The 56,690-nt window shown below is 73.0% G+C and carries 54 protein-coding genes, 1 tRNA gene and 1 pseudogene (1 of these 56 running past the window's edge); 36 read left to right on the plus strand and 20 right to left on the minus strand.

Annotated features, from left to right (window positions below; genetic code table 11):
* On the minus strand, positions 1 to 1,516 hold a 1,516-nt coding region (locus VIG76_RS09575), incomplete at its 3' end, for a M3 family metallopeptidase (RefSeq protein WP_331953545.1).
* A 98-nt stretch (positions 1,517 to 1,614) separates the two neighbouring features.
* Between VIG76_RS09575 and VIG76_RS09580 the strand changes: the two genes are divergently transcribed.
* The 3 genes from VIG76_RS09580 to VIG76_RS09590 all read left to right on the plus strand — a co-directional run bounded on the left by VIG76_RS09580 (position 1,615) and on the right by VIG76_RS09590 (position 3,074).
* Positions 1,615 to 2,244, plus strand: coding sequence for an ArsR/SmtB family transcription factor (locus VIG76_RS09580; protein ID WP_331953547.1), 630 nt, complete (start codon positions 1,615 to 1,617; stop codon positions 2,242 to 2,244).
* Entirely contained in the window at positions 2,241 to 2,492 is a 252-nt protein-coding gene (locus VIG76_RS09585; protein ID WP_331953549.1) for a hypothetical protein, read from the plus strand. Before VIG76_RS09580 ends, VIG76_RS09585 begins: the two co-directional genes overlap by 4 nt.
* Positions 2,493 to 2,828: 336 nt before the next feature.
* Positions 2,829 to 3,074: a hypothetical protein gene (locus VIG76_RS09590; protein WP_331953551.1), complete on the plus strand. Its 246-nt coding sequence runs from the start codon at positions 2,829 to 2,831 to the stop codon at positions 3,072 to 3,074.
* Between the two features lie 70 nt (positions 3,075 to 3,144).
* On the opposite strand, the gene VIG76_RS09595 is transcribed toward VIG76_RS09590, so the two are convergent.
* From VIG76_RS09595 to valS, 3 genes are read right to left on the minus strand one after another with little or no spacing between them, the layout of a single operon-like run.
* Entirely contained in the window at positions 3,145 to 3,405 is a 261-nt protein-coding gene (locus VIG76_RS09595) for a hypothetical protein (RefSeq protein WP_331953553.1), read from the minus strand.
* Between the two features lie 3 nt (positions 3,406 to 3,408).
* Positions 3,409 to 3,855, minus strand: coding sequence for a GNAT family N-acetyltransferase (locus VIG76_RS09600; RefSeq protein WP_331953555.1), 447 nt, complete (start codon positions 3,853 to 3,855; stop codon positions 3,409 to 3,411).
* 11 nt (positions 3,856 to 3,866) lie between these two features.
* Positions 3,867 to 6,455, minus strand: coding sequence for a valine--tRNA ligase (gene valS, locus VIG76_RS09605; protein WP_331953557.1), 2,589 nt, complete (start codon positions 6,453 to 6,455; stop codon positions 3,867 to 3,869).
* Positions 6,456 to 6,591: 136 nt separating this feature from the next.
* On the opposite strand from valS, the gene VIG76_RS09610 reads away from it, so the two are divergent.
* The 8 genes from VIG76_RS09610 to ndk all read left to right on the plus strand — a co-directional run bounded on the left by VIG76_RS09610 (position 6,592) and on the right by ndk (position 15,657).
* Positions 6,592 to 7,761 carry an MFS transporter gene (locus VIG76_RS09610; RefSeq protein WP_331953559.1) on the plus strand — a complete coding sequence of 390 codons (1,170 nt, stop codon included), beginning with the start codon at positions 6,592 to 6,594 and terminating at the stop codon, positions 7,759 to 7,761.
* A 164-nt stretch (positions 7,762 to 7,925) separates the two neighbouring features.
* The gene (locus VIG76_RS09615; protein ID WP_331953561.1) at positions 7,926 to 8,273 is read left to right on the plus strand and encodes a GntR family transcriptional regulator; all 348 of its coding nucleotides are present in this window, start codon (positions 7,926 to 7,928) and stop codon (positions 8,271 to 8,273) included.
* Between the two features lies 1 nt (position 8,274).
* Positions 8,275 to 9,252 (plus strand): DUF1648 domain-containing protein, encoded by a 978-nt coding sequence (locus VIG76_RS09620; protein ID WP_331953563.1) that lies wholly within the window; start codon positions 8,275 to 8,277, stop codon positions 9,250 to 9,252.
* 90 nt (positions 9,253 to 9,342) lie between these two features.
* Entirely contained in the window at positions 9,343 to 9,732 is a 390-nt protein-coding gene (locus VIG76_RS09625; RefSeq protein ID WP_331953565.1) for a VOC family protein, read from the plus strand.
* Positions 9,733 to 10,063: 331 nt separating this feature from the next.
* Positions 10,064 to 13,504 (plus strand): isoleucine--tRNA ligase, encoded by a 3,441-nt coding sequence (ileS, locus tag VIG76_RS09630; RefSeq protein ID WP_331953567.1) that lies wholly within the window; start codon positions 10,064 to 10,066, stop codon positions 13,502 to 13,504.
* Positions 13,497 to 14,864 carry a bifunctional folylpolyglutamate synthase/dihydrofolate synthase gene (locus VIG76_RS09635; RefSeq protein WP_331953569.1) on the plus strand — a complete coding sequence of 456 codons (1,368 nt, stop codon included), beginning with the start codon at positions 13,497 to 13,499 and terminating at the stop codon, positions 14,862 to 14,864. Before ileS ends, VIG76_RS09635 begins: the two co-directional genes overlap by 8 nt.
* A complete protein-coding gene (locus tag VIG76_RS09640; RefSeq protein WP_331953571.1) occupies positions 14,861 to 15,235 on the plus strand; it encodes a DUF4233 domain-containing protein in 375 nt (124 codons plus the stop codon). Before VIG76_RS09635 ends, VIG76_RS09640 begins: the two co-directional genes overlap by 4 nt.
* A complete protein-coding gene (gene ndk, locus VIG76_RS09645; RefSeq protein ID WP_331953573.1) occupies positions 15,235 to 15,657 on the plus strand; it encodes a nucleoside-diphosphate kinase in 423 nt (140 codons plus the stop codon). The genes VIG76_RS09640 and ndk overlap by 1 nt, the downstream gene beginning before the upstream one ends.
* A gap of 11 nt (positions 15,658 to 15,668) precedes the next feature.
* On the opposite strand, the gene VIG76_RS09650 is transcribed toward ndk, so the two are convergent.
* Positions 15,669 to 16,295 carry a vitamin K epoxide reductase family protein gene (locus VIG76_RS09650; protein WP_331953575.1) on the minus strand — a complete coding sequence of 209 codons (627 nt, stop codon included), beginning with the start codon at positions 16,293 to 16,295 and terminating at the stop codon, positions 15,669 to 15,671.
* 318 nt (positions 16,296 to 16,613) lie between these two features.
* Here VIG76_RS09650 and VIG76_RS09655 point away from each other — a divergent pair, with 318 nt between their 5' ends.
* Positions 16,614 to 19,085 carry an Rne/Rng family ribonuclease gene (locus VIG76_RS09655; RefSeq protein ID WP_331953577.1) on the plus strand — a complete coding sequence of 824 codons (2,472 nt, stop codon included), beginning with the start codon at positions 16,614 to 16,616 and terminating at the stop codon, positions 19,083 to 19,085.
* 92 nt (positions 19,086 to 19,177) lie between these two features.
* On the opposite strand, the gene VIG76_RS09660 is transcribed toward VIG76_RS09655, so the two are convergent.
* Complete coding sequence (locus VIG76_RS09660; protein ID WP_331953579.1) at positions 19,178 to 19,444, minus strand: DUF4031 domain-containing protein; 267 nt, start codon at positions 19,442 to 19,444, stop codon at positions 19,178 to 19,180.
* Positions 19,445 to 19,636: 192 nt separating this feature from the next.
* On the opposite strand from VIG76_RS09660, the gene rplU reads away from it, so the two are divergent.
* The 12 genes and pseudogenes from rplU (at position 19,637) to VIG76_RS09720 (ending at position 28,815) form a co-directional block, all read left to right on the plus strand.
* Entirely contained in the window at positions 19,637 to 19,945 is a 309-nt protein-coding gene (gene rplU / locus VIG76_RS09665) for a 50S ribosomal protein L21 (RefSeq protein WP_331953581.1), read from the plus strand.
* A gap of 13 nt (positions 19,946 to 19,958) precedes the next feature.
* The gene (gene rpmA / locus VIG76_RS09670) at positions 19,959 to 20,222 is read left to right on the plus strand and encodes a 50S ribosomal protein L27 (protein WP_331953583.1); all 264 of its coding nucleotides are present in this window, start codon (positions 19,959 to 19,961) and stop codon (positions 20,220 to 20,222) included.
* A gap of 100 nt (positions 20,223 to 20,322) precedes the next feature.
* On the plus strand, positions 20,323 to 21,840 hold the full coding sequence (obgE, locus tag VIG76_RS09675; protein ID WP_331953585.1) for a GTPase ObgE: 1,518 nt from the start codon (positions 20,323 to 20,325) through the stop codon (positions 21,838 to 21,840).
* Positions 21,837 to 22,640, plus strand: coding sequence for a glutamate 5-kinase (proB, locus tag VIG76_RS09680; RefSeq protein WP_331953587.1), 804 nt, complete (start codon positions 21,837 to 21,839; stop codon positions 22,638 to 22,640). Before obgE ends, proB begins: the two co-directional genes overlap by 4 nt.
* 11 nt (positions 22,641 to 22,651) lie before the next feature.
* A complete protein-coding gene (locus VIG76_RS09685; protein WP_331953589.1) occupies positions 22,652 to 23,926 on the plus strand; it encodes a glutamate-5-semialdehyde dehydrogenase in 1,275 nt (424 codons plus the stop codon).
* Positions 23,927 to 24,139: 213 nt separating this feature from the next.
* Complete coding sequence (locus VIG76_RS09690; protein ID WP_331953591.1) at positions 24,140 to 24,340, plus strand: hypothetical protein; 201 nt, start codon at positions 24,140 to 24,142, stop codon at positions 24,338 to 24,340.
* A 45-nt stretch (positions 24,341 to 24,385) separates the two neighbouring features.
* A pseudogene (gene nadD, locus VIG76_RS09695) lies at positions 24,386 to 24,970 on the plus strand (nicotinate-nucleotide adenylyltransferase); the annotation flags it as partial.
* 47 nt (positions 24,971 to 25,017) lie between these two features.
* Entirely contained in the window at positions 25,018 to 26,511 is a 1,494-nt protein-coding gene (locus VIG76_RS09700) for a hypothetical protein (protein WP_331953593.1), read from the plus strand.
* 7 nt (positions 26,512 to 26,518) lie between these two features.
* Positions 26,519 to 26,902, plus strand: coding sequence for a ribosome silencing factor (gene rsfS, locus VIG76_RS09705; RefSeq protein ID WP_331953595.1), 384 nt, complete (start codon positions 26,519 to 26,521; stop codon positions 26,900 to 26,902).
* Between the two features lie 35 nt (positions 26,903 to 26,937).
* Positions 26,938 to 28,020 (plus strand): serine hydrolase domain-containing protein, encoded by a 1,083-nt coding sequence (locus VIG76_RS09710; RefSeq protein ID WP_331953597.1) that lies wholly within the window; start codon positions 26,938 to 26,940, stop codon positions 28,018 to 28,020.
* 12 nt (positions 28,021 to 28,032) lie between these two features.
* Positions 28,033 to 28,626 carry a copper resistance CopC family protein gene (locus tag VIG76_RS09715; RefSeq protein ID WP_331953599.1) on the plus strand — a complete coding sequence of 198 codons (594 nt, stop codon included), beginning with the start codon at positions 28,033 to 28,035 and terminating at the stop codon, positions 28,624 to 28,626.
* A 12-nt stretch (positions 28,627 to 28,638) separates the two neighbouring features.
* Positions 28,639 to 28,815 carry a hypothetical protein gene (locus tag VIG76_RS09720; protein ID WP_331953601.1) on the plus strand — a complete coding sequence of 59 codons (177 nt, stop codon included), beginning with the start codon at positions 28,639 to 28,641 and terminating at the stop codon, positions 28,813 to 28,815.
* A 122-nt stretch (positions 28,816 to 28,937) separates the two neighbouring features.
* On the opposite strand, the gene VIG76_RS09725 is transcribed toward VIG76_RS09720, so the two are convergent.
* The 9 genes from VIG76_RS09725 to VIG76_RS09765 form a co-directional block, all read right to left on the minus strand.
* Positions 28,938 to 29,630: an RNase H family protein gene (locus VIG76_RS09725; RefSeq protein WP_414640631.1), complete on the minus strand. Its 693-nt coding sequence runs from the start codon at positions 29,628 to 29,630 to the stop codon at positions 28,938 to 28,940.
* 36 nt (positions 29,631 to 29,666) lie between these two features.
* Positions 29,667 to 30,479: a DarT ssDNA thymidine ADP-ribosyltransferase family protein gene (locus tag VIG76_RS09730; RefSeq protein WP_331953603.1), complete on the minus strand. Its 813-nt coding sequence runs from the start codon at positions 30,477 to 30,479 to the stop codon at positions 29,667 to 29,669.
* Positions 30,480 to 30,585: 106 nt separating this feature from the next.
* Complete coding sequence (locus VIG76_RS09735; protein ID WP_331953605.1) at positions 30,586 to 30,873, minus strand: hypothetical protein; 288 nt, start codon at positions 30,871 to 30,873, stop codon at positions 30,586 to 30,588.
* A gap of 345 nt (positions 30,874 to 31,218) precedes the next feature.
* A tRNA-Ala gene (locus VIG76_RS09740) sits at positions 31,219 to 31,291 on the minus strand.
* Positions 31,292 to 31,348: 57 nt separating this feature from the next.
* The gene (locus VIG76_RS09745) at positions 31,349 to 32,788 is read right to left on the minus strand and encodes an MFS transporter (RefSeq protein ID WP_331953607.1); all 1,440 of its coding nucleotides are present in this window, start codon (positions 32,786 to 32,788) and stop codon (positions 31,349 to 31,351) included.
* A 42-nt stretch (positions 32,789 to 32,830) separates the two neighbouring features.
* Positions 32,831 to 33,991, minus strand: a complete 1,161-nt coding sequence (locus VIG76_RS09750; RefSeq protein WP_331953609.1) for an acyl-CoA dehydrogenase family protein — start codon at positions 33,989 to 33,991, stop codon at positions 32,831 to 32,833.
* Positions 33,988 to 35,217, minus strand: a complete 1,230-nt coding sequence (locus VIG76_RS09755; RefSeq protein ID WP_331953611.1) for an FAD-binding protein — start codon at positions 35,215 to 35,217, stop codon at positions 33,988 to 33,990. The genes VIG76_RS09750 and VIG76_RS09755 overlap by 4 nt, the downstream gene beginning before the upstream one ends.
* A 40-nt stretch (positions 35,218 to 35,257) precedes the next feature.
* Positions 35,258 to 36,085 (minus strand): UbiA family prenyltransferase, encoded by an 828-nt coding sequence (locus tag VIG76_RS09760; protein WP_331953613.1) that lies wholly within the window; start codon positions 36,083 to 36,085, stop codon positions 35,258 to 35,260.
* Between the two features lie 114 nt (positions 36,086 to 36,199).
* Positions 36,200 to 36,379, minus strand: coding sequence for a hypothetical protein (locus VIG76_RS09765; RefSeq protein ID WP_331953615.1), 180 nt, complete (start codon positions 36,377 to 36,379; stop codon positions 36,200 to 36,202).
* A gap of 215 nt (positions 36,380 to 36,594) precedes the next feature.
* On the opposite strand from VIG76_RS09765, the gene VIG76_RS09770 reads away from it, so the two are divergent.
* Entirely contained in the window at positions 36,595 to 37,995 is a 1,401-nt protein-coding gene (locus tag VIG76_RS09770) for a glucose-6-phosphate dehydrogenase (RefSeq protein ID WP_331953617.1), read from the plus strand.
* 101 nt (positions 37,996 to 38,096) lie between these two features.
* Here the strand turns inward: VIG76_RS09770 and VIG76_RS09775 are convergent, their stop codons facing one another.
* Positions 38,097 to 39,089 carry an App1 family protein gene (locus VIG76_RS09775; RefSeq protein ID WP_331953694.1) on the minus strand — a complete coding sequence of 331 codons (993 nt, stop codon included), beginning with the start codon at positions 39,087 to 39,089 and terminating at the stop codon, positions 38,097 to 38,099.
* 214 nt (positions 39,090 to 39,303) lie between these two features.
* On the opposite strand from VIG76_RS09775, the gene VIG76_RS09780 reads away from it, so the two are divergent.
* From VIG76_RS09780 to VIG76_RS09795, 4 genes are read left to right on the plus strand one after another with little or no spacing between them, the layout of a single operon-like run.
* Positions 39,304 to 40,203, plus strand: coding sequence for an ABC transporter ATP-binding protein (locus VIG76_RS09780; RefSeq protein ID WP_331953619.1), 900 nt, complete (start codon positions 39,304 to 39,306; stop codon positions 40,201 to 40,203).
* Entirely contained in the window at positions 40,203 to 40,901 is a 699-nt protein-coding gene (locus VIG76_RS09785; protein ID WP_331953621.1) for an ABC transporter permease, read from the plus strand. Before VIG76_RS09780 ends, VIG76_RS09785 begins: the two co-directional genes overlap by 1 nt.
* Complete coding sequence (locus VIG76_RS09790; RefSeq protein WP_331953623.1) at positions 40,901 to 41,647, plus strand: ABC transporter permease; 747 nt, start codon at positions 40,901 to 40,903, stop codon at positions 41,645 to 41,647. Before VIG76_RS09785 ends, VIG76_RS09790 begins: the two co-directional genes overlap by 1 nt.
* Before the next feature lie 9 nt (positions 41,648 to 41,656).
* Positions 41,657 to 42,619 (plus strand): ABC transporter substrate-binding protein, encoded by a 963-nt coding sequence (locus VIG76_RS09795; protein WP_331953625.1) that lies wholly within the window; start codon positions 41,657 to 41,659, stop codon positions 42,617 to 42,619.
* A gap of 16 nt (positions 42,620 to 42,635) precedes the next feature.
* Here VIG76_RS09795 and VIG76_RS09800 read toward each other — a convergent pair whose 3' ends face one another.
* On the minus strand, positions 42,636 to 43,370 hold the full coding sequence (locus VIG76_RS09800) for a DedA family protein (protein ID WP_331953627.1): 735 nt from the start codon (positions 43,368 to 43,370) through the stop codon (positions 42,636 to 42,638).
* A 102-nt stretch (positions 43,371 to 43,472) separates the two neighbouring features.
* Here VIG76_RS09800 and leuS point away from each other — a divergent pair, with 102 nt between their 5' ends.
* From leuS to holA, 4 genes are all read left to right on the plus strand, one after another.
* Positions 43,473 to 46,013 (plus strand): leucine--tRNA ligase, encoded by a 2,541-nt coding sequence (leuS, locus tag VIG76_RS09805; protein WP_414640632.1) that lies wholly within the window; start codon positions 43,473 to 43,475, stop codon positions 46,011 to 46,013.
* A gap of 94 nt (positions 46,014 to 46,107) precedes the next feature.
* Positions 46,108 to 46,725: a ComEA family DNA-binding protein gene (locus VIG76_RS09810; RefSeq protein WP_331953631.1), complete on the plus strand. Its 618-nt coding sequence runs from the start codon at positions 46,108 to 46,110 to the stop codon at positions 46,723 to 46,725.
* On the plus strand, positions 46,722 to 49,070 hold the full coding sequence (locus VIG76_RS09815; protein WP_331953634.1) for a ComEC/Rec2 family competence protein: 2,349 nt from the start codon (positions 46,722 to 46,724) through the stop codon (positions 49,068 to 49,070). The genes VIG76_RS09810 and VIG76_RS09815 overlap by 4 nt, the downstream gene beginning before the upstream one ends.
* A 37-nt stretch (positions 49,071 to 49,107) precedes the next feature.
* Positions 49,108 to 50,139, plus strand: coding sequence for a DNA polymerase III subunit delta (gene holA, locus VIG76_RS09820; protein WP_331953636.1), 1,032 nt, complete (start codon positions 49,108 to 49,110; stop codon positions 50,137 to 50,139).
* Positions 50,140 to 50,270: 131 nt separating this feature from the next.
* Here holA and rpsT read toward each other — a convergent pair whose 3' ends face one another.
* Positions 50,271 to 50,531, minus strand: a complete 261-nt coding sequence (rpsT, locus tag VIG76_RS09825) for a 30S ribosomal protein S20 (RefSeq protein ID WP_331953638.1) — start codon at positions 50,529 to 50,531, stop codon at positions 50,271 to 50,273.
* 165 nt (positions 50,532 to 50,696) lie between these two features.
* Between rpsT and VIG76_RS09830 the strand changes: the two genes are divergently transcribed.
* A complete protein-coding gene (locus VIG76_RS09830) occupies positions 50,697 to 51,884 on the plus strand; it encodes a pyridoxal phosphate-dependent aminotransferase (protein WP_331953640.1) in 1,188 nt (395 codons plus the stop codon).
* Positions 51,885 to 51,891: 7 nt separating this feature from the next.
* Here VIG76_RS09830 and VIG76_RS09835 read toward each other — a convergent pair whose 3' ends face one another.
* Positions 51,892 to 54,000 (minus strand): RecQ family ATP-dependent DNA helicase, encoded by a 2,109-nt coding sequence (locus tag VIG76_RS09835; protein WP_331953642.1) that lies wholly within the window; start codon positions 53,998 to 54,000, stop codon positions 51,892 to 51,894.
* 55 nt (positions 54,001 to 54,055) lie between these two features.
* Complete coding sequence (locus tag VIG76_RS09840; RefSeq protein ID WP_331953644.1) at positions 54,056 to 54,535, minus strand: NUDIX hydrolase; 480 nt, start codon at positions 54,533 to 54,535, stop codon at positions 54,056 to 54,058.
* A 45-nt stretch (positions 54,536 to 54,580) separates the two neighbouring features.
* Here VIG76_RS09840 and lepA point away from each other — a divergent pair, with 45 nt between their 5' ends.
* A complete protein-coding gene (gene lepA / locus VIG76_RS09845; protein WP_331953649.1) occupies positions 54,581 to 56,425 on the plus strand; it encodes a translation elongation factor 4 in 1,845 nt (614 codons plus the stop codon).
* Positions 56,422 to 56,690, plus strand: partial view of a DUF1990 family protein gene (locus VIG76_RS09850; protein ID WP_331953651.1) — the beginning only. Its footprint extends 343 nt past the window's final position; the window shows 269 of its 612 coding nt (coding positions 1–269); its start codon is at positions 56,422 to 56,424; the stop codon falls past the right edge of the window. Before lepA ends, VIG76_RS09850 begins: the two co-directional genes overlap by 4 nt.

Raw genomic sequence — 56,690 nt, forward strand, 5'->3', positions numbered from 1 at the left:
CCCACATCTCGTTCACCTGGCTCGGGAACTCCACGAAGTCGCGCGGGACGTTCGTGCCGGCGGTCTTCGGGTACCGCGTCGCGGCGAACAGGCCGTGGAGCGCGTGCCCGAACTCGTGGAAGAGCGTCTCGGTCGAGTCGAGCGTGAGGAGCGCCGGCTCGCCCGCGGGCGGCTTCAGCACGTTCAGGTTGTTGACCACCACCGCCTGGTCCTGATCGAGCACGCCGACGCGGTCGACGATCGAGTTCATCCACGCGCCGCCGCGCTTCGTGTCCCGGGTGAAGAGGTCGAGCAGGTAGAGGCCGAGCACCCCGTCCTCATCGGCGACCTCGAAGACGCGCACCTCGGGGTGATAGCCGGCCAGGTCGGTCCGCTCGGTGAAGCGCAGTCCGTAGAGGCGGCCCGCCGCGGCGAACACCCCGTCGCGCAGCACCCGGTCGGCCTCGAGGTACGGCTTCAGCCGCTCGGTGTCGAGATCGAACCGGGCCGCGCGCTCGCGCTCGGCGGCCCAGGCCCAATCGGACGCCGGAAGCGGCCCGTCCCTGCCCGTCTCCTGCCGCATCCGGTCGGCCAGCGCCGCCGCCTCGGCGCGGGCGTTGCGCGCGGCCGCCGGCACGAGCCGGTCGAGCATCGCCGACACCGCCTCGGGCGTGCGGGCGGTCTCGTCCGCGAGGACCGAAGCGGCGTGGTTCGGGAAGCCGAGCAGGTGCGCGCGGCGGGCGCGCAGCCGGACGATCTCGAGCACGAGCGGCCGGTTGTCGTGCTCGCCGGCGCGGGAGCCGCGGGCCAGTGACGCCTCGAGCAGCCGCGCCCGGACCGCCGGCCGGGCGAGGCTCGCCAGCGCCGGCTGGCTCGTCGGCAGCACCAGGGTCAGCAGCCACCCGTCGAGGCCGCGCTCGTCCGCCGCGGCCCGCGCCGTCGCGCGCTCGTCCGGCGCGAGCCCCTCGAGGTCCGCCGGGTCCGTGAGGTGCACGGCGAGGTCGTTCGAATCAGCGACGAGGTTGGCGTCGAAGCGGGTCGTCAGCTCCGACAGCCGCTCGTTCAGCATCCGCAGCTCGTCCTTGCTCGCCGTGGGGAGCGCGGCCCCGGCGAGGACGAACTCGGTGTGGTAGCGCTCGGTGAGGTAGCGCTGCTCGGGTTCCAGCGACTCGCGGTCCGTGTGCACCGCCTCGATACGGGTGAACAGGCGGCTGTTGAGGTGGATGGCGTCCTCGTGGGCGGCGAGGCGCGGCGCCATGCGGGCCTCGAGGTCCCGGATGGCCGGACGTCCGTCCGCCGCGCTGATGGTGAAGAACGCGGCGCTCACGCGACCGAGGAGCCCGGCCGCCATCTCGAGCGCCTCGATGGTGTTCTCGAAGGTCGGCGCCTCAGGGTTCTCCGCCACCTTCGCGACGGCGACCAGGTGCTCGGACATGCCGCGCTCGAACGCCGGCTCGTAGTCATCGTCCCGGATGGAGGCGAACGGGGGCAGCCCTGCGGGCAGCGGACTCGGCTCGAGGAACGGGTTGGCGGCCATGTCCGCAGTGTAGGTCGGGCACCCCGAACGGGGGACCGCAAAGGAAATGATGCAAAGATCTGCTTGCAAAGAAGCCTTTGGGGTGGCAGAATGGCCTCATGAGCGATGAGGGGACCCCTGGCACCCGCCAGGTGAGCCTGGACGCGCTGCGGGCGCTCGCGCACCCGCTCCGCGTGCAGCTCTTCAGCGCGCTCACCAGCTTCGGACCCGCCACCGCGAGCGCGCTCGCGGCACGGCTGGGCGAGTCGAGCGGATCCACCAGCTACCACCTGCGCCAGCTCGAGAAGCACGGCTTCGTCCGCGAGGACACGAGCCGCGGCAACGGACGGGACCGCTGGTGGGAGCGCACGCCGGGGCAGATCGAGGTGCTCGGCCCCGACCTCGTGGACAGCGAGGCGGCCCGGGCCGCCGGCGAGCTCGTCGAGTCCGAGTTCCAGCGGCTCGAGGAGGAACGCTTCGGCGCCTTCTGGCGGGCGCGCCACACGCTGCCCGCCGCGTGGCGCGACAACGCGGACATCTTCTCGATCAACCTCGCCCTCTCCGCGGAGGAGCTCGCCCGCTTCGGCGAGGACTTCGAAGCGCTCGTGAACCGTTACCGCGGCCTCGGCGCCGACGATCCGGAGCGCCGCAGGGTGGACATCCATCTCCGCGCGTTCCCCGTCATCGACCCCACCACCACCACACAGCAACCGATCTCTCCGGACGATCCGGAAGGAGCACAGCGATGACCACCACCGCCACCATCCCCACGATTTCCACCACTCCTGCCACCGCGGCAGCCGCATCCGACGTCCGGCTCGTCCCCGTGCCGACCGGCGCCGGCGTCCCGCTCGCCGACCGGATCCTCATGCACGTCGGCCTCGCCCTGCTGCTCGCGAGCAGCAGGCACGCCAACCGGCCGGTCCGCGAGGCCCGCCCCGCCCGCGTCGTGCAGCCGGGTCACCCCGCCGCGGAGACCGTGCGCCCGTTCTGCTGATCCGCCCGTCCTGACGTCCGACACGCCCGAGAGGCGTTGCGGGCCGGGAAGGCGCTGCGCTACGGTCGGGTGCTCGCCGGAACAGGAAGGAGGCGCAGCATGACGATCCACATCACGCCGAAGCGCCACCTCTCCGGCATCGTTCTCGCGTAGCGGTTCGACCACCGGTCCCGCTCGCCACCGACCCTCTCAGGGTCGGTCCCTCTTCGCGCTGCTGCAGCCGAGGAGCCTCTCGCCGCCTGCCGTGCAGGCATCTGCTTCGCACACCCCTGTGCGGAGAACCGGGCGCGTCCGCGCGCCCGGCGCCCATCCGGGCACGTCACGAAGGACACCACCATGAACACGACACTGCTCGAGGAGCGGGTTGCCGGGGCGGAGTGGGCCGAGCCCACGCTGCCGCGACTGCCGCTCGCCGACCGCGTCGCGCTCCGCGTGGGCGTCGCCCTGATCCTCTGGGGTCAGGAGCACGCCCTGCGGGCCGACCGCCGGGAGCAGGCTCGTCGCGCAGGAGCGGCACGCTCCGTGGACGAGGCCCGCTCCGCGGTCTTCGTGCAGCGGGCCGGCTCCGGCCCCGTGCGATGAGGCTGCGGCCGGCATCTCCGATGCGGCGCGTCCCTCCGGTCCTGCCGGTCGGGCGCGCCGCATCGCCGTCTCAGGCGGAGTCGTCCGTGGTGTCCAGGTCCACGCTCGTGATCAGCGCAGCGTTCTCGCCGGGGACGAGGCGGATTCGGGTGCCGTCGTCGAGATCGACGATCGGGCGCCCCTCGAGGTAGGTGAGGGTCCACGCCCATCCGTCGGTGGGCTGCCCAGCGGCGGACAGTTCCTCCTCGACGGATGCGAGCGCAGCGCGGACCGGGTCCGGCAGGGACGCGGGCGGCGTCGCGCCGACCGGCCACCTGGTGCCGAGCTGCACCGGCTAGCCGACCGGCAGGTCGTGCAGCACCCAGCCGCCTGCGGACGCGGCGAACTTGTCGTGCAGCGCCTTCGCGGCCGGGTCGTCGGGTCGGGAGACCCAGCGCACGGCGGCGCGACCCTCGTCCTCGGCACGGGTGCGCACGTGCTCCACCAGTGCGGTGGCGACGCCCGCGCGGCGGGCGTGCTCGGCGACGTAGAGATCCTCGATGAGGACGGTCGAGTCGCCCTGGAGCAGTCGGTCGAGGACGACGAAGTGCACGAGGCCGACCGTGTCGCCTCCCTCGTCCGTCGCGACGACCGCGTGGGCGTCATCGCTCTGCAGCTTCGTCCACACGCGCATGGCGTGCTCGTCGGTGAGCTGGATGTCGGCCGAGGTCGCGTACTCGGTGAAGAGCGCGTACCAGGCGAAGAAGTCCCGCTCGGCGAGCGGTTTGATGGTGACGGTCACGGCCGGCCCCTTCAGAACGATTCGGTCGGTTGGAACACGACGTCGGCGACCTCGACGGTCTCGCCGCCGGGATCGAGCGACAGGGATCCGATGCGGCCCGCTGCCCCCACGTCGCCGGCCACGAGTCCGATGCGGTGCACGGTCTGCTCTGGGCCGGTGATGCGAGCCGATGCTACCGGCGTGCGCTGCGACACCTTGGCATCGGTCTTGGCGCGTCGGATCCCGATCAGGGCCTCGCCCGCGGCGGCGAGGAGCTCCGGATCGCCGCCGAGCGCCGTCGGCTCGGGCCAGCTCGAGGCGTGCAGGGAGCCGTCGTGCGACCAGCTCCACGCCTCCTCGGTCGCGAACGGCAGCACCGGCGCGAGCAGCGCGAGCAGGGTGTCGAGCGCGATGCGGAGCGCGGCGACGGCCGAGTCGCGGCCGGGTCCGGTGCCGTAGGCGCGGTCCTTCACGAGCTCGAGGTGGTCGTCGCAGAAGGTCCAGAAGAAGGGCTCGACGACCTCGAGGGCCCGTGCGTGGTCCTCCGCCTCGTAGGCGCGGGTCGCGTCGTCGACCACCCGGTCGAGCGCGGCGAGCATCCCGAGGTCGAGCGGCTCGGTGACGGCGGCCGCCTCGAGGGTGGACGCCTCGAGGCCGAGGATGAACTTCGCCGCGTTCAGCACCTTGATCGCGAGCTTGCGTCCCTTGCGCATCTGCGTCGGGTTCTGCATGTCGAGCGCCGCGTCCGTGCCGAGCCGGCTCGTCGCCGCCCAGTACCGCACCGCATCCGATCCGTGCTGCGCGAGCACGTCCGCGGGGGTGACGACGTTGCCCTTCGACTTCGACATCTTCTTGCGGTCGGGGTCGACGATGAAGCCGCTCAGGGTCGCGGTGCGCCACGGCAGGGTGTGGTGCGCGAGCTCGGAGCGCAGCAGCGTCGAGAAGAGCCAGGTGCGGATGATGTCCTGCCCCTGCGGTCGCAGGTCGAACGGGAAGACCGCCTCCCAGAGGCCGTCGCCGCGGGAGCGGCCGCCGGCGAGCTCTGGCGTGAGCGACGAGGTCGCCCAGGTGTCCATCACGTCGACCTCGCCGACGAAGCCGCCGGCGCGCCCTCGGTCGGCCTCGGTGAAGCCGGGCGGCACGTCGGTCGAGGGATCCACGGGCAGGGCCGAGCGCTCGGGCACGAGCACCTGGTCGAAGTCGGGGTCGCCCTCCTCGTCCAGCCGGTACCAGACGGGCAGCGGGACGCCGAAGAAGCGCTGGCGGGAGACCAGCCAGTCGCCGTTCAGGCCGCTGACCCAGTTCTCGTAGCGGACCCGCATGAAGTCGGGCACGAAGCGCAGCTCGCGGCCGCGCTCCAGCAGGCGCTCGCGCAGCCGTTCGTCGCGGGCGCCGTTCACGAGGTACCACTGCCGGGTCGGCACGATCTCGAGCGGGCGGTCGCCCTTCTCGAAGAACTTCACCGGATGCGTGACCGGCCGCGGCTCGCCCAGGAGGGCGCCGGATGCACGGAGCTGGTCGACGACGGCTGCTCGGGCGCTGAAGACCGTCTTGCCGGCGAGCTCCGCGTAGGCCGCGCGGCCCGCGTCGGAGTCCATGCCGTCCGGGGCATCCGACACGAAGCGGCCGTCGAAGCCGATCACCGTGCGGGTCGGCAGGTCGAGCTCGCGCCACCAGACCACATCCGTCAGGTCGCCGAAGGTGCAGATCATCGCGATGCCGGTGCCCTTGTCGGGCTGCGCGAGGTGGTGCGCCAGCACCGGCACCTCGACGCCGAAGACGGGGGAGCGCACCGTGCTGCCGAAGAGGTCGCGGTAGCGCTCGTCGTCCGGATGCGCCACGAGCGCCACGCACGCCGGGAGCAGCTCGGGCCGGGTCGACTCGATCACGACGTCGTGGGCGCCGTCCGACCGGGCGAACGCGATCGCATGGTACGCGCCGGGCTGGTCGCGGTCCTCGAGCTCGGCCTGGGCGACAGCGGTGCGGAACGTCACGTCCCAGAGGCTCGGCGCCTGCGCCTGGTAGGCCTCACCGCGCGCCAGGTTGTCGAGGAACGCCTGCTGCGAGATCGCGCGGGCCTCGTCGCCGATGGTGCGGTAGGTCTGCGTCCAGTCCACGGAGAGGCCGAGGGAGCGCCAGACCGCCTCGAACTGGCGCTCGTCCTCCTGGGTGAGGCGCTCGCAGAGCTCGATGAAGTTGCGGCGCGAGATCGGCCGCTGGTCGGCCGCCCTCGTCGACTTCGCGGTGCCGTCGGCCGGCGGCGTGAACGCGGGGTCGTAGGGCAGCGACGGGTCGCAGCGGACGCCGTAGTAGTTCTGCACCCGGCGCTCGGTGGGCAGCCCGTTGTCGTCCCAGCCCATCGGGTAGAACACGCGCTGGCCGCGCATCCGATGGAACCGGGCGAGCAGGTCGGTGTGGGTGTAGCTGAAGACGTGCCCGATGTGCAGCGACCCGGACGCGGTCGGCGGCGGCGTGTCGATGGAGTAGACGCCCTCGCGGCCGACTTCGGGGACCGAGAAGCGGTAGACCCCCCGCTCCTCCCAGACCCGCGCCCACTTGTCCTCGAGTCCCTCGAGGGCGGGCTTGTCGGGAACCTGTGCGGCGCCGGGCGTCGTCGTCATGACTGCTCCATCGATATGTGCGGCACCGCGTCCGCCGGAGGTCCGGCTGGTGCCTGAGTTGAGGCCCCGAAGGGTCGCGCCAAGCGTACCGGGCGCACCCGGCGGCGAGGGCGGACGGGGGCGGTACCGTTCGACCGTGCGGGGAGGGGCGTGGCTGCGGGTCGCCCCCGCGATCCTCATGCTCGCCTACGGCGGCAACCACTTCAGCGTGCTGCTGCTGCTCTACCGCGCGCGGGAGGGCTACACCTCGGTCCAGGTCGACCTCCTGTTCGCCCTCTACATCGTCGGGATCATCCCGGGCCTGCTCGTCGTCGGTCCGCTCTCCGACCGGTACGGCCGCAAGCCCCTGCTCGTCGCCGGCGTCCTGCTCGGCTGCCTCGGCTCGAGCGTGCTCGCGGCGGGCGCGGGATCGGTGGGGGTGCTCGGCGTCGGGCGCCTCGTCTCCGGGATCAGCGTGGCGATCGCGATGGTGGTCGGCAGCAGCTGGGTGAAGGAGCTCTCCACCGACGTGCCCGGGCCGGTCGCGGCGCGGCGGGCGTCCCTGTCGCTCACCGCCGGCTTCGGGCTCGGCCCGCTCGTGTCCGGCCTGCTCGCGCAGGTCGCCCCGGCGCCCACCGTGCTTCCCTATCTGGTGCACGTCGTGCTGACCCTCGCCGCAGGCGCCGCGCTGCTCGGCGCGGAGGAGACGCGGGCGCCGTCCGGGGTGCCGCGGACGTCGCTGCTCGCCGACCTCGGCGTTCCGAGGGACGTCCGGCGGCGGTTCCTCTGGGTGATCGTGCCCGGAGCGCCGTGGGTGTTCGGCTGCGCGGGACTCGCATTCGCCATCACGCCGGCGCTCGTCGCCGAGCAGATCGGGGCCTCGGCGGTGCTCTACGCCACGTTGCTCGCCGTCGTGGCGCTCGGTTGCGGCGCCGCCATCCAGCCGTTCGCGGTGCGGATCGGGGCCGCGACGGGCGGCCGGCAGTTGCTCGTCGGCATGGGGCTCGTGCTCGTCGGGCTGCTGCTCGTGGCGCTCGAGTCCGTCGTGCGGCTCCCGGCGCTCGGGGTGGCGATCGCGGCCGTGCTCGGCCTCGCGTACGGGCTCTCCCTCGTGTCCGGCCTCACCGAGGTGCAGCGGATGGCACGGCCGGACGACCTCGCCGGCATCACGGCGGTCTACTACAGCGTCACCTACGTCGGATTCACCTTCCCGGTCGTGCTGGCGGCACTCACGCCGTTCGCCCCGGAGCCGGTGCTGCTGCTCGCCCTCGCGGTGCTCGCGGCCGGCTGCCTCGGGGTCATGGCCGCCCGCATCCGCATCTCCTGACGCCGCCCCACCCGCGTCTGCTGTCCGCAGGGACAACTGCTGCCCGTGAATCGCGAGCAGTTGTCCGTGCGGACAGCAGTCACTGTGGGCCACTGTGGGGCCGTCGCCGACCACGGGCGCAAGAACCACTTGTTCTAGTGTGAATAGAAGAATAGAGTGACCCTGTGCTCCTCCGCATCGATCCCGCCTCGGCCGCGCCGCTCTTCGAGCAGCTGGCCGCGTCCGTGCGCACGGAGCTCGTGCGCGGCGGGATCCGCGCCGGCGACCGGCTGCCGTCGGCGAAGGAGGTCGCGGCCGCCCTCGACGTCAACCTGCACACCGTGCTCCGCGCCTACCAGTCGCTGCGCGACGAGGGCGTCGTCGATCTGCGGCGCGGCCGTGGGGCCGTCGTCACCGACCGGGCGTCCGGCTACGCCGACCTGCACCGGGAGATCCCCCGACTCGTCGAGCACGCCAAGGCGCTCGGCATCGGCCCCGCGGCGCTCGCCGCGATGATCAAGGAGGTCTACTGACATGGCTGCCGACTACTCGCGCCGCCTCCCGCTGCTCGCCGTCGGCGTGCCGACGCTGATCGCGGTGGCCTCGGCCGCCTGGCTGCTCGCAGCCCTGCCGACGCTGCCCGCGGAGGTGACCGTCCATTGGTCGGTCACCGGCGTGCCCGACAAGACCGCACCGGCCGCCCTCGCGCTGATCGCCCTGCCTGCCTCGATCGGCTTCGGGCTGCTCGTCTGGTCGGTGCTCCGGCGTCCGGCGAACGTGCGCGGCGCCACCGCCCCGCGCATCCTCACCGCTGCCGCCGTCCTGTTCGCCACCGTCGTGAGCGGCGGCGTCACGTCGACCCTCATCGTCGCGGCGCGCTCGGGCGGTGCGTTCCCCTGGCTGCTGCTCGCCGGCACGTTCGTGCTCGGGGCGGTCCTCGGCGCGCTCCCCGCCCTGCTGCTGCCGGCTCCGCCCGTCACGGGGCCGCGCGAGTCGGTCGCCGTCGCACCGCTGCCGCTGAGTGGCTCGGAGCGCGTGGTCTGGGTCGGCAGGGCCGCGCCGTCGGCCGTCGTCACCGGCGTGCTCCTCGTCGTCGCGGGCCTGATCGCCGCGCTCGCCGTGCTGCTCGCCGTGTTCGTCACGCCGGTGCTGCTCGTGCTGCTGATCCCGGCCCTCGCGGCAGCCGCCGGGTCGAGCGGCTGGCGGGTCCGCCTCGACGAGCACGGCGCGCTCATCCGCGGCGCGCTGCCGCCGATGGTGCTGCGGGTCGCGCTCGCCGACCTGGCGGCGGCCCGCGTCACGACCGTCGCGCCCGTCGGCGACTTCGGCGGATGGGGTGCCCGCTACCGCCACGGCGTCACGGGGATCGTCACCCGGGCCGGGGAGGCGCTCGAGCTCGAGCGCACCGACGGGCACCGCCTCCTCGTCACCATGGAGCACGCCGCCGAGGCGGCGGCCGTGCTCACCGCGCTCCTCGCCCGGGCTCACGGCACGGTGCCGCACGTCGGCTGACCGGGCCTTGGCCTTGGCCTCGGCCTCGGCCCGGCGGCGGGCCAGGATGGCGGCACCGACGGCAGCGCGGCCGGAGGGGGAGGGATCGGGATGCGGATCGGCCTGACCAGCGTCTTCGTCGACGACCAGCAGAAGGCCCTGCGGTTCTACACCGAGGTGCTCGGCTTCCGGCCGAAGCGGGACGTGCCGCTCGGCACCTACCGCTGGCTCACCGTCGTGTCGCCCGAGGACCCGGACGGAGTGGAGCTGCTCCTCGAGCCCGACGCGCATCCGGCCACCCGGCCCTTCACGCAGGCGCTCGTCGCCGACGGCATCCCGTTCGCCTCCTTCGCCGTCGACGACGTGCACGCGGAGTTCGAGCGGCTGCGCGGGCTCGGGGTGCGCTTCACCCAGGAGCCGACCCCGATGGGGCCGGTCGTCACGGCGGTGCTCGACGACACCTGCGGCAACCTGATCCAGCTGACGAGCCCCGCCGCCTGATCCCGCACCGGTCGCCCGACCCCTCGTCCCGGTCGCGCTTCCATCGGCGGTTGCCACTGCTTGCGACCTTGGCGGCCTCGAGGTCGCGAGAAGTGGCAACAGCCGGGGGCCTCATGGGTCGGGGCGGGCGGCGGTAGGATCGGCGCAACGACATCGATCCGGCCATCACCGGGGAGTCTCCGGAAGAACGTCGCGCGAGCGGCAAGTAGAACCGGACGGGGCGGCCCGTCATCGCCGGCAACGAGAGGGCGTCGCACGTCGTGCGACGTCAAGCGGGGTGGTACCGCGTCGGGAACGGCGTCCCCGTGCTGACCAGCACGGAGGACGAACGGTGTATCCGAAAGACGGCGGCGAGCCCGTCAGCCCCAGCCCGCGCTTCCCCGATGTGGAGCGGGAGATCCTCGCCTTCTGGGCCGCCGACGGCACCTTCCAGGCGTCGATCGACCAGCGCGAGGGCGCGCCCGAGTGGGTCTTCTACGACGGCCCGCCGTTCGCCAACGGCCTCCCGCACTACGGCCACCTGCTGACCGGGTACGCGAAGGACGCCTTCCCGCGCTACCAGACGATGCGCGGCAAGCAGGTCCACCGGCGCTTCGGCTGGGACACCCACGGCCTGCCCGCCGAGCTCGAGGCGATGCGCCAGCTCGGCATCACGACCAAGGACGAGATCGAGTCCATGGGCGTCGGGCGCTTCAACGGCGAGGCCCGCGCATCCGTCCTCCGCTACACCGCCGAGTGGCAGGACTACGTGACGCGGCAGGCGCGTTGGGTCGACTTCGACGACGACTACAAGACGCTCGACCCGAACTACATGGAGAGCGTGCTCTGGGCCTTCAAGCGCCTGCACGACCAGGGCCTCGCCTACGAGGGCGTGCGGGTGCTGCCGTACTGCTGGAACGACGAGACGCCGCTGTCGAACCACGAGCTGCGGATGGACGACGACGTCTACAAGCGACGGCAGGACCCGTCCGTCACGGTCACCTTCCCGCTGGTGGGGGAGAAGGCCGAGGTGCTCGGCCTCACCGGGGTGCGGGCGCTCGCCTGGACGACCACGCCGTGGACGCTGCCGACCAACGCGGCGCTCGCCGTCGGGCCGGAGATCGAGTACGCCGTCGTGCCGAGCGGCCCCGCCGGCACCACGGACTCCGAGGCGCCCGACAGCACCGGCGCGACGCCTGCGGCGTCGAGCACCGAGGTGTTCGGGGAGTATCTGATCGCCACCGCGCGGGTCGGCGACTACGCCAAGGAGCTCGGCTACGTGTCGGCCGACGAGGCGCGCGCTGCGGTGTCCCGCACCGTGGTCGGCCGCGACCTCGACGGCGTGCAGTACGACCGGCTCTGGGACTTCTACGCGGATGATGCCGTCTGGGGCATGCAGAACGCCTGGCGCATCGTCGTCGCCGACTACGTCTCCACCGAGGAGGGCACGGGCCTCGTCCACCAGGCGCCCGCCTACGGCGAGGACGACCAGCTGGTCTGTGCCGCCGCCGGCATCCCCACGATCACGTCGGTGGACGCGGGCGCCCGGTTCCTGCCGATGTTCGCCGAGACCGACCTGCCCGACATCGCCGGTGTGCACGTCTTCGAGGCGAACCGGACGATCATCCGCGCGCTGCGGGCGAAGGGCCGGCTGCTGCGCGAGCAGTCCTACGAGCACCCCTACCCGCATTGCTGGCGCTGCCGCAACCCGCTCATCTACAAGGCGGTGACGAGCTGGTTCGTGCGCGTCACGCAGTACCGCGACCGCATGGTCGAGCTGAACAAGCTGATCACCTGGGTGCCGGAGAACGTGAAGGACGGCCAGTTCGGCAAGTGGCTGGCCGGCGCCCGCGACTGGTCGATCAGCCGCAACCGCTACTGGGGCACGCCGATCCCCGTCTGGCGCAGCGACGACCCCGCGCATCCGCGGATCGACGTCTACGGCTCCCTCGCGGAGCTCGAGCGCGACTTCGGGCGCCTGCCGCGGAACGCGGACGGCGAGGTGGACCTGCACCGGCCGTACATCGACGAGCTGACGCGCCCGAACCCCGACGACCCGTCGGGCCGCAGCACCATGCGCCGGATCGAGGACGTGCTCGACGTCTGGTTCGACTCGGGCTCGATGCCGTTCGCGCAGGTGCACCACCCGTTCGAGAACGCCGACTGGTTCGACTCGCACAGTCCCGCCGACTTCATCGTCGAGTACATCGGGCAGACGCGCGGCTGGTTCTACCTGCTGCACGCGCTCTCGACGGCGCTGTTCGACCGGCCCGCGTTCTCCACCGTCGTCAGCCACGGCATCGTGCTCGGGAACGACGGGCAGAAGATGTCGAAGTCGCTGCGCAACTACCCCGACGTGTCCGAGGTCTTCGACCGCGACGGCTCGGACGCGATGCGCTGGTTCCTGCTCGCGAGCCCCGTGCTCCGCGGCGGGAACCTCACCGTGACGGAGGAGGGCATCCGGGAGGGCGTGCGGCAGGTGCTCCTGCCGCTGTGGAGCACCTACTACTTCTTCACGCTCTACGCCGGCGCGGAGGACTACGACGCGCAGCGGCGCACCGATTCGGCGGATCCTCTGGACCGGTACCTCCTCGCCGCCACCGGCGATCTCGTGCGCGGCGTGACGGCCGACCTCGACGGGTTCGACACGAGCGGGGCGACCAACCGCCTGCGGGAGTTCGCCGACGTGCTGACCAACTGGTACGTCCGGCGCAGCCGCGACCGGTTCTGGGCGGTTCGCACGGTCCCCACCCGCACGGCCGCCACGTCGCTTCGCGACGCGTCGGAACCGGCGGGCGTGGGCCCAGGCGGCCTCACGAACGACAGCAGGGCTGCGTTCGACACCCTCTTCACCGTGCTCGAGACCGTGACGCGGCTCGCGGCGCCCCTGCTGCCGCTCGTGTCCGACAAGATCTGGCGGGGCCTCACCGGGGGGCGCAGCGTGCACCTCACCGACTGGCCGGACGCGGGGGAGTTCCCGGTCGAGCCCGAGCTCGTCGCGCGGATGGACCGGCTGCGGGAGATCACCTCCGTCGCCCTGTCACTGCGCAAGCAGGCAGGGCTCCGGGTGCGGCTGCCGCTCGCGTCGCTGACCGTGGTCGCCGCCGACGCCGAGGGCCTGTCCGGGCTCGGCGCGGAGATCCTCGCGGACGAGCTGAACGTGAAGGCCGTCGACTTCGTGGTCGAGGACGCCGAGAGCGCCGCCAAGTACGGCGTGACCGAGCGGCTCGCGGTCAACGCGCGGGCGCTCGGCCCGCGGATCGGACGGCAGGTGCAGGCGGTCATCGCCGCCGCGAAGGCCGGCGACTGGAGCCACCGGGGCGGGGCGGTCGTGGTCGGCGACGTCGAGCTCTTCGCGGGTGAGTACGAGCTCGTCCTCGAGCGCGCCGGCGGCGGCGACGGCGAGGCGCTCGGCCTCGTGCCGTCCGGCGGCTTCGTGCTGCTCGCCACCGACGTCACGCCCGAGCTGGAGCTCGAGGGGCGCGCGCGGGACTTCATCCGGGACGTGCAGCAGGCGAGGCGGACCGGCGGCCTCGACGTGACCGACCGGATCGAGCTCGCCGTGGAGGGCGACGCCGACCTGCTGCGGATGCTCGAGGTGCACGGCGACCTCGTGCGGCGGGAGACGCTGACCGAGTCGATCGACGTCGCGCCGGCGACCGCCGGCTCGACGGATCGCGTGCAGCGCTGGCCGGACGGCACCCTCACCCGCATCCCGGCCGGGAACTGGGGCGCGACGGACGGCGCCCGGTTCGAGCTGCGGAAGACTGGAGCGGTGGTGCTCGATGTCTGACCGGTCCGCCCTCGACGGGATGCTCGACGCGATCTACGCGAGGGTCGGCGAGGTGGCGCCGCAGCCCCGGCTGTCGGCCACGCGCCGAGCGCTCGAGCTGCTCGGCGACCCGCACCGCGCGTATCCGATCGTCCACATCACCGGCACGAACGGGAAGACCTCGACGAGCCGGATCATCGAGAGCATCCTCCGCGCGCAGAACCTGCGCACGGGGCTGTTCACGAGCCCCGACCTCGGCCGCCTGAACGAGCGGATCGTCGTGGACGGCGAGCCGATCGACGACGAGACGCTGCTGCGCAACTGGCACGACATCGAGCCGTTCCTCGGCCTCGCCGACGCCGAGCTCGAGGCCGCGGGCGAGGCGCCGCTGACGTTCTTCGAGGCGCTCACCGTGCTCGCCTACGCGACCTTCGCCGACGCCCCCATCGACGTCGGGGTGATCGAGGTGGGGATGGGCGGCGAGTGGGACTCGACGAACGTCGCCGACGGGCAGGTGGCCGTGTTCACCCCCATCGACCTCGACCACCAGGACCGGCTCGGCAGCACGATCGCCGCGATCGCCCGCACGAAGGCCGGGATCATCAAGCCGGGCCGCAGCGTGGTCTCCGCGCTGCAGGCGCCGGAGGCGCAGGAGCAGCTCGAGCGAGCGGCGGAGCTGTCCGAGGCGACCATGGCGGTCGAGGGCCGGGACTTCCGGGTGCTCGGCAGGACGCCGGCGGTCGGTGGCCAGCTCGTCGACGTGCAGGGCCGCGCGGGCCGCTACGAGGGCCTCTTCGTGCCGCTGCTCGGCGCCCACCAGGCGCAGAACACCGCCGTCGCGATCGCCGCCGTCGAGACCTTCGTGGGCGACGGCTCGCTGGCGATCGACCGGCAGGTGCTCGACGAGGGCCTCGCGCTCGCGACCTCGCCCGGCCGTCTCCAGGTGGCCGCGACCGCGCCGACCGTGGTCGTCGACGCCGCGCACAACCCGCACGGCGCCGCGGCCATGGCCGCAGGCCTGAAGGAGTCGTTCCGGTTCTCGAAGCTGATCGCGGTGGTCGCGGTGCTGTCCGACAAGGACGCGGCCGGGATCTTCAAGGCGGTCGCGGATGAGGTCGACGAGTTCGTCGTCACGACGGCGCCCTCCGCCCGTGCGACGGATGCGGACGACCTCGCTCGCGTCGCCGTGGAGGTCCTGGGTGCGGACCGGGTCGTGGTCGAGCCCGACCTCGAGCGGGCCCTCGAGCTCGCCCGCGAGGAGGCCGCCGACGCGCCCGAGGGCGACGACGGCGCGGCCGGCGGGGTCGTCGCGTTCGGGTCGATCACCCTCGTGGCCCGCGTGCTGCAGATCGCGCGCGAGAGCGGCTGGTCGGCGACGTGAGCACGCCCCGGGTGCGCCGGCCCCGGACCCTCACCGCGAGCCTCGCAGCGATCGTGCTCGCCACCGAGTTCCTCGTCGTCGTGCTGGCGGCGCTGGTCGTCTTCGGTCTGAAGTCGCTGCCCGCGCCCGTCGCGCTCGGCGGCGGCGCCGCGCTGCTCGTCGTCATGGCGATCGCCGCCGCGCTCTCGCGCTCCCGCGTCGGCATCGCGCTCGGCTGGCTGGTGCAGCTCGTGCTCATCGCGGCGTTCGTGGTGCAGCCGGCTGTCGGCGTCGTCGGGCTCTTCTTCGGCGCACTGTGGACCTACTGCATGATCATCGGTGGCCGGATCGACCGCCGGACCACGAACCAGAGCGAGAGGACGGCACCCTGATGGCAGGAACGATCGAGGAGACCCTGGTGCTCGTGAAGCCCGACGGCGTCGCGCGCAACCTGACCGGTGAGATCCTCCGCCGCATCGAGGCCAAGGGCTACGCGCTCGTCGACATCCGCATGGTCGAGGCCGACCGGGCGCTGCTCGCCGTGCACTACGCCGAGCACGAGGGCAAGCCGTTCTACGAACCCCTCGTCGAGTTCATGGAGTCCGGCCCGATCGTCGCCATCCGCATCGCGGGGGAGCGCGTCATCGAGGGCTTCCGCTCGCTTGCCGGCACGACGGATCCGACGACGGCCGCCCCCGGCACCATCCGCGGCGACCTCGGCCGCGACTGGGGCGTCAAGGTGCAGCAGAACCTCGTGCACGGCAGCGACTCGCCCGAGTCCGCCGCCCGCGAGCTCGCCCTCTGGTTCGGCTGACGCCGGGCGGGCTAGAGGTAGTTGAGGACGTTCAGCCGCAGCTGCGCCACCACCGCGACGGCGAGGTAGGCGAGCAGGCAGATCAGCGGCGTCCAGCCGTAGAGCGCCGCCCCGACGCGGCGGACCGAGCGGCCGACCGGGAGAGCGCCCTCGCCGAGGTTGTAGAGCGTCGTCGCGACGAACATCGGGATGACCACGCTCCACACGAGCATGCACCAGGGGCAGAGCGTGCCCAGGTGGAAGATGCTGACGCTCATCAGCCAGATCACGAACGCGATCGCGCCGAGCAGCCCGAGGTTGAACAGCGCCCAGAACCAGCGGGCGAACCGGGCTCCGGCGAGGACCGCGACGCCGACGATGATCGGCGCCGGGAACGCCATCAGCCCGATCAGCGGATTCGGGAAGCCGAACGCGCTGCCCTCGGGCGAGCTGAGGTTCTTGCCGCACTGCACGATCAGGCTGAAGTTGCAGCTGAGGTGCGCGTTCGCGTTCTCGAGCACCTGGAACTTGTCGAGGGTCAGCTGGAACGCGGCGAGCAGCCCCAGCGCGCCGCCCACGATCAGCAGGATCGCGAGCGCGACGGGCCTTCTGGTCTCCTGCTCGAGCGCTACGGACGGTTTCGTCTCCTGCTCGATCACGGGAGGGAGTATTCCACCGTCCGGCACCCGTCCCGGGGGCGGACGCTCCGGAGCATGGCGTGCGATAATGCCAGCAGGTCGCCGTGCACCCGCATCGGAGGCCGAATGCTTCGACAGGCCCGCACCGAGCGGACCGAGACCCCGGGGGGACCCGGGACGGCGCTTGTCCCGCCGCGTGCGTCCGAACGAACGGACGTGCGGACTACGGATTTGCGCCGGTCCCGACGGCGCGGCGCACGCGCCGGCGAGCGGGATCGGCCTTGGAGCCCGGAGGGTGGCGCTCAGCGCCGCCGCATCCGCGTGAGGAGTGCACCCGCGATGGTGGAGTACGACGACAACCGCACGATCGACGAGCAGGCCGCCGCAGCGGCACCGGAGGAGGCGCCGAAGCGCCGCCGCCGGGTCTCGCTCCCGCGACGTGCGAGCAGCGCGGTCTCCGCACGCGGCGAGGCGCTCCCGCAGCAGGACGGATCCGCGGAGCAGCCGGTTCCCGCCGGCACCGACGCGCCTGCACCGCAGGAGACCGGCCCGCAGGAGACCGGCCCTCATCAGACGGGCGCCGACGAGCAGGTCGAGTCTGACCTGATCGTGCCCGAGGACCCGGCGACCACGGAGCCGGCCGCGGAGCCCGGGCAGGAGCCCGAGTACGTGGATTCGACGCCGGGCGACGCCACCGAGGACCCCGCGGAGCAGCCGCAGGCGGGCCCCGCCCGTCCGCCGCTCGCCGTGCTGTTCCAGGCGCCGCCCGCGCTGCCCGCCGCCGCGCCGGGGCTCGCCCCCGACGTCGAGGAGGAGGACGACGAGGACCAGGACGCCGCCGACGACGAGTCCGGCACGGGATCCCGCCGCTCGCGCCGTCGCACCCGTCGCCGCACCGGTGGTCAGCAGCAGCAGCAGAGCCAGGAGGGTGCCGTCACCGAGGTCGTGCCGAAGGCGCGCCCGGTCAAGGAGCCCATCACCGAGCCGCAGAAGCTGAAGGGCTCCACCCGGCTCGAGGCCAAGCGTCAGCGCCGCCGCGACGGCCGCGACGCCGGCCGCCGCCGCACGGTCGTGACCGAGGCGGAGTTCCTCGCCCGCCGTGAGGCCGTGGACCGCCGCATGATCGTCCGCAACGCGGGCGACCGGATCGAGATCGGCGTGCTCGAGGACGGCATCCTCGCCGAGCACTACGTCGCGAAGTCGCAGAACGTCTCGCTGATCGGCAACGTCTACCTCGGCCGCGTGCAGAACGTGCTGCCGAGCATGGAGGCGGCCTTCGTCGACATCGGCCGCGGCCGTAACGCGGTGCTCTACTCCGGTGAGGTCGACTGGGACGCCGCGAGCGAGCGGCTCGGGGAGAAGGGCAACCAGGCCCGCCGCATCGAGCTGGCGCTGAAGTCCGGCGACACGGTGCTCGTGCAGGTGACGAAGGACCCGATCGGCCACAAGGGCGCGCGGCTCACCAGCGCCGTCTCGCTGCCCGGCCGATACCTGGTCTACGTGCCGAACGGCTCCATGAACGGGATCTCCCGCAAGCTGCCCGACACCGAGCGCGCGCGGCTCAAGCGCATCCTGAAGGACGCGCTGCCCGACTCCGCCGGCGTCATCGTGCGCACCGCGGCGGAGGGCGCGACCGAGGAGCAGCTCACCGTCGACGTGCAGCGGCTCGCGAACCAGTGGGCCGAGATCCAGCGCCTCGTCGAGACCGCGAGCGCGCCGACGCTGCTGCACGGCGAACCCGACCTGCTCGTGAAGATCGTCCGCGACGTCTTCAACGAGGACTTCACGAAGCTGATCATCGAGGGCGACGACGCCCGCGCGACGATCGAGCGCTACCTGCAGCAGGTCGCGCCCGACCTGCTCGATCGCCTCGAGCGCTGGGAGGGCGACACCGACGTCTTCAGCGCCCACCGCGTGCACGAGCAGATCGAGAAGGCGCTCGACCGCAAGGTGTGGCTGCCCTCGGGCGGCTCCCTCGTCATCGACCGCACCGAGGCGATGACCGTCATCGACGTGAACACCGGCAAGTTCGTCGGCTCCGGCGGCAACCTCGAGGAGACCGTCACCAAGAACAACCTCGAGGCCGCGGAGGAGATCGTCCGCCAGCTCCGGCTGCGCGACATCGGCGGCATCATCGTCATCGACTTCATCGACATGGTCCTCGAGAGCAACCGCGACCTCGTGCTCCGGCGTCTCGTCGAGTGCCTCAGCCGCGACCGCACCAAGCACCAGGTCGCCGAGGTCACCTCGCTCGGGCTCGTGCAGATGACCCGCAAGCGCCTCGGCGTCGGGCTCGCCGAGTCCGTCACCGAGAACCCGTCCGGCGCCGAGCCGAAGCAGGAGCAGGGCCGCCGCCGTCGCGGATCCTCCGGTGGCGGGGCCACGCCGCCCGCGGCCCCCAAGGCGTCGACCACGCACGCGATCACGGACGGGATGAAGAACGCCCTCGCGCAGATCGCCGGAGCGACCATCGCGCCGGCGAAGCCGCTGCTCGATCCGACCGCGGGCCACCGGCCACCGGAGCGTCCGGCGGCGAGCGAGCAGCCCGCCGCTCCGGCCGCCGAGCCCCAGCCGGCCGCCGAGCAGGCGCCCGTCCAGGAGGCGCCCGCCGCCGCGCAGCCGGCCGCCCCCCTGATCGAGCTGCCCGAGCCGCACGTCGAGGCCCAGTCGCACCGCGTGCCCAAGGAGGTCGCGGTCGATCTGCTCGACTCCGTGCTCGAGGCGCTGCCCGCGCCGAAGCAGCCCGGTGAGGGGCGCCGCCGCTCGCGCCGCGTCTCCACCCCGGCCCTCACGCCCGGCAAGGACGAGTAGCCGGTCCCTGCTGCATGCGGATGTGCCGAGCGCGGTCCCGATCGGGGCGGATGCGCGAGGCGCGAGGCGCATCCGCATGCGCCCGGCGCGACTCAGTGCCGGTCGCGCCCCTTCACCCGCAGGCCGCTGGCGATCAGCCGCCGCGTGAGCTCACCGGCGGTCACCCGCTCGGCGCCCGCCGCGACGAGCTCGTCGATCCGCTCGGCCGGCACGTCGTAGTGGTCGAGGTCGAAACCGCGGGACGGGATGCCGTTCGCTGCCGCGAACGCGTGCAGCTCCTCGAGCGACGCGTCGCTGACCAGATGCGCCCACATCCGGCCGTGCGCCGGCCACATCGCGGCGTCCACGAGCACGGCCATACCGGCATCGTCCCACCCGGAGGCGACCGGCGCTGGTGGAGGACCCGGTCGCAGTGGGCTATGATTGACGGTCGGTGCGCGGGCGACTTCTTGAGTCGCAGTCCGGTGACGCACCGGTCAGACGTTCCGTCACCTGCCGCGCGAATCCGCGTCCGGCCCCCGGTGGCACTGCAGAAGAGGTTGAGGCTCGAAGTGGTCTATGCGATCGTGCGCGCCGGTGGGCGCCAGGAGAAGGTCGAGGTCGGCACCGTGGTGACGCTCGACCGCATCGCCGCGGGCGAGGACGGCACCATCCGTCTCGCGCCGGTGCTGCTCGTCGACGGCGACACCGTCACCCACGAGGCGGCCAAGCTCGCCGACGTGACGGTCACCGCGGAGGTCCTCGGCGACCTGCGCGGCAAGAAGATCGTCATCCAGAAGTTCAAGAACAAGACCGGGTACAAGAAGCGTCAGGGCCACCGCCAGGAGCTCACCCGCGTCCGCGTCACCGCGATCGGCTGAGGGGAGCACAGCAATGGCACACAAGAAGGGCGCGAGCTCGACCCGCAACGGTCGTGACTCCAACGCGCAGCGCCTCGGCGTCAAGCGCTTCGGCGGCGAGGTCGTCAAGGCCGGCGAGATCATCGTCCGCCAGCGCGGCACGCACTTCCACCCCGGCATCAACGTGGGTCGCGGCGGGGACGACACCCTGTTCGCCCTCGCGCCCGGCTCGGTGCGCTTCGGCGCCCGCGGTGGCCGCAAGGTCATCGACATCGAGGTGGCCGCGGTCGCGGAGTGACCTCGGATCCCCGAAAGCGGGGATCCTCAACAGCATCGGTGACGGGCGGGTCGAGTACCCGCCCTTCGCCGTATCCGGACCCGGAAGGAGGGCGGAGCCCATGGCGACCTTCGTCGACTCGGTGACCCTGCATCTCACGGCCGGACACGGCGGCAACGGCTGCGTCTCCATCCGCCGTGAGAAGTTCAAGCCCCTCGCGGGCCCCGATGGCGGCAACGGCGGCAACGGCGGCGACATCACGCTCGTCGCGGACCCGCAGGTGACGACGCTGCTCGGCTACCACCGGGCGCCGCATCGGACCTCCGGCAACGGCACGCCCGGCGCGGGCGACAACCGGTACGGCTCCAACGGCGAGTCGCTCGAGCTGCCCGTGCCTGTCGGCACGGTCGTGCGCGACCCCGACGGCACGGTCGTCGCCGACCTCGCCGAGCCGGGGATGCGCTTCGTCGCGGCCTCCGGCGGTCATGGCGGCCTCGGCAACGCGGCGCTGGCCAGCACGAAGCGCAAGGCGCCCGGCTTCGCGCTGCTCGGCGAGCCCGGCGAGACGATCGACGTGCGCCTCGACCTCAAGACGGTGGCGGATGTGGCCCTCGTCGGATTCCCGTCGGCCGGCAAGTCGAGCCTCATCGCGGCCATGTCGGCCGCGCGGCCGAAGATCGCCGACTATCCGTTCACCACCCTGCAGCCGAACCTCGGCGTCGTCGAGGCGGGCCGCACCCGGTACACGATCGCCGACGTGCCGGGCCTCATCGAGGGCGCCAGCGAGGGCCGCGGCCTCGGCCTGGACTTCCTGAAGCACATCGAGCGGTGCAGCGTGATCGTGCACGTGCTCGACGCCGCCACGGTCGACCCCGGGCGTGATCCGCTCACCGACCTCGACGTCATCCGCCGCGAGCTCGGCGCCTACCCGGTGCCCGCCGGCCAGAAGCCGCTGCTCGAGCGGCCCCAGGTCGTCGCCCTGAACAAGATCGACTCGCCGGATGCGCGCGAGCTCGCCGAGCTCGTCCGCCCCGACCTCGAGGCCCGCGGCTTCCGCGTCTTCGCCGTCTCCGCGGCGAGCCACGAGGGCCTGCAGCCCCTGTCGTTCGCCCTCGCGCAGCTCGTCGAGATCGACCGGGCCGAGCGCGCCGCCGAGGCCCGGCCCGCGCGCATCGTGCTGCGACCCGAGCCCGTCGACCAGAAGGACTTCGTCGTCAAGGTCGAGGGCGGCACCGAGCCCGTCTACCGCGTGCTCGGCAGCAAGCCGCAGCGCTGGGTCGCCCAGACGGACTTCACGAACGACGAGGCCGTCGGCTACCTCGCCGACCGGCTCGCCAAGCTCGGCGTCGAGGACGGGCTCTTCGAGGCCGGCGCGGTCCCCGGCTCCACCGTCGTGATCGGCCCCGGCGACGGCGTCGTGTTCGACTGGGAGCCGACCCTCATGTCGACCGCGGAGCTGATCACCGCCCCGCGCGGCAGCGACGTCCGCTTCAACCAGTCCGGTCGCCGCACGACCGAGGAGCGCCGCACCGGCTACCGCGAGCGGATGGACGCGAAGGCGGCCGCCCGCGCGGATCTCGAGACCGAGCGGCGCGCGGAGCGCGAGCAGGACCGGGTGCTCGGCGAGACGCGGGAATGACCGCACCCGCCCTGCCGGAGCAGACCCCCGACGCAGCGCGCATCGTCGTGAAGGTCGGGTCCTCGTCGATCTCCGGGGACAAGGCCGGACAGGTGGTCCCGCTCGTCGCCGCGCTCGCCGCCGCCCACGCTCGGGGCACCGAGGTCGTGCTCGTCTCCTCCGGCGCGATCGCGACCGGCATGCCGCACCTGCGGCTGCGCGACCGTCCGACGGACCTCGCGGTGCAGCAGGCCGCGGCGGCGGTCGGCCAGAACCTCCTCATCAAGCGCTACCAGGAGCAGCTCGACGGCTTCGGCATCGTCGCCGGCCAGGTGCTCCTCACCGCGGGCGACCTCGAGAACCCGAAGCACCGCGAGAACGCGGAGCGCGCGCTCGACACCCTGCTCGCGCTGCGGATCCTGCCGATCGTCAACGAGAACGACACCGTTGCGACCCATGAGATCCGCTTCGGCGACAACGACCGGCTCGCCGCGCTCGTGGCGGAGCTGATCGGCGCCGACCTGCTCGTGCTGCTCTCGGACGTCGAGGCGCTCTACACGCGGCCGCCGGGGGAGCCCGGCGCGGAGCCGATCCCGTTCGTGGCCGCGGGCGACCCGCTGGCCGGCGTGATCGTGGGGGAGAGCGACACCGGGGTGGGCACCGGCGGGGCGGCCACGAAGGTCGCCGCGGCCCGGCACGCGGCCGCCGCCGGCATCGCCGTGCTGCTCACCGCCACCGAGCACGTCGCGCGCGCCCTCGAGGGCGACACCGTCGGCACCTGGTTCGAGCCGGCCGCAGACGCCGAGGCGGCCGCCGGATAGACTCCCGCGCCATGACGGACACCCTCGTGGCTCCTGCCGACACCGACGCCACGCCCCGGTTCGCGGCGGCGAAGGCCGCGTCCCGTCGCCTCGCCGTCGTCTCCGGCGCCGAGCGCGACCGCGGGCTCGAGGCCATCGCGGCGGCGCTGCTCACCGCATCCGACCGCGTGTTGACTGCCAACGTCCGCGACCTCGACGCAGCGCGAGCGGCCGGCATGGCGGAGGGGCTGCAGGACCGCCTGCGCCTCGATGCCGCCCGCGTGGCGCGCCTCGCCGACGCCGTGCTGCAGATCGCGGCGCTGCCGGATCCGGTGGGCGAGATCGTCCGCGGCCGCACCCTGCCGAACGGGCTGCGCCTCAGCGAGGTGCGCGTGCCCTTCGGCGTCGTCGGCGCGATCTACGAGGCGCGCCCCAACGTCACCGTCGACATCACCGCGCTCGCGCTGAAGAGCGGCAACGCGGTCGTGCTCCGCGGCGGCACGGCGGCGCAGCACACCAACGCCGTGCTCGTGGAGGTGGTGCGCGGCGCGCTCGCCGACGCCGGACTCCCCGCCGACGCCGTGCAGTCCGTCGACGACCTCGGCCGCGACGGGGCCGCGCAGCTGATGCGCGCCCGCGGGCTCGTCGACGTGCTCGTGCCGCGCGGCAGCGCGTCGCTCATCGAGACCGTGGTGCGCGAGTCGTCCGTCCCGGTGATCGAGACCGGTGCCGGCGTCGTGCACGTGTTCCTCGACGCAACCGCGGATGAGCGGATGGCGACCGAGATCGTGGTGAACGCGAAGACGCAGCGCGTCGGGGTCTGCAACGCGCTCGAGACGCTGCTCGTGCACCGGGACGCGGCCGAGCGGCTGCTGCCGCCGGTCGCCGCCGCGCTGCAGGACGCGGGCGTCGTGCTGCACGCCGACGACACGGTCCGCGCCGTCGTGCCCGGCCTCGAGCCCGCGACGGAGGCGGACTGGGGCACCGAGTACGGCTCGCTCGACCTCACCGTCGGCGTCGTCGACGACCTGGACGCCGCCGTCGCGCACATCGAGCGGTGGTCGACTCGGCACACCGAGTCGATCGTGACGAACGACCTCGCCAACGCCGAGCGGTTCCTCGCGGAGGTGGACTCGGCGGTCGTCATGGTGAACGCGTCGCCGCGCTTCTCCGACGGCGGCGAGTTCGGCTTCGGCGCCGAGGTCGGCATCTCCACGCAGAAGCTCCACGCGCGCGGCCCCATGGGCCTGCCGGAGCTCACGAGCACGAAGTGGCTCGTGCGCGGCTCGGGCCAGACGCGCCCGTAGAGCGCCGCGCGCTCTGACCTGGCGTGGCTCGGCGGTGGCCGCGGACCCGACGGGCGGTTTCGGACACTTCCGGGCGTCATCGGACGCCCGATACGCCCGAAGTGGCCCGTCGGCGGCCGAGGCGGGGTCGTGCCGCGACTCATGAGCTCCGATTCGGGGAGCCCTAGAATCGTCGGGTCCCGGAAGACCGTTCCGGGCGGGAGGAGGATCCGGGTGACGCTCTCGTCCCTCGTGCCGCTCGTGATCGCCGCGGAGGCGGCGAATCCGCTGCCCGTGCCGAACTTCGTGTTCCCGCTCATCGCCGCGAGCGTCTTCACGCTCCTCGGCTTCGTCGCCTGGTCGTACCGCGACGTCGCGAACCGTCACGCCGGCAAGTCGATGCGCGGTGGCGACCACCACGGTCCGAGCGTCTAGGCCGGAGCCGTCAGCGCCGCATCCGCCACCCGGCCGCCCGGCAGCACCCGCCGCCGTCTCGGCGTGATGGGTGGCACCTTCGATCCGATCCACCACGGCCACCTCGTCGCCGCGAGCGAGGTCCAGCGCGTCTTCGAGCTCGACGAGGTCATCTTCGTCCCGACCGGGCTGCCCTGGCACAAGACGGCGGTCACCGAACCGGAGCACCGGTATCTGATGACGGTGGTCGCAACCGCGTCGAACCCCAGCTTCACGGTCTCCCGCGTCGACATCGACCGCGGCGGCGTCACGTACACCGTGGACACGCTCCGGGACCTCAAGGAGCAGCATCCGGACGCCGATCTGTTCTTCATCTCGGGCGCCGACGCGATCGCCCAGATCTTCAGCTGGAAGGACCTCGACGAGCTGTGGGACCTCGCCCACTTCGTCGCGGTGACACGCCCGGGGCATGTGATGTCGGTCGCGGGGCTGCCCCACGACGACGTCAGCGTGCTCGAGGTGCCCGCTCTGGCGATCTCCTCGACGGATTGCCGAGCGCGTGTGCGACACGGCGCACCGGTTTGGTACCTGGTCCCGGATGGTGTGGTTCAGTACATCAGCAAGCACCGTCTGTACAGGAGCGCACCATGACCTTGTGGCAGGACCAGTCTTCGCGGGGGGGCCGTAACGGCGCCGCCGTGGACACCGCCCGAGTGGGGGAGACCCTCGAGGACGGACAGCCGATCAGCCGGCGGGAGGCCCGCGAGCGCGAGCGTCAGGCCGCCGAGGCTCTCGCCGCCGGGCGAGCGCACCCCTCCGGAGTCGTCGACTTCGACGGGCACGACTTCAGCAGTGAATTCGGTTCGGACCAGGAGTTCCCTGTTCCCGACACGACGGATATCTGGGCGGCGCTCTCGCGGCGTGCGGATGTCCCTGCGGCCCCCGAGACCGAGGGGCCCCGCACGGGCGACCTCGCCCGGTTCCGCTCCGGCGTCCCCGAGGCCCCGGCGCGCAGCAGCGGCCCCGTGTCCTCGTCGCCGATGACCGGCGAGCTGCTCGACCGCGTTCGCGACGCCGTGCTCCGTGAGCACGTCGCCGAGCCGCTGCCGACCCTGCGCACCCCGGTGCAGCAGCCGCTGACCCGCAAGGAGCTGCGCCGCCGCCAGGCCGAGCAGACCACCGACGACGGCATGCCCGCCGCCTGGTTCAGCGACGGCGCTCCCGCCGCCCGGCCCGACGTGCCCGCCGCGTTCGCCGGCTACGAGGAGACCCCGACGGTCGCGATGCCGGCACTCGACCGCGCCGAGCTCGAGGCGCAGTCGCCGATGACGGCGCCTGTGAACCTGCCGCAGTTCTTCGCCGCGCCCAAGGGGAACGACGCGCTCACCTTCTCGAGCCCGGTTCCCATCGTCGACCCCGACCCGCAGTACGAGGCGGAGCCGGAGCCCGAGTTCATCGAGCCGCAGCCCTACCGCGGGCGCGCGTGGAGCCAGGTGACGGACGAGCCCGTCCTGCCCGCCTTCGCCGAGCCGAACCCCTGGGGCGAGCCGGCGGCCTACGCCGAGCCCGCCGCGTACGCGGAGCCGGCCGCCGCCTTCGGGCCGGAGCAGGTCGGCCCGCCCTCCGAGGTGACCGACCTCGCCGGCTTCGAGGCCCTCATCCGCCGTGCCCGCTCGGGGCAGGCCCAGCCGCCCGCACCGGAGCCCGCGTTCCGCCAGCCGGAGCAGCCCCGCCAGGCCCTCCCGTGGGCCGACGAGGACGAGGACGACGCCCAGGACTACACCGGGCTCCTCGGCCGCAACGTGCAGGGCGGCAACGGCTCCGCGAACGCGCTCATCCTCTCGAACGACCCGCAGCCCGACCTCACGCAGGCGGTCAACAGCACCGGCGACATCTTCATCACCGGCTCGCTGAACCTGCCGCGCAGCCTCGCGCAGACCGGCGCCACGGGGGAGTACGACTCCCTCGAGATCGACCGGCTCTTCGAGGCGTCGCAGGACGAGGCGGCCGCCGGGGTCGCTCCTGTGCGGGCGAGCCGCGCGGTGAGCGGCACCGGCTCCACCCGGGCGATCATCGGCGGCCGGCGCGCGCACGGCAACATCCTGCCCACCGTGCTGGCGATCATCGCCGGTGCGATGGCTGTGGGTGTGGTGACCCTGCTCATCGGCAGCTGGGTCCTCAAGCTATTCTGATCGGGACGTGAAGACGGAAGCTGCGCACACCCAGGTCCAGCAGGCGGCCGAGGCCGCCTGGTCGAAGAACGCGGCTGACGTCGTGGCCATCGACGTGTCGTCGCGGCTGCCCCTGACCGACGCGTTCCTGCTCGTGTCCGGCAGCAGCGAGCGGAACGTGGTCGCGATCGCGGATGCGGTCGACGACCGCCTGGCCGCCGAGGGCGTGGGGCTGAAGCGCCGCGAGGGCCGCGGGCAGGGACGTTGGGAGCTGCTCGACTTCGGTGACGTCGTCGTGCACGTCTTCCATCAGGAGGACCGCGCCTACTACGGCCTCGAGCGACTCTGGCGCGACTGCCCGGCCATCCCGCTCGACCTCTCCGACGATGCGGGCCGGGCCGCCGCCTCCTGACGTCGGTCGGGCGTCGCGCCGCCGTGCCTGCAGCCGTGCAGCTCCGTCCCGCGCGCCTCGACGAGGCGGTGCGGATGATCCGCGCCCGCGGCGCCGTCGCGCAGCTCGTCGTGCTGCACCGCGGGCGGCCGGTGCTCGACCGCGCGTTCGGCTGCCGCCCCGACGCCCTCTTCTGGACCTTCTCCGCGGGCAAGCCCGTGACCGCGATGACCGTGCACGTCCTCGCCGAGCGGCGGCTGCTCGACCTCGACGCGCCCGTCGCGAGCGTCTGGCCCGACTTCGCCGCCCGCGGCAAGGCGGCCGTCACCGTCCGGCAGGTGCTCGAGCACCGGGCAGGGCTCGGTGCCGCGCGCATCGCCGGGGACGCCCTCGTGCTCGCGGACCGCGAGCGGGCGACCGCGCGGGTGGCCGCCGCGCCGCTCGTCCGCGAGCCGGGCACCGCGGCCGGCTACAGCCCTCTCGCCGCCGGCTTCGTGCTCGGCGAGCTCATCCGCCGGGTGACCGGCAGCCCGGAGCGTGAGGTCGTGCAGCAGCTGCTGCTCGACCCCGCGGGCCTCGGCGACACCCACCTCGGGCTGCCCGGCTCGCTGCTGCCCCGGGCGGTCCCAGTGCGGGGCGCGAGCGCGCTCGGCCGCCTCGTCGCCGCACGAGTGAACCGGCCGGCCGTGCGACGCGCGGTGATCCCGTCGGCCGGGCTGTCGACGACCGCCCGCGATCTCGCGGCCTTCTACCGGATGCTGCTCGCCGGCGGGCGCGTCGGCCGTCGCCGGGTGCTCGCGGCGAGCACGGTCGCGGAAGCGGTCGCGCCGTCCGGCGACGACGGCTTCGACCGGGTCGCGCGGTACCCCATCCGCTGGAGCGCGGGCTTCCAGCTGGGCGGCCCCCGAGCCGTGCCCGGTACGGTGAGCCCGATGGGGGCGAGCAGCAGCCCGCGGGCGTTCGGCCACAACGGCAGCAACTGCTGCATCGCGTGGGCCGACCCGGACCGCGACCTCGTCGTGGTGCACCTCACGAACCGCATCGGCTGGCCGCTGCCCGATCTGCGGTTCCACGCCGCGGTCGCCGACCGGATCCTCGCGGCGGTGCCATCCGAACCGGCGACGTCGCCGAACACGTAGGGAGGAGGCGGGATGCCTGGATCGGAAGGCCGTGCGATGTGGCGTGCGGCGGTGCTCGGACTGCTCGTCGGGGCCCTCGCCGTGGTCGTCGGGGCGCTGCCGGCGACGGCCCATGACTACCTCGTCAGCAGCGACCCGGCCAATGGCAGCACGGTCACCACCGCACCGACGGCGGTGACCCTCACGTTCGACGCCGCGGTGCTCGGCACGGGGAACGGCGCGACCGTGCTCGCCGTCACCGGCCCGGGTGGCAAGCACTACGAGACCGGCTGCCCCGTCGTGAAGAACGACGACCTCAGCGCGCCCGTGCGGCTCGGACCGGCCGGCACCTACACGGCGACCTGGCGGATCGTCTCGTCCGACGGGCACCCCGTCTCCGACTCCATCAGCTTCCGCTACGCCCCTGCCGCCGGCGCGGCAGCATCCGCGGGAGCCGCGAACGGGCCGTCCTGCGGATCCGTCGTCACGCCGGGTGCCTCGCCGGCCGCATCCTCGTCCTCCTCATCCGGGGTGGCGGCGCTCATCGCGGTGGTCGTCGGCGTGCTCGTGGTGCTCGTCGCCGGCGTCGCGGTGGTCGCCGTGGTGGTCACCCGTCGCCGGACCTGATCGGCGCACACGATGCTCGTCACCGGCGTCCTGGGCCTCGTGATCGTCGTGCTGGCGCTCACCGCGTTCGTCGCCGAGCGTCGCGCTGCCGCGCGTCAGGGCCGGCGGATGCGTCCGGCCTACGTCGCGACGGACGTCATCGGCGGCGCCTTCGGGCTCGTCGTCGCCGTGATCTCGTTCACGGCCTGACCCTCAAGCGAACCGGTGTGGCCCCACCGGTGGGTTGCCACTTCTCGCCCTCGAGGCGCGGCTTCCGGGGCCAGAAGTGGCAACCCACGGGATCGCGGTCCGCGTCGCTGCGACTCCGGCGCTCAGGCGCGGGCGGCGAGCTCCCGCAGCAGCTGCTCGGGGCTGATGCCCGCCCGGCGCGCGCGCCGCTCCAGGCGGGCCCACTCGTCCTCGGGCAGCTCGACGGTGACGCTCCTGGAGCCGGGCGTACCGCTCGCCGCGTCCGCGATGTCGAACAGCGAGGGGGGCGCGACGCGCGGAGCCGCATCGACCGGGGTCGCAAGCGCGGGCTGCGCGGGCCGGGGTGACGGCGCGACGCCGAAGCCGGGGCCCGACGGGATCGCCGCGCCGCGCTGGTAGGCGGTGGCCACCGCGCGGGCGCGCTCGTCGGCCGCCTCGTTCAGCTCGTGGCCGACGTGACCCTTCACCCACTCGAACCGGTACCGCCGGCCGGCGATGGCCTCGTCGAGCTCCTTCAGCAGCTCGACGTTCATCACCGGCTTGCCGTCGGCCTTTCGCCATCCCTTGCGCTTCCAGCCCGGCATCCACTTCGTCACCGAGTTGATGACGTACTGGCTGTCGCAGAGGACGAGCAGGTCATCGTCGACGCCGCTGGTCGCGTGGAAGAGCTCGAGGACCGCCTTCAGCTCGCCCATGTTGTTCGTGCCGTGCTTCCAGCCGCCCGCGTCCCAGCGGTCCTCGTCGATGTACCAGGCCCAGCCGGCCGGACCGGGGTTGCCGAGCGCGGATCCGTCGGCGGCAGCGGTGATCGTCACCGGATCATCGTAGGAAGCCGAGGGGGAGCGACCCGCTCACCCCGCGGGCGTGAACCAGGGCGGGTGCACCACGATGCGCGGCGCCGAGCCCTCGACCGCGTCGAACATGCGCCGCACGCGCGTGCGCATCGGCTCGTTCGGCACACCGATCATCGTGACGGCCGTCATCGGCACGGGCCCGGGCAGCAGCACCTCCACCCCCGCGAGCTCGGGGTCCTCGCGGCTCGCCTTCGCGACGGCGCGCGCCGGGTCGCCGATGGAGAAGCCCGTCGCGGGAGCGGATGCGTCGCCGAGGGCGACGACCGCGTCGGCGCCCGCGACCGTGGCGGGCACGACGAGCATCACGTACTCGGTGGGGGAGCTGAGGCGCGCGGCGGTCGAGAACTGGGCGCCGATACCGCCCTCGCGCAGCTCCGCCCAGCGCTCGGCGTCGGGCGTCAGCGCGAACGGCACGTACGTGTCGACCTTCGTCCCGTCGCCCACATCGGCCGCAGCCCGGAGCTCCCGGACGAGCGGGGCGGCGATGTCGACGTCGGGGTCGGCGCCGCCGGCGATCGACTTCACGACGCCGTCGAGCAGGATCGCCTCGAGGTTGCGCGCGTGCGTCCAGTGGTAGAGCCGGCGGCTCGCGAACGGCGGCCCGGTGGGGGCAGCCACGCCGACGCCGGCGATGCGCCGTGAGGCCGTGATGCGGGACGCGGTCGCCCGCGTCGGCTTCCTGGCCGGCCGGGCACGCGTCGTGGTGGTCGCCGATGCCGCGACGGTCGGCGGCGCCTCCGGCGCGACCCGCGGGAAGCAGATGTCGCACAGGCCTTCATCGAATCCGTGGATGCATTCAGCCACTGTCACCCCTCCATCCGCGCGTCGATCCCCGGAGTCAACGCTACGCGCTTCCAGCGCCTTCTCTGTCGGCGGGGTCGGCGGCTCGCGCCGAGATCGCTCAGGGCGGATGGCCTCAGGCGGCGGTGTCCGACCAGTCGAGCACGCGGAGCGCGTGCAGGGTCAGCCACTTCGACGGCTCGCCCGGCCCGACGCCGACCTCGAGCCAGACCTCGCCCGCATGCCGGAGGTCCTGCCGCCACCGGCCCTGCTCGTCCTGTCCGGCGCGGACGACCTGGATGGCCTCCGCAAGGCGGCGCGGATGCGGCCGTGAACCGCCGTGCATCGCCGCAAGACGGACGTGGTCGGTCGCCTTCAGGGCGCTGGAGACCCAGCGGAGGGGTAGGCGAAGTGCGTGGCCCAAGGCGCGACGGTCTCGCCGCGCTCGACCTGCCATCGGAGCGCCGGATCGCTGTCGAGCAGCCGGTCGCCGAGGGCGTGATCGAGCTCCATCGCCGCAGGCCGGCGAGCGGCACCGACGCGCGGGCATCATCGGGGAACGACAGAAGGCCCCGTCCTGGCGGACGGGGCGTCTTCTCGTTCGGTGGATCCGAGGGGACTCGATCCCACTCGAGCCGCCCCCACATCGCCTACGGCGCTGCGCCGGACTGCTCGAGCGGGGCCCACCCTGGAAGCAGCTTCTCGATCCCTCGAGGCCGACCAACGAGAAGACGCCCCGTCCTGGCGGACGGGGCGTCTTCTCGTTCGGTGGATCTGAGGGGACTCGAACCCCTGACCCCCTGCATGCCATGCAGGTGCGCTACCAGCTGCGCCACAGACCCGTGCACCGCCTGAAGCGGCCTGTCGAGTGTACACCGACACCCGGGCCGACATCGGCTTCAGCCGCTCGCCTGCGGTTCGGCGAGCATCGGGGTGACCCGCTTGCTCGTGCGGGTCGCCCAATCCGTGTTGCTGACGGATGCGATCACGACGATCGCGGCGCCGGCCGCCATGATCGTCCACCAGAGCGGATGCGCGTCCACGACGAACGACGGCCCCACCTTCGCGCTCCCCGATGCGCCCGTGACCGTGCCCGCCAGCGCGATGCCGAGGGCGGTGCCCACCTGACGGCCCGTCGAGGTGATCGCCGCCGCAGCCCCGCCCTGCGAGTTCGGCATCCCGCTCACGGCCGTGTTCGTGATCGGCGCGTTCACCAGCCCGAACCCGGCGCCGAACATCGCGAAGATCACGAGGATCAGCGCGATCGGCGACGTCGCCGTCGTGAAGGTCAGCAGCACCGCAGCGGCGGCGATGATGAGGCCAGAGAGCGTCATCGGCAGCCGCGTGCCGCGCGTCCCCACCAGGCGCCCCGAGATCGGCGAGGTCAGCAGGATGAGTACGCCCGCCGGCATGAACAGCAGCCCCGTCATCACCGGTGAGAGGTGTCGGGCGTCCTGCAGCGCGAGCGTGTTCGTGAACAGGAACGCGCCCCACGAGCCGAAGGCCGCGATCGCCGCGAGGATCGCCGACGAGAACGGGATGCTCGCGAAGAAGCGGGGGTCGATCAGCGGATCGTCGTGGTGCAGCTCGTACGGCACGAACGCGAGAAGGGCCGCCAGCCCGACCACGAACGCGCCGATCGTCAGCGGCGACCCCCACCCGAGCTGCGGCCCCTCGATGATCGCGAACACGATCCCTGCGAGCCCGACGATGATGAGCAGCTGCCCGACCGGATCGAAGCGCCGCACCCGGTCCGACTTCGACTCCGGCACGAAGAGCGCGGTGAGCGCGACGGCCGCGATCACGATCGGCACGTTGACGTAGAAGATCGACCGCCATCCGATCGTGTCGACGAGGATCCCGCCGACGAGCGGCCCGAAGCCGAGGGAGACCCCGCTGATCGCGCCCCAGACGCCGAGCGCCCGGGCGCGTCTGCGCTTGTCGGTGAAGGTGTTCGTCACGATCGACAGCGAGACCGGGTTGAGCATCGAGCCGCCGATCGCCTGCAGCACCCGCGAGCCGATCAGCATGCCGTCCGACACGGCGAGGCTGCAGAGGATCGAGCCGACGCCGAAGATCACGAGCCCGGTCTGGAACACCCGGCGCCGGCCGAACCGGTCGCCGCTCGAGCCTGCCAGGACGAGGAAGCTGGCGATGGTCAGCGTGTACGCGTCGAGGGTCCACTGCAGGCTCGCGACGCCCGCGTGCAGGTCCTTGCCGATGGAGGGCAGGGCCACGTTCGTCACCGTCGCGTCGAGCGTCACGATGAAGAGGCTCAGGCAGCAGATCACGAGGATCAGCTGCGGGTGCCGGTAGCGGGACGGCACGTCGGAGCTCACCGCACGATGCTAGGTCGCTCCCGCTCCGCGCTCAGTGGAGGTTCAGGACGCGGGAGTGGACACCGGACCGAGCACGGCGGTCGCGATGGTGCTGAGCGCGGAGTCGGCGCTCGAGGGGTTGAAGGCGCCGGCGAGCACGTCCCGGTACAGGCGCGCCAGCTCGCTCGACGCCGCGTACCCGCTGCCGCCGCCCACGAGGATCGCCTGGTCGACCGCCGCTTTCGCCTGCTCCGTCACCCGCACCTTCAGTCCCGAGGCCTTCGCGAACCAGGTGCGGCCGTGGTCGGCCTGCGTGTCGAGGTCACGGGCGAGGCCGCGGATCTGCGGGTCCAGCCCGTCGTCGATCAGGGCGGCGGATGCGATCCGCCGGCGGATGTCCGGGTCGTCCGAGCGCGGCGCCCCGTCGAGCTTCAGGGACGTGCGGCGGGTCGCGGCCTCGGCGGCCAGCGCGACGGCGCGGTGCGCGATGCCCGCGTAGACGGAGGCGAGCAGCACCTCGAAGTTCACGAACACGCCGAAGACGAGCGGATCCGGGTTCGGTCCTGGCGGCAGGCGCCGCACGATCCGGTCAGCCGCGACGACGGCGTCCGACAGGCGCGTGGTGTGGCTCTGGGTGGCGCGCTGCCCGAGCGTGTCCCAGTCGGGCACGATCTCGATGCCGGCCGCGCTGCGGTCGAGGAAGCCCCAGACGATCTTCGGGGCGTCCTCGCTGGTGCTGTCGAGCCCGAAGGTGCCGAGCCGTGTCCAGACCGGCGACAGCGAGGTGAAGGTCTTCGTGCCGGTGTAGGCGTAGCCGCCGTCGGGCCGGGGCGCCGCGTCGACGGTCGAGCCGAACAGCACGAGGTCGTTGCCCGCTTCGCTCACGCCGAAGGCGAAGACCTCCCCGGCTGCCGCCTCGCGCAGCACGAACTCGAGCGAGTCGTCGCCGCGGTCGAGCAGGGTCTTCGCGACCGCGGTCCAGACGAGGTGCATGTTCACGGCGAGCGCGGTCGCCGGCGCCGCGGCGGCCAGGCGCGACTGCTCAGCCGTGAGCTCCTCGAGGGAGAGGCCGGCCCCACCGAGCCGCTCGGGCACGAGGGCGGCGAGGTAGCCGGCCGCGCGCAGCTCGGCGAAGTCCTCGTCGGGGAAGCGGTTGTCGCGGTCGTACCCGGCCGCGCGGTCGTGGATGCGGGCGAGCAGGTCGTCGCCGAGCAGGGACGTCATGAGCCGAAGATCCTCTCGAGGAAGGCGTTGCCGAACTTCCGCTCCGGGTCCCGCGCGTCGCGCAGCGCCTCGAAGTCGGTCCAGCGCGGGTAGTGGTCGCGCAGGCACAGGCCGGACGCGGCGAAGAGCTTGCCCCAGTGCGGCCGTGCGCCGAGCGGCAGCAGCCGCTCCTCGAGCCGGGGGAGCAGCGGGAGCACGAGGTCGGGCAGGTCTCGCCAGGTGAACTGGATGGAGACGGCGTCCGTGCCGTACGCGCCGCTCAGCCAGAGGTCGTCGGCGGCCATGGTGCGCAGCTCGGTGACGTGGAGGGCCGGATCGAGGTCGTCCGCGAGCTCCCGCACCGTCGCGATCGCCTGCAGGGCGGTGGCCCTGGGGACCAGGTACTCGCTCTGCAGCTCCTCGCCGACGCTCGGCGTCGCCGCCATCCGGAAGTGCGGCAGCCGGTCCCACCAGGGCCCGGGCACGCCGCCCTGCTCGGTGTTCTTCGTCGCGACGCCGATCTCCGCGACGCCCATCCGGCCACCGGCGGGCCGTGCGCCGAACAGGTCCTCCGGCGGCACGGTGCCCCGCGACTTCACGAGCACCCGCTCGACCGGGTCGCGCCAGCGCGTGAACATGCTGACGCTGTAGCCGGCCGAGGTGATCGCGTCGAACGACGCCTCGAGGCTCGACCAGGGCAGGTCGAGGTACGCGTCCTGGCGGATCTCGTAGGTCGGCTGGATCGCGACGGTCAGGCGCGTCACGACGCCGAGCGCGCCGAGCGCCACGACGGAGCCGGCCACCTCGTCGCCGGTCACCTGCCGGAGCCGGCCGTCGGCGTCGATCAGCTCGAGGGCACGGACCTCGCTCGACATGGTGCCGAGCCGGTCGCCGGAGCCGTGCGTGCCGGTCGCGACCGCGCCGCCGATCGAGATGTGGGGGAGCGACGGCAGGTTCGCGAGCGCCCAGCCGCGCTCGTCGAGCGCCTGGCCGACGTCACCCATCCGCTCCGCGGCGCTCACGGTCGCGGTGCGGGCCGCCTCGTCGATCTCGACCTCGACGGGCAACCGGTCGAGCGCGACGAGCACGCCGTCGCCGTCGGCGCAGTCGCTGAAGGAGTGCCGGGTGCCGAGCGCGTGCACGCGACGGGATGTGGCGACGAGCTCGCAGACCGCCTCGACGGATCCCGGATGCGCGATGGGCGCCGAGTAGGTGAGGTTGCGGGCCCAGTTGCGTTCGGTCGCCACAGCCGCAACCTAGCAACCGCGGCAGGGGCCGTTGCGCGGGTCAGAGCGCCGACCCGGCCGCAAGCAGGGCGACGACGAGCAGCAGCGCGGCCGCCATGACGGCGCGGAACGCCGTGCGGGTCGGCCGTGCGCTGAGTGCGGCGACGAGCCCGACCACCGCCGCGAGCACCGTGAGCAGGAGGGCGATCAGCCCGACCGGGCCCGGCCGGGCGCCGACCGCGATCAGCACCGCGGCGCCGAGCACGACGAGGGCCGCCAGTGCTCCCGCGACCCGGGCCCCGAGCAGCTGGGGCAGCCCGCGGGAGCCCTCGGCACGATCCGCCTCGACGTCCGGCACGACGTTCGCGAAGTGCGCCGCGATGCCGAGTGCCGCGCCGGCGGCGGTGGCCCAGAACGGCGGCCACATCGGCGGGGACAGCAGCAGCGTCGCGAGCGCGGGCAGGCTGCCGAAGCTCACGATGTAGGGGAGCACCGAGACGGGGGTGCGCTTCAGGCCCAGGTTGTAGGTCCAGGCGGAGGCGACGAACACGACGTGGAGCAGGGCGGCCGGCGGCGAGGCGGGCAGCGGCAGCAGGAGGCCCGGCACGAGCGCGACGAACGCGGCCGTCCGGAGCAGGGCGGGGTCGATCCGCCCATCAGCCGCCGGCTTGTCGGTGCGCCCGGCGGCCCGGTCCGCGCCGGCGTCGAGCCAGTCGTTCGACCAGCCGACCGACAGCTGGCCGAGCAGCATCCCGGCCGTGAGCAGCGCCACCCGCCAGGCGTCGGCGCCGACCGCGATGCCGAGCCCCAGCGTGACCCCGGTGACGACGAGCGTCGGACCGAGGTGGGCGCTGCGGGCGAGCGCGGCGGCGGTGCCGCGGGAGGTCACGTGGTCATTCTTGCCGAGGGGGCGGCGGGCCGGGTGACTTCGAGGGGAGGCGGTCACCCGGCGTCGCCGGTGTCGGGGAGGCGCGGATGGACGCCCCGGGGATCCCGAAGGAGGTCAGCGACCGATGGGGACGGTCGCCGTGGTCGGCGCGAGGGGAGGCGCTTGGATGGACGTCGCGATGAGCCCGGTCGTGCAGAGGACCAGCAGCGCACCCGTCATCGCCAGGCTGCCGAGCCGCTCGCGGCGGCCGGTCGCGGAGCCGTCGGGGGCGACGGTGGCGGTGAAGGGGGACACGGGTTCCTCGGATCGGGTTCGTTCGGTTCGGACATGAGGAACGGTACGCATCCGGATGGGGGGACTCCAGGCCCCACTCCAGGTGATACAGACCGGTCGGTACACCCTGGAGAGGCCGCTTCCTGTACCCCGGATGTCCTCATCCGCCGTACCCCTCTGCTGCGTCCGGGCGACCGCGCACCGGGCCTCCAGCGGTCCTCCCTACAGTTCGGACCGTGACGAACGCGACGCTGATCATCCTCGGAGCCACCGGCGACCTGACGAAGCGGCTGCTGCTGCCCGGCATCGGGAGCCTCATCGCCGGCGGCGAGCAGGCCGACCTCGACCTCGTGGAGGGGCTGACCGTGATCGGCTCCGGGCGCTCGGAGCTCGGCGACGGCGAGTGGCGCGACACCGTCACGACGGCGTTCGACGGGGTGAAGGCGTCGGGCGCCGCCGCCGACGCCATCCTCGAGCGCACCAAGTACCTGCAGGCCGACTCCACCAGCGCCGACGACTGGAAGCGGCTGCTGAAGGAGGTCGACGGCGACGAGCTCGTCGTCTACTTCGCGCTGCCGCCGGCCGTCGTCTTCAAGGTCGCCGAGGTGCTGAAGGACCTCGATCTGCCGAAGCGCACCGTGCTGGCGGTCGAGAAGCCGTTCGGCACGGATGCGGACAGCGCCGCCGAGCTGAACGAGACGCTGCGGTCCGTGGTCCCCGAGGACCAGATCCACCGCGTCGACCACTTCCTCGGGCAGCGGGCGACGCTCGCGATGCTGGCGCTCCGCTTCGACAACCGGCTCTTCAACCCGATCTGGAACGCCGACGACGTCGAGCGGGTCGAGATCGTCTACGACGAGCGGCTCGGACTCGAGGGTCGCGCCGGCTACTACGACTCCGCAGGCGCGCTGAAGGACATGCTCCAGTCGCACCTGCTGCAGGTGCTCTCGGTCGTGGCGACCGAGGCGCCCTCGGCCGTGGACGCGGTCGACCTCCGCGAGGCGACCGCCGCCGCGCTGCGCGCCACGCGCGTGTGGGAGCACGGGCCGGTGTTCCCGAACACGGATGCGCCGTCCCGCCGCGCCCGCTACACCGCGGGCGACGTGGGCGACAAGCACCTGCCGTCGTACGTGGAGGAGGACGGCGTGGATCCGGAACGGAAGACCGAGACCCTCGCCGAGGTCGCCCTCGAGGTGCGCACCGCGCGGTGGGCGGGCGTGCCGTTCGTGCTGCGGTCGGGCAAGGCGGTCGGCGCCCCGCGGGACGAGATCGTGCTCAGGCTCCGGCCCGTGCGGCATCGCCCCGACGGGCAGACCGGCGACGCCGGCCGGGAGCGCATCGTGATCGGCTTCAAGCCTCCGCGGCTCTCGCTCGAGCTCACCGCCGGCGGCGGCTCGATGCCGTTCGGCCTCGAGTCCGGCGACGTCAGCGCCACCCTGCCGAAGAGCCCGGTCACGGAGTACGGCGAGGTGATGCGCGGGGTGCTCGGCAACGATCCGACGCTCTCGGTCCGGGGCGACGTGGCGGAGCAGTGCTGGCGGATCGTGCAGCCGATCCTCGACGCGTGGGGCAAGGACGAGGTCCCGCTCGAGGACTACCCCGCGGGCAGCGACGGCCCGGCGAGCTGGAGCGCCTGACAACTCACCCGCATGCGGTGGGTTGCCACTTCTGGCCCTTGAAGCGCGCCCTCGAGGGCGGAGAGTGGCAACTCACCTGAACTCGCAGGGAGTGCCAGGACTTACAGGAACCCGGCCTTCGCCAGCTCCTCGGCCAGGCCCTTGCCGTCGGAGGCGTAGATCCAGTGCACGCCCGGCGTGGTCGCCTGGCCGCCCTCGCGTGAGCGGCCACCGGCCAGCACCGCCTCACCGGGGGAGAGGCGGCGGATGCAGATCGCGGCCACGTTCTCCGGATGGTCCTCCGCGAACCCGCGGTAGGTCTCCTCGTCGTGCTGCCCGTCGTCGCCGATCAGGAGCCAGCGCATCTCGGGGAACTCCTCCGCGATGCGCTCCAGCTCGTCGATCTTGTGCTGCCGGCCGGAGCGGAAGACGCGGTCGGGCGTCGGGCCCCAGTCGGTGAGCAGCAGCGGCCCGGGCGGGTAGAGGTTGCGGCTGAGGAACCGCGTGAGCGTCGGGGCGACGTTCCACGCACCCGTCGAGAGGTAGACGACCGGGGACTTCGGATGCGTGCGGTGCAGGCGGTCGTACAGCACGGCCATCCCGGGCGTCGCGGCGCGCGCGTGCTCGTCGAGCACGAACGTGTTCCAGGCGGCGAGCAGCGGCCGCGGCAGGGCGGTGATCATCACCGTGTCGTCGATGTCGGAGATGACGCCGAACGGGGCGTCCGGATCGAGCACGAACACGGGCGCCTCGACCGGCGGCGCGTTGCGGCCCTCGCCCTCGGTCTCGAGCACGACCCGGTGCCATCCGGGCTCCAGGTGCGCCTCCAGCCGCACGTCGATGACCCCGCCGCGGTCGGCGACCACGTGGTGCACGACGTCGCCGATCGTCACCTTCACGGGCTGGTTCTCGACGGCCACGCTGGTGAAGCTCCGCCAGCCGCGCAGCGACTCGATCCGCGCCGCGCGCCCCGGCCGGCCGGCGAGCAGCACGCGGCCGAGCACCCGGACCCAGTCCGGAGACCCGTACCCGGTGTAGGGGATGACGGTCGGCACGAAGCCGCGTCGGCGCGCCCGCCGCTCGCGGAGCTCCCGGATCGCGTCGTCCACGCGCATCGCGCGCCCGACCGCCTGCTCCACCGCCGGCGGGGGTGTGCGGCGCCGGAAACGAGGTCGTCCCGGCGCGGCCATGGCCCGAGTCTTGCAGAACGCACCGAGTCGGATCGTTACGGCCGTTTCCGGATGCGCACATATCGGCGTCCCACCCCGTGCTTAGACTTCCCGGATGTGCGCCTTCGAGGCGCAGGTTCGAGAGGGACGGAGGCGGTCCATGGCCATCGAGTTCCGCCACGTGTCGAAGACGTTCCCCGACGGCACGACGGCCGTCGAGGACTTCTCGCTGACGATCCCGTCCCACGAGACGACGGTCTTGGTCGGATCGTCCGGCTGCGGCAAGACGACGCTGCTGCGGATGATCAACCGGATGGTGGATCCGAGCAGCGGCTCGATCCTCATCGACGGCAAGGACATCGCCGAGATCCCGCCGGTCGGGCTGCGGCGCAGCATCGGCTACGTGATGCAGAACTCCGGCCTGCTGCCGCACCGTACCGTCGCGGACAACGTCGCGACGGTGCCGATGCTCACCGGCGTCCCGAAGCGCAAGGCGCGTGAGGACGCGCTCGGCCTGCTCGACCGCGTCGGGCTCGACCGCGCTCTCGCCGGCCGCTATCCGGCCCAACTCTCGGGCGGCCAGCAGCAGCGCGTGGGGGTCGCCCGCGGCCTCGCGGTCGACCCGAACATCCTCCTGATGGACGAGCCGTTCGGCGCCGTCGACCCGATCGTCCGCGACGAGCTGCAGCAGGAGCTGCTGCGGCTGCAGGGCACGCTCGGCAAGACCGTCGTCTTCGTCACCCACGACATCGACGAGGCGTTCCTGCTCGGCAACCAGGTCGTCATCCTGCAGCGCGGCGGCCGAATCGCGCAGGTGGGCACCCCCAAGGAGATCCTCGCGAACCCGGCGAACGAGTTCGTGGCCGACTTCATCGGGGCCAAGCGCGGCAAGCGCCGCCTCACGGCCGAGCCCGGCACCGGCGACGAGGTGCTCCTCGTCGACGCGGCCGGCTACGCGGCCGGCGTCATCACCGCACCCGGCGGCCGGCTCGAGCTGGTCGGCACCGGGCCCAAGTCCCGAAGCGTCTCCAACAAGACGGATCAGGCGGGGGACGCCTGATGGACTGGGTATGGACCCATCTCGCCGACATCGGTGGGCTGACGCTCGATCACATCGCGCTCGCCGTCCCGCCGATCGTCCTCGGGTTCCTGGTGTCCATACCCCTCGGCTACTGGGCCAGCCGCTCGCCCGCGGCGCGCGGCGTGCTGCTCACCGTCGGCAACGTCCTCTACACGATCCCGGCCCTCGCCCTGGTCGTGCTCGTGCCCGTGCTGCTCGGGCTGAGCCTGCTCAACCCGCTGAACGTCATCGTGGCGCTGCTGATCTACGCGGTCGCGATCATGGTGCGCTCCGCCGCTGACGCCTTCGCGGCGGTCTCGGAGGATGTGCGGCAGTCCGCGGTCGCGCAGGGCTACTCGGGGTCCCAGCGCTTCTTCCGGGTCGAGCTCCCGCTCGCCGGACCGGTGCTGCTCGCCGGCATCCGGGTGGTCTCGGTCAGCACGATCAGCCTCGTGACCATCGGAGCGCTCGTCGGCATCCCCAGCCTCGGCAGCCTCTTCACGGACGCGTACCAGCGGGCCTTCCTGCTCGAGGCGGCGGTCGGGTTCGTCATGGTGCTCGTGCTCGCGGCGGTGTTCGACCTCATCCTGGCGCTGGTCGGGCGGCTGCTGATGCCCTGGAACCGGGGCAAGTCGGTCCGGGGTGGGGACCGGGCTCGCCTCGAGGCGCTGCCGGTGAAGGTCACGGGGAGCATCTGATGCTGCTCCTGCAGGGGATCGCCTGGATCTTCACGCCGGGGAACTGGGTCTCCGTGAACAGCGGGCTCGGGATCGGCGGCGAGATCGCCGCCCACCTCCTGCTCACGTTCCAGAGCCTGCTCGTCGCGATCGTCGTCGCCGTCCCGATCGGCCTGGCGATCGGGCACACGGGCCGCGGGCGCGGCATCGCGATCCTCGCCGGCAACGTGGTGCGCGCGTTCCCCACGCTCGGCCTGCTGTCCATCCTGCTCATCGGGCTCGGGGCCGGCGTGCTGGTGCCGGTCGCGGTGTTCTCCCTGCTCGGCATCCCGCCGCTGCTCGCGGGGGCCTACGCGGGGCTCGAGTCGATCGACCGGCAGACCATCGACGCGGCGAGGGCCACCGGCATGACCGAATGGCAGATCCTCCGGAAGGTCGAGATCCCGCTCGCCGCCCCGCTGCTGCTCGGCGGCCTCCGCAGCTCGACGCTCCAGATCATCGCCACCGTGGCGCTCGTCTCCGAGTTCGGGTACGACAGCCTCGGGCAGTTCATCATCGCCGGCGCCGCGACCCAGGACTACGTGCAGATGGTGGGCGGCTCCATCCTCGTGACGGCGCTCGCCCTCCTCGCGGACGCGATCCTCGCGCTCGCCCAACGACTCACCGTGCCGCGCGGGGTGCCCCGCGGCCTCGGCGGAAGATCCACAGCACGCGGCAGGCGAGTCCTGACCGCACCCAGTGGGGCACCCATCTCCGAAGGGAACTGAACGACCACCATGTCCATCACACGCAGAGGCCTGCTCGGCACCGCCACGGTGCTGACCGCGGCCACCCTCGCGCTCGCGGGCTGCTCCAGCTCGAACTCCCTCGCCGGCTCCTCCTCGAGCGCGTCGGCCTCGTCCTCCGCCTCGAGCAGCGGATCCGCCGGCGCCGGGACGGTCACCGTCGGTTCGGCGAACTTCCCCGAGAACGTCGTCCTCGCCTACATCTACGGCGGCGCGCTGAAGAAGGCCGGCGTCGACGTGGCCTACAAGGTGAACATCGGCGCCCGCGCCGCCTACATCGCCTCGCTCGAGAAGGGCGACATCAACCTCGTCCCCGAGTACGCGGGCAGCATCCTGTCGTACCTCGACAAGAGCGCGAACGCGAAGTCGGGCCCTGCCGTCAAGACGGCGCTCGACAGCGACCTCGCGAAGGTGAACCTGAAGGCGGCGGACTTGTCCCAGGCGGCCGACTCCGACTCGCTGAACGTCACGCCGGGCTACGCGAGCAAGAACAAGCTCACCTCGATCGCCGACCTGAAGAACGTCGGGTCGTTCACCGTCGCCGCGAACCCCGAGTTCGCGACGCGACCGGACGGCATCCCCGGCCTCAAGTCGGTCTACGGGCTGACCAACGTGAAGTTCAAGTCGATCAACGACAGCGGCGGCAACTCGACGCTGCAGGCGCTGCTCGGCAACCAGGTGCAGGTCGCGGACATCTACTCGACCACCCCGTCGATCCTCGCGAAGAAGCTCGTCACCCTGAAGGACCCCAAGAACCTCTTCGCGTCGCAGCAGGTCGTGCCGATCTACTCGGCCTCGAAGGACTCCTCCACGATCACCGACACGCTGAACAAGGTGTCGGCGGCGCTCACCACGCAGGACCTCCTGGCGCTGAACACGAAGGTGTCGGGCGCCGCGAAGGAGGACCCGCAGCAGGCGGCCCAGGAGTGGCTGAGCAGCAAGGGTCTCGGCTGAGCCGAGGGGACCGGCCCTAGGGACGAGGCGGGCGCCGATCGGCGCCCGCCTCGTTCGTCGTTCCGGCCTCGGCCGCCTCGACGCGCGTCTTGTCGACGCGAGTCTCGTGGTGCTCGAAGCGGTGCAGCAGCCGCTTGCCGAAGGCGACGGCCAGCAGGAACACGAGCATCACCCCGAGCAGGATCCAGCTCGCGAAGTGCAGGGTGCCGGACAGGGCCCGGTAGCTCGTGCCCGCCACGGTGCCGACCGACACGTAGATGAGCGCCCAGAGCGTGCAGGCGGGTGCCGTCCAGGCGAGGAAGCGCCGGTACGGCATCTCGCCGGCGCCGACCGTGACCGGCACGACCGCGTGCAGCACCGGCAGGAAGCGGCTGACGAAGATCGCGACGCCGCCCCGCTGATCGAGCCAGCGCTCCGCCCGCAGCCAGTGCTCCTCGCCGATCCGCTGCCCCAGCCGGCCGGCCCGCAGCCGGTCCCCGAACCAGGCGCCGAGCGCGTAGCCGACGCTCTCGCCGGCGAGCGAGCCGGCGATCACGGAGAGCAGCAGGAGCAGCCACTCGACCCCGTCCTTGTTCGCGGTGGCGGTGATCAGCACGATCGTGTCGCCCGGCACGATGAGGCCGATGAGCAGCGACGTCTCGCAGAACATCCCGACGAACGCGACCAGGTACCGCCATGCGCCGATGGCCTCGAGGCTCGCGAGCGCCGCGGTGAGCCACTGGTCCACGAGGTGCTCCTTCGCGTCCGCCACGGGCCGGAGCCGCCGTGGTCCGTCCGCCGGATCAGCGTAGGCGCAGATGCCTCTAGGGTTGAAGGCTGTTCCGCCGCCTCCTCAAGAGCCAAGGACCCGATGATGGCCGACGCCGACCCCGATGGCCTGCCGACCGCCCAGCAGCTGCAGGAGAAGTGGCTGCCGCGCTGGGACGAGCTGCAGCTCTTCCGCTCCTCCGACCCCGGGGACAAGCGGCCCCGCAAGTACATCCTCGACATGTTCCCGTACCCCTCGGGCGACCTGCACGTGGGGCACTCGGAGCAGTACATGCTCGGCGACTTCCTCGCCCGCTACTGGCGGCAGCGGGGCTTCAACGTGCTGCATCCGATCGGCTGGGACTCCTTCGGGCTCCCGGCGGAGAACGCGGCGATCAAGCGCGGCGCGGATCCCCGGCAATGGACGTACGACAACATCGCGCAGCAGCGGAAGACCTTCCATCGCTTCGGCGTGAGCTTCGACTGGGACCGGGTGCTGCACACCTCGGACCCCGAGTACTACAAGTGGAACCAGTGGCTGTTCCTGCAGCTCTACAAGCGCGGGCTCGCGTACCGGAAGGACAGCTGGGTCAACTGGGACCCGGTGGACCAGACGGTGCTCGCGAACGAGCAGGTGCTGCCCGACGGCACATCGGACCGCTCCGGCGCCGTGGTCGAGAAGAAGAAGCTCACGCAGTGGTACTTCCGCATCACGGACTACGCGGACCGGCTGCTCGACGACCTGAAGCAGCTCGAGGGCACCTGGCCGGCCAAGGTGCTGGCGATGCAGCGCAACTGGATCGGGCGGTCGAACGGCGCCGAGGTCGACTTCCGGGTCGAGGGGCGCGAGAAGCCGATCACGGTCTTCACCACCCGGCCCGACACCCTGTACGGCGCGACCTTCATGGTCGTGGCGCCGGATGCGGACCTCGCGTCGGAGCTCGTCGAGGGGGCACCGGCGGAGATCGCCGAGTCCTTCGCCGCGTACCTCGCGAAGGTGCGCTCGACGACCGAGGTCGAGCGGATGAACGCCGACCGCGCGAAGACGGGCGTCTTCCTCGGCCGGTACGCGATCAACCCGCTGAACGGCGAGCGGCTGCCGATCTGGGCGGCCGACTACGTGCTCGCGGAGTACGGCACAGGCGCGATCATGGCCGTGCCCGCGCACGACCAGCGCGACCTCGACTTCGCGCGGGAGTTCGACCTGCCCGTGCGGGTCGTCGTCGACACGACGCAGCCGGCGACGGGCGTCGTGCCCACCCTCAAGCCGGGTGAGCCGCTGCCCGACCTCGAGTCGCTCGATCCGGTCGTCACCGGCGTGGCGCTCGCGGGGGAGGGCCGGCTCGTCGCATCCGGTTCCCTGAACGGCCTCTCGAAGGTGAACGCGATCTCGCGCGTCATCAAGGAGCTCGAGGCGGCCGGCACCGGCCGGGCCGCGAAGAACTACCGCCTGCGCGACTGGCTGATCTCGCGGCAGCGCTTCTGGGGCACGCCGATCCCGATCATCCACGCGGCCGACGGCACCGAGATCCCGGTGCCGGAGGACCAGCTGCCCGTGCTGCTGCCCGACACCGAGGGGCTCGACCTGAAGCCGAAGGGCACCTCGCCCCTCGGCGCGGCCGAGGCCTGGGTCAACGTGCCGAACCCGGTGGACGGCAGCCCCGCCCGCCGCGACGCGGACACGATGGACACGTTCGTCGACAGCTCCTGGTACTTCCTCCGCTTCCTGTCGCCGCACGACGAGGAGCGCCCCTTCGACCCCGCCGAGGCGGAGCGCTGGGCGCCGGTCGACCAGTACGTCGGCGGCGTCGAGCACGCGATCCTGCACCTGCTCTACGCGCGGTTCATCACCAAGGTGCTCTACGACATGGGCCTGGTGTCGTTCACCGAGCCGTTCAGCGCGCTGCTGAACCAGGGCATGGTGCTCTCCGGCGGCCACAAGATGTCGAAGAGCCGCGGCGGCGTCGACCTCGGCGTCGCGATCGACACCTGGGGCGTCGACGCGATCCGAGTCAGCATGGCCTTCGCTGGGCCGCCCGAGGACGCGATCAACTGGGAGGACGTGCATCCGGCCGGCTCCATGAAGTTCCTCGCGCGGGCCCTGCGCCTCGCCGAGGACGTCACGAGCAGCCCCGACGTGGTCTGGGCGACGGGCGACGAGTCGCTGCGGCGCGTCACCCATCGCCTGCTGGCGGACGCGCCGGGGCTCGTCGAGTCGTTCAAGTTCAACGTGCTCATCGCCCGCGTGATGGAGCTCACGAACGCGACGCGCAAGGCCATCGACTCCGGCGCGGGACCGGCGGATGCGGCCGTGCGCGAGGCGACGGAGACCGTCGCGCTCGTGCTCAGCCTCGTCGCCCCGTTCACCGCGGAGGAGATGTGGGAGCGGCTCGGCTACCCGCCGTCCGTCGCCGTGTACGGCTGGCGGAAGGCCGACCCGACCCTCCTCGTCGAGGAGTCCGTGACCGCGATCGTGCAGGTCGACGGCAAGGTGCGCGCGCGCCTCGAGGTGTCGCCGACGATCACGTCGGAGGACCTCGAACGGCTCGCGACCTCGAACGACGTCGTCCGCCGTGCAGTGGGGGACAAGCGCGTCGGCCGGGTCGTCGTTCGGGCGCCCAAGGTCGTGAGCATCGCCACCGAGTAGCGTCCGCTCCTCCACAGGCTCGGGCTCGGCCCCGAGCGCCGTCTCGGCTGCACGACGGCGCACGGGTCGGCGGCCGCGTTCCTAGCCTCCCGCCGTGGAACCGCTGCTCGCCGACCTGATCGCCCGAGCCGGGGCCGCGCGGCGCCGCCTGCTGATCGGCGGTGGGCTCGCGCTGGCCCTGGTGGTCCTCGTCGTCGCGGTGGCCCTGTCCGCCGCCTCCGGCGGTGGTGGCACCGTGCGGGTGAGCGCGGGCCCGGCCCGCTCCTCGTCCGTGCCGACCCCGACCGCGCTGCTCGTGCAGGTCACCGGCGCCGTACGGCATCCCGGCCTCGTGGCGGTGCCCGACGGCTCGCGGGCCGTCGACGCGATCGCAGCCGCGGGCGGGGCGACGACGGCCGCCGACGAGAGCTCCGTGAACCTCGCCGCCCGGGTCGTCGACGGCCAGCAGCTCGCGGTGCCCGTGCGCGGCGCGGCACCAGCGGCCGGCCCATCGGGCGGCGCGGCATCGGGAGCAGCGACGGGGCCGGTCAGCCTCAGCGCCGGGACGGAGGCGGAGCTCGAGACGCTGCCGCGGATCGGGCCCGCGATGGCGGCGCGGATCATCGCCTGGCGGACCGCCAACGGCCCCTTCCGCTCACTGAACGACCTCCTGAAGGTCGGCGGCATCGGCCCGAAGACCCTCGCCGGTCTGCAGGGCGTCGCCACCCCGTGAGGACCGCAGTCGCCCGGACGGGACTGCTGCTTCCCGCGCTCCTCGCGGAAGCCCTGGCCGCCGCGCTGACCCTCGCGCCCGCGCTCTGGCCGCTGGCGGCGGCCGCCTCCGCCGTCGCGGCCGGCGCGCTGCTGCTGGTCGCCGCCCTCCGCCCTCGACTCCGGCGACGGCGCACGCTGCGGCTGCTCGTCGCGACCGCCGTCTGCGCCGGTGCTGTCGGGGTCGCGGTCGGCCTGCAGGAACCGGCGCGGGCCCCGGCGTGGTTGCCGATCGGATCCGCCGTCCCGGCCGTGCTGCGGATCGAGTCCGTCGCACCGGTGTCCCTGAACGACCGGGCCGGCGCGCTCACCCGGCGGCTCCTCGTGCAGGCGGTCCTCGTCCGTGCGACCGTGAGCGGGGTCGCCCGTCCCGCCGCGGCGCCGCTCGTCGTCTTCGCCGATCGGCTCCCGACGGCCGCGCAGGCACCCGGTACCACGGTCGCCGTCGATCTCGTGCTGCACCGTGCGCCGCCGTCCGACGCCGTGGCCTTCACGGCCTCGACCTCCGGCGGCGTGCGCGTCGTCGGTCGCGCCGATGCCGTCCAGCAGGCCGCGCAGGGGCTGCGTGCGGGGCTGGCACGACGGACCGCGCGGCTGCCCGGCGACGGCGGCGCGCTGCTCCCCGGACTCTCGATCGGGGACACGAGCCGGGTGAGCCGGTCGCTCGACCAGGCGATGAAGGATGCGTCGCTCAGCCACCTCACCGCGGTGTCCGGGGCGAACTGCGCCGTCGTGACGGTCGCCGTGCTCGGGCTCGCGGCGCTCGCGCGCCTGCCACGCTGGGCGAGGGGCCTCGCGGCGGGCGCTGCGCTGGCCGGCTTCGTGGTGCTGGTCACGCCGCAGCCGAGCGTGCTGCGAGCCGCGGTGATGGCGGCCGTCGCGCTCGCCTGCCTCGTCTCCGGACGACGGGCCGCCGGCGTCCCGGCGCTCGCTGTGGCGGTCCTCGTGCTCGTGATCGGCGACCCATGGCTCGCCCGCAGCCCAGGGTTCCTGCTCAGCGCCCTCGCCACAGGCGGGCTGCTGCTGCTCACGCGGCCGATCGCGGACCGCCTCGGGCGCGTCCTGCCGCGGCGCCTGGCGCTGGCGCTGGCGGTCCCGATCGCGGCGCAGCTCGCGTGCGAGCCGGTGCTCGTGCTGCTGCAGCCCGCGGTGCCGCTCGCCGGCGTGCTCGCGAACCTCCTCGCGGAACCCGCCGCGCCGATCGCGACGGTGCTCGGGCTGGTCGCCTGCCTGCTCCTGCCCGTCGTGCCCCTGCTCGGCGGGGGCATCACGGTGCTCGCCTGGGTCCCCGCCGCCTGGATCGCGGCCGTCGCCCGGCTCGGCGCGGCGGCACCGAGCATCCCATGGCCCGCGGGTGTGGCCGGGGGCCTGCTGGCCGTCGCGCTGCTGCTGCTCGCCGTGGTCGCCGCCGCCCGGTCCCTCTCCCGGCGGACGCGGGCGATCGCGGCCGTGCTCGCCGGGCTCGTGCTGATCGCCGGCGCCGGTGTGCTCGCCGGGGGAGCGGTGGCGCGGGTGGTCGCGCCGCCCACCGACTGGGAGATCGCGGGCTGCGACGTCGGCCAGGGCGACGCGTTCGTGCTGAACGGCGGCGCCGGCCACTACGCGCTCGTCGACACCGGGCGGCAGCCGGCGCCGATCCTCGCCTGCCTCTCCCGGCTCGGGATCCGCCGCATCGACCTGATGGTGCTCACCCACTGGGACGCCGATCACGTCGGGGCGAGCCGCTCCGTCGCCGACCGGGTCGGCACGGCCTTCGTCGGCCCGACCGACCGCGGCGCCGCGGACTCGTTGCGATCCGCGATCGCGCAGGCGGGTGCGCACGTCGTGCAGGTGCGCAGGGGGGAGCAGACCCGGGTCGGACGGCTGCGGATCGACGTGCTCTGGCCCGAGGACCCGCCGTCCGCGGTCCTCGGCACCGGTAACCCCGCGAGCATCACGCTGCTCGTGACCGGTCGCCTCCGGTCCCTCTTCACCGGCGACCTCGGCGAGGACGCGCAGAACGCGCTGCTCGACGACGGAGCGCTGCCACCGGTCGACGTCGTCAAGGTCGCCCATCACGGCTCCGCCGACCAGAGCCCGGCCTTCTACGCGGCATCCGGCGCGGCGGTCGGCCTGATGGGCGTCGGGGCGCACAACGACTACCACCACCCGACGGCGCGGCTGCTCCGGATCCTCCGCGCGGACGGCATCGCGCCCTTCCGCACCGACCAGGACGGGCTGCTCCTCGTCGCACGCGGGACGGACGGCGGCGTCACCGTCTGGACCGAGCACCCGGTCACCGCGGCCGTGTGGTCACCGGCACCCTAGACGGTGTGTCGCCGACACCCTGGATACTGGAGGCACCATGGCAGCCCGCGCCGCCGCGCCCGCACGATCGGGCGCCGCCAAGATCCCCGTGCTCGCCTGGGACCAGGCGCGGCCCGCGCCCGTCGTGCTCGTCTCGGGTCCGGAGGAGCTGCTCGCCGAGCGCGCGATCCGCGCCATCCGCGCCACGCTCACCGCCGCGGACCCGAGCCTCGAGGTCACCGACCTCGACGCCACGTCGGCCGCCCTCGGCGACCTCACGACCCTCGCCAGCCCGTCGCTGTTCGGCGAGCCGCGCCTCATCCGGGTCGGCGGCGTCGAGCGGCTGTCGGAGGCGTTCCTCACCGAGGCGCTGCGCTACCTCGAGCACCCGGCGGACGAGACGACCGTGGTGCTCCGGCATGCAGGCGGGGTGCGCGGCAAGAAGCTGCTCGACGCGGTGCGCAACGGCCTCGGCGGCGGCGTCGAGGTCTCCTGCGCGGAGCTGAAGCGCGACGCGGACCGGTCGGCCTTCGCCTCCGCCGAGTTCCGGACGGCGGGCAAGCGGATCGCACCCGGCGCCCTCCGGCTGCTCGTCTCCGCGTTCCAGGAGGACCTCGCCGAGCTCGCCTCGGCCTGCCAGCAGCTCATCGCGGACACCAGGGGCGACATCACCGAGTCGACCGTCGAGACGTACTACGCCGGCCGCGTGGAGACGAACGCGTTCGCTGTCGCGGATGCGGCCATCGCCGGCCGGCGCGGCGACGCCCTCGTGCTGCTGCGGCACGCGATCGCCACAGGAGCCGATCCCGTGCCGATCGTCGCGGCGATCGCCATGAAGCTGCGCACCATGGCCCGCGTCTTCGACGTGCGCGGCAGCGGCGGCCAGGTCGCCTCGGAGCTGGGGCTCGCGCCGTGGCAGGTCGACCGGGCGCGCCGTGACGCGCAGGGCTGGCAGCCGGAGGGCCTCGGCCGGGCGATCGTGATGCTCGCCGAGACCGACGAGCGGGTGAAGGGGGCCGCACGCGACCCCGAGTTCGCGGTCGAGCGGCTCGTCGCTTTCGTCGCCGCGAGGGGCGAGACCGAGCGCTGAACGAGCGTTCCGGTGACGGTCGACTTCGGACATCTCCGGGCGTCATCGGACGCCCGTTCAGCCCGAAACGGCCCGTCGGGTCGACGTGCCGGTTCCAGCAGCGTCAGCGACTCCCGCGCTGACGACCGGGGTCAGAGGCTCGCGACCGACTTCGCGATGGCCGACTTGCGGTTCGCGGCCTGGTTCTTGTGGATGACGCCCTTCGAGGCGGCCTTGTCGAGCTTCTTGCTCGCGAAGACGAGGGCGGTCGACGCCTTGTCCTTGTCGCCGGTGGTGACGGCGGTGCGGACGGCGCGGATGGCCGTCTTCAGCTCGCTCTTCACGGCCTTGTTGCGGTCGTGAGCCTTCTTGTTGGTGCCGATGCGCTTGAGCTGCGACTTGATGTTCGCCACGTGGAGATGCCTTTCGAAAGACGGTGTCGGTGGGGCGGGATGTCCGCCGTCGTCGGGCCGGGCCGCGTGGTGCTGCGGGCGCCCGAAAGCCGTCCGGAAGTCTACCAGGTCGACCGTCGGCCGTGGATGCCGGCCCGGTGCCGTCCCGGGCGGTTGAATGGCCCGATGCCGTCGTTCTCCCGCACCGCGTTCCGCGTGCCCGGCTCGGGCATCCGCCGCATCCACGAGATCGCGATCCGGATGCCGGACGTCCTGGCCCTCGCCGTCGGGGAGCCCGACCAGCCGGTCGCCCCGCACGTGCTCGCGGCCGCCAGCGCCGCGTGGCTCGCCGACGACACCGACTACACCGGCAACGCCGGGATCCCGCCCCTGCGCGAGGCGCTCGCGGCGAAGCTCCGGGCGGTCAACGGGATCGATGTCGAGGCGGACCAGGTCTGGGTCACGACCGGCGGCACCGAGGCGCTCTATCTCGCGCTGTCGCTGGTGCTCGAGCCGGGCGACGAGGTGCTCGTGCCGGATCCCGGCTACACCACCTTCCAGATGGCCCCGCCGATGCTGTCGGCCGTCGCCGTGGGGTACCGGCTCGAGCCGGACCGCGGCTTCCTGCCCGACCTCGCGGGCCTCGAGGCGCAGGTGACGCCGCGCACGCGGGCGATCATCGTGAACTCGCCCTCGAACCCGCTCGGGGTCGTCTTCCCCGAGCCCGTGCTGCGCGAGCTGCTCGCCTTCGCGTCCCGGCACGACCTCTGGCTGATCAGCGACGAGGTCTACGAGGCCTTCACCTGGGGCGTGCCGCACGTGAGCCCGGCCTCGTTCGACACCGAGCAGCGGGTGCTGACGGTGCACTCGTTCTCGAAGACCTACGCCTTGACCGGCGCCCGCGTCGGCAGCCTCGTCGTGCCGCCGGGGCTCGGCGACGTGCTCCGCACCTACCAGGAGGCGCTCGTCTCCTGCGTGAACACGCCCGCGCAGCAGGCCGCGCTCGCGGCGCTCACCGGCCCGCAGGACGCGGTCGGGACGGCGGCGGAGCACTACCGGGGCAACCTCGCCGCGGCCACGGCGCTGCTCGACACCATGGGCATCCGATACCTCGACCCGCAGGGCGCCTTCTACCTCTGGATCGACGTGTCCCACGCGAGCGAGGGCGACGTCGCGCACTGGGCCGAGCGGTTCCTGCTCGAGCAGCGGGTCTCCGTCGCGCCGGGCAGCGCCTTCGGGGCCGGTGGCGAGGGCTGGATCCGGGTGTGCGCCGCGGCGTCCCGCGAGACACTTCTCGAGGGTCTCGGCCGCCTGCCGCAGCCGGCAGCGGCGTCCGAGCCCCCGGCCGACGCCGGGGTCGTGGCGCCGGCCTGACCGGTCCTCAGGCCCGCAGCGCGAGCGCGAAGGGCAGGACCGCATCCGCTCCCGCCTGCCGGAGCAGGCGGGCGGCGACGGTGGCGGTCCAGCGGCTGTCCGCGGCGTCGTCGACGAGCAGCACGGGCCCGCGGGTCTCGGTGAGCCGCGCCCGCAGGTCGTCGGGCACGCGGAAGGCCGACCACACAGCGGCCAGCCGGGCGAGGCTCGCGCCGCCACCCTCCGGCGGCACCGAGGTCGTCGACTCGAGCGTGCCGAGCAGCGGGAGCCGTCCGATCTCGGACAGCGCCCGGGCCGCTGAACCCACGAGCAGCGGATGCGCGTGCGACGGCATGGCGACGACGCCCACCGGGCGCTCGGCCCAGTCCCACTCGCGGAGCACAGCCACCGCTGCATCGACGACGCCGCGGGGCACCTCCTGGTCGGGCGCGCCGGGCGCGAGCAGCCGCCGCAGGGAGCCACCCCACCCGAGATCGGTCAGCCGGGCGATGGCCCGGCCCTCCTCTGGGCGCTCTCCGACCGCGATGTTCCCCCGTACCGGCAGGCCACGGGAGTCGGCACCGGTCGGCCACTGCTTGCGGGCCTCGATCGCCACGCCGACCCGCCCGAGCGCCGCGCCCGCGGTGCCGGCGGCGTCGGCGGACACGTCGGTCGGGAACCAGGCGCCGGCGCAGCTGTCGCAGCGCCCGCAGGGCGCGGCCGTCGGGTCGTCGAGCACGCGCTGCAGGTACTGCATCCGGCACCCCTCCGGCCCGGCGGGCAGCGCCTCGTAGTCGAGCATGTGCTGCTGCTCAGCGATCCGCGCGGCGCTGATCCGCTCGTAGCGCTCCGCGTCGTACGTCCACGGCACCCCGGTGGACACCCATCCGCCGCGGACCCGCTGCACCGCGCCGTCGACGTCGAGCACCTTGAGCAGCAGCTCGAGGCGGCTGCGCTTGACGTCGACGAGCGCCTCGAGCGCCGGCGTGGAGAGCGGCCGCTCGGGCTCCAGCTCGCGGAGCACCGCCTCCGCCTTCTCCTGCGTGGGCATGCTCGCCGTCGCGAAGTAGGTCCAGATGGCCTCGTCCTCGGCGCCGGGCAGCAGGAGGACGTCGGCGGACGCGGTCGCCCGCCCCGCCCGGCCCACCTGCTGGTAGTAGGCGACGGGCGAGGACGGGGCGCCGAGGTGCACGACGAACCCGAGGTCGGGCTTGTCGAAGCCCATCCCGAGCGCGCTCGTGGCGACGAGCGCCTTCACCCGGTTCTCCTTGAGCGCCTGCTCGGCGGACTCGCGCTCGGCGTTCTCCGTGCGCCCCGTGTAGGCGAGCACGTCGTAGCCGGCCTCACGCAGCAGCCGCGCGGTGTCCTCGGCCGCCGCCACCGTGAGCGCGTAGACGATCCCGGATCCGGGCAGGTCTCGCAGGTGCTCGACGAGCCAGCCGAGCCGGGCGGCCTGATCGCGGGTCCGCAGCACGCCGAGGCGGAGCGAGGCGCGGGCGAGCGGCCCGCGGATGGTGAGCACCTCGTCCGGCGCGCCGAGCTGGGCGACGACGTCGTCGACGACCCGCCGGTTGGCGGTCGCCGTGGTCGCGAGCACGGGCGCGCCGCCGGCCGTGGCCACGACGTCGCGCAGCCGCCGGTAGTCGGGGCGGAAGTCGTGGCCCCAGTCGGAGATGCAGTGCGCCTCGTCGATGACGAGCAGGCCGGTGCGCTCGATCAGGGTCGGCAGCTGGGTGTCGCGGAAGTCGGGGTTGTTCAGCCGCTCGGGGGAGACGAGCAGGACGTCGATCTCGTCGGCGGCGAGCCGCGCCCGCACGTCGTCCCAGAGATGCGGGTTCGCGGAGTCGATGGATGCGGCCCGGATGCCCGCGCGGGCGGCCGCGGCCACCTGGTCCCGCATCAGCGCGAGCAGCGGCGACACGAGCAGCGTGGGGCCGGCGCCGCGGTCCCGCAGCAGCTTGGTCGCGACGAAGTAGACCGCGGACTTGCCCCATCCGGTGCGCTGCACGACGAGGGCCCGCCGCGCGTCGTCGACGATCGCGGAGATGGCGTCGTACTGGCCGTCGTGGAAGTCGGCGTCGGGCCGCCCGACGAGCGTGCGGAGCACGGCGAGCGCGGCGGTGCGGGTGTCGGTCACCCGCGACACCGTGCCAGGTGCCGGTGACAGCCGCCGTCGACGAGGGGCGCCGGCGTCACGACTCGGGTCCGCGCTCCAGCACGGTGTCCGTCCGATCCTCGAGCGCGCGGCGGATGCGGTTCAGGTAGCGCTCCGGCACCTCCGGCATCGCGTCGATCGGGAACCAGCCGACGTCCACGGACTCGTCGTCGCCGACCGCCGCCTCGCCGGAGACGTAGCGCAGCCGGTAGGTGTGGTCGGTGAACCGGCTGCGGTCACCGTTCGGATACGCGTACTCCTTCGTGACCCCGACGGCGGCGAGGCGCTCGACGACGGCGTGCACGCGCGCCTCCTCCCAGACCTCCCGCTCCGCGGCGTCGGCCGAGTGCTCACCCGGCTCGACGATGCCCGCGACGGGCGTCCACTCGCCGGTGTCCGCGCGCTGCACGAGGAGCAGCCGGTCGCCGTCGACGACGACCGCGGTGGTCCCGACGAGCCACAGCGGCTCGGTCCCGATCCGCTCGCGGAGGCGCAGGATGAAGTCGGGCGTCGGCACGGCCCGACGCTACCTCGCGCCGTGATGAGGGAGACTGTCGGCGCCATGCCTCGCGCCACCACGCCCCTCGAGCCCGCCGCGACGCCGCCCGAGTCGATCCGCAACTTCTGCATCATCGCGCACATCGACCACGGCAAGTCGACGCTGGCGGACCGGATGCTCGGCATCACCGGGATCGTCTCCGACCGCGACGCGCGGGCCCAGTACCTCGACCGGATGGACATCGAGCGCGAGCGCGGCATCACGATCAAGAGCCAGGCCGTGCGGATGCCGTGGGCCGTCGGCGGCGCCACCTACGCCCTCAACATGATCGACACCCCGGGACACGTCGACTTCACCTACGAGGTCTCCCGCTCGCTCGCCGCCTGCGAGGGCGCCATCCTGCTCGTCGACGCCGCCCAGGGCATCGAGGCGCAGACCCTCGCGAACCTCTACCTGGCGCTCGAGAACGACCTCGAGATCATCCCGGTGCTGAACAAGATCGACCTGCCGGCCGCGGAGCCCGAGAAGTACGCGGCCGAGCTCGCGAACCTCATCGGCGGCGACCCGGCGGACGTGCTCCGCGTCTCCGGCAAGACCGGGATGGGCGTCGAGGCGCTGCTCGACCGCGTCGTCGAGCGGATCCCCGCCCCGGTCGGTGACCCGAACGCCTCCGCCCGCGCGGCCATCTTCGACTCCGTCTACGACTCCTACCGCGGCGTCATCACCTACGTGCGGATGGTGGACGGCAGCCTTCGCTCCCGCGAGCGGATCCAGATGATGTCCACCCGCGCGGCCCACGACATCCTCGAGATCGGGGTGTCCTCCCCGGAGCCGACGCCCACGACCGGGCTCGGGGTCGGCGAGGTCGGCTACCTGATCACCGGCGTGAAGGACGTCCGTCAGTCGAAGGTCGGCGACACCGTGACGACCGCGGTGAAGCCCGCGACCGAGCCGCTCGCCGGGTACACCGAGCCGAAGCCGATGGTCTTCTCCGGCCTCTATCCGATCGACGGCGCCGACTACCCCGACCTGCGGGAGGCGCTCGACAAGCTGAAGCTCTCGGACGCGGCGCTCGTCTACGAGCCCGAGACGTCGGTGGCGCTCGGCTTCGGGTTCCGCTGCGGCTTCCTCGGCCTGCTGCACCTCGAGATCGTCAGCGAGCGGCTGGAGCGCGAGTTCGACCTCGACCTCATCGCGACCGCCCCGTCCGTCATCTACGAGGTCGACACCGACGACGGCAAGCAGGTCACGGTGACGAACCCGAGCGAGTTCCCGATCGGCAAGGTCGCCGAGGTGCGCGAGCCGATGGTGAAGGCCGCCATCCTCACGCCGAAGGACTACGTCGGCACCGTGATGGAGCTCTGCCAGAGCCGCCGCGGCTCCCTCGAGGGCATGGAGTACCTGTCGGAGGAGCGGGTCGAGATCACCTACACGATCCCGCTCGGCGAGATCGTCTTCGACTTCTTCGACCAGCTGAAGAGCCGCACCGCCGGCTACGCGAGCCTCGACTACGAGCCGGCGGGGGAGCAGGCGGCGGACCTCGTGAAGGTCGACATCCTGCTGCAGGGCGACCGCGTCGACGCCTTCAGCGCGATCGTGCACCGCGACAAGGCCTACGCCTACGGCGTGCTCATGACCGAGCGGCTGAAGAAGCTGATCCCGCGCCAGCAGTTCGAGGTCCCCATCCAGGCCGCGATCGGCGCCAGGATCATCGCCCGCGAGTCCATCCGCGCGATGCGGAAGGACGTGCTCGCCAAGTGCTACGGCGGTGACATCACCCGCAAGCGCAAGCTGCTCGAGAAGCAGAAGGAGGGCAAGAAGCGGATGAAGATGGTCGGCCGCGTCGAGGTGCCCCAGGAGGCGTTCATCGCCGCGCTGTCGGGCGACACGGAGCAGGCGAAGAAGTGACGACCGGCCCGCGCCGGCGCACGGCCGTCCACGCCCCCGAGATGGGCTTGAACTACACCGCCATCGGCGCCACCGCGAGCCCCGAGGTCGTCGCCTTCCCGCCGCCCGGATTCCGCGCCGCGGAGCTGCGGCACCGCATCGGCAGCGGCGAGCGCCGCTTCGACCTCGCCGGGCGCGCGCTGATGACGTGGGGCGCCCTCCGCGGCGCCGGCTTCGACGTGGCCGAGATCCATGCGGAGCCGCGGGCGGTCTCGCCGCGCGGCAC

The sequence above is a fragment of the Amnibacterium sp. genome, from assembly GCF_036559085.1.
Lineage (GTDB): Bacteria > Actinomycetota > Actinomycetes > Actinomycetales > Microbacteriaceae > Amnibacterium.

Coding starts and splice junctions, on each gene's coding strand:
- VIG76_RS09580 (WP_331953547.1), top strand. CDS start 1,615: ATGAGCGATGAGGGGACCCCTGGCACCCGCCAGGTGAGCCTGGACGCG.
- VIG76_RS09585 (WP_331953549.1), top strand. CDS start 2,241: ATGACCACCACCGCCACCATCCCCACGATTTCCACCACTCCTGCCACC.
- VIG76_RS09590 (WP_331953551.1), top strand. CDS start 2,829: ATGAACACGACACTGCTCGAGGAGCGGGTTGCCGGGGCGGAGTGGGCC.
- valS (WP_331953557.1), bottom strand. CDS start 6,455: ATGACGACGACGCCCGGCGCCGCACAGGTTCCCGACAAGCCCGCCCTC.
- VIG76_RS09620 (WP_331953563.1), top strand. CDS start 8,275: ATGGCTGCCGACTACTCGCGCCGCCTCCCGCTGCTCGCCGTCGGCGTG.
- VIG76_RS09625 (WP_331953565.1), top strand. CDS start 9,343: ATGCGGATCGGCCTGACCAGCGTCTTCGTCGACGACCAGCAGAAGGCC.
- VIG76_RS09635 (WP_331953569.1), top strand. CDS start 13,497: ATGTCTGACCGGTCCGCCCTCGACGGGATGCTCGACGCGATCTACGCG.
- ndk (WP_331953573.1), top strand. CDS start 15,235: ATGGCAGGAACGATCGAGGAGACCCTGGTGCTCGTGAAGCCCGACGGC.
- VIG76_RS09655 (WP_331953577.1), top strand. CDS start 16,614: ATGGTGGAGTACGACGACAACCGCACGATCGACGAGCAGGCCGCCGCA.
- VIG76_RS09660 (WP_331953579.1), bottom strand. CDS start 19,444: ATGGCCGTGCTCGTGGACGCCGCGATGTGGCCGGCGCACGGCCGGATG.
- rpmA (WP_331953583.1), top strand. CDS start 19,959: ATGGCACACAAGAAGGGCGCGAGCTCGACCCGCAACGGTCGTGACTCC.
- obgE (WP_331953585.1), top strand. CDS start 20,323: ATGGCGACCTTCGTCGACTCGGTGACCCTGCATCTCACGGCCGGACAC.
- proB (WP_331953587.1), top strand. CDS start 21,837: ATGACCGCACCCGCCCTGCCGGAGCAGACCCCCGACGCAGCGCGCATC.
- VIG76_RS09685 (WP_331953589.1), top strand. CDS start 22,652: ATGACGGACACCCTCGTGGCTCCTGCCGACACCGACGCCACGCCCCGG.
- VIG76_RS09715 (WP_331953599.1), top strand. CDS start 28,033: ATGCCTGGATCGGAAGGCCGTGCGATGTGGCGTGCGGCGGTGCTCGGA.
- VIG76_RS09720 (WP_331953601.1), top strand. CDS start 28,639: ATGCTCGTCACCGGCGTCCTGGGCCTCGTGATCGTCGTGCTGGCGCTC.
- VIG76_RS09750 (WP_331953609.1), bottom strand. CDS start 33,991: ATGACGTCCCTGCTCGGCGACGACCTGCTCGCCCGCATCCACGACCGC.
- VIG76_RS09775 (WP_331953694.1), bottom strand. CDS start 39,089: ATGCGCGTGGACGACGCGATCCGGGAGCTCCGCGAGCGGCGGGCGCGC.
- VIG76_RS09780 (WP_331953619.1), top strand. CDS start 39,304: ATGGCCATCGAGTTCCGCCACGTGTCGAAGACGTTCCCCGACGGCACG.
- VIG76_RS09785 (WP_331953621.1), top strand. CDS start 40,203: ATGGACTGGGTATGGACCCATCTCGCCGACATCGGTGGGCTGACGCTC.
- VIG76_RS09790 (WP_331953623.1), top strand. CDS start 40,901: ATGCTGCTCCTGCAGGGGATCGCCTGGATCTTCACGCCGGGGAACTGG.
- VIG76_RS09795 (WP_331953625.1), top strand. CDS start 41,657: ATGTCCATCACACGCAGAGGCCTGCTCGGCACCGCCACGGTGCTGACC.
- leuS (WP_414640632.1), top strand. CDS start 43,473: ATGGCCGACGCCGACCCCGATGGCCTGCCGACCGCCCAGCAGCTGCAG.
- holA (WP_331953636.1), top strand. CDS start 49,108: ATGGCAGCCCGCGCCGCCGCGCCCGCACGATCGGGCGCCGCCAAGATC.
- VIG76_RS09830 (WP_331953640.1), top strand. CDS start 50,697: ATGCCGTCGTTCTCCCGCACCGCGTTCCGCGTGCCCGGCTCGGGCATC.
- lepA (WP_331953649.1), top strand. CDS start 54,581: ATGCCTCGCGCCACCACGCCCCTCGAGCCCGCCGCGACGCCGCCCGAG.